Raw genomic sequence first — 56,715 nt, forward strand, 5'->3', positions numbered from 1 at the left:
AGCAGGCCACCGCCGCGGCGCGCAGCGCGGGGTCGGCCACGGCGTGGGTGGAGGCCCGCTGCCAGAGCGGGCCGCGCGGCGCGGGGTGCTCCGGGTCGGGTCCGGCCAGCGGCTCCAGCGCGGCGAACGCCTGGTCGGCCGCGCGGGCGTCGTCCAGCAGCGCGGTGACCAGGGCGGTGGGGATCAGCCAGCCGTCGCCCGGCTGGGCGTCGATCATCCGCAGTTCCAGGTGCCCCTGCGGGCGCACCGGCGGGAAGAGGGTGCTGAGGTGGTAGTCGAGGTCTTCCAGGGTGGCCGGGCGCTCTCCGGCGCCGCGCAGCCAGTCGCGGAAGGTCAGTCCGGACGGGGCCGTCCAGGGCCGGCCGGGGGGCCGGCGTACGCAGAGCAGTTCGGCGTCCAGCGCGTGCCGGGCCCAGTCCTGCCGGGGGTCGGGGCCCTGCGGGGCGGGGGCGAGGGTGTGGCTGGCCTCCATCCGCTCCCAGACGGCCTGCCGGGTGGAGCGGCGGCCGGTGGGGCGGCCGTCCAGCAGCGGGGAGTTGGCGAACGCCGCGACCAGCACCGGTCCGAGCAGGTGCACCAGCCGCCAGCGCTCCCGGAAGCCGAGCGGCCCGGGTGCTTCGGTGCCCGCGTCCAGGCAGACCTGCACCGAGGCGCTGGCGCACATCATGATCTTGCCCCAGGGGCCGCCCCGGGCGAAGAACTCCTCCATCGCCGCATAGCGCGGGCGGCGCACCACCACCTCGCGGGGCCGGGGGTGGGGGTCGGTGCCGGAGCCGGTCAGCCGCAGACCGTGGGCGGCGAAGGCGGTGCGCAGGGCGCCGAGGTCGCGCAGCGTGGTGTCGGCGCAGTCGGCGAGGGAGTCGGCGGGCGGGGAGCTGAGCTCGACCTGCCCACCCGGTTCGCGGGTGACGCGGGAGCCTGCGGGGAGGGTGGCGTCCGGCCGGAGTCCGAGGGACTCGACGGCGGCGTCGACGCGGGCGGGGTCCACGGGCGCTGCCGCGTCCCGTACGTCCTGGACCAGCCATTCCAGCTCCACGCCCACCCGCCGGGGAGGTCCGATCTTGAAACAGATCCCGGCCACGTGGTCCTGGGCCCGCGACTCGGTCAGCGGGGTGACGGTGGGTGGTGCCTGCGGTTGTCCGGTGTCGGCGGCTATCGGGGGGCGTACGGGTTTCACACGGCTCACCATCCCTCGGTCTCGCGGCCCGGGGCTCCCTGCCCAGTCTGCACCGATGCATGCCCGAGCGGCGGTTAACCGCCCCCGTCCGGGTGCCGGTCCGCTGGCGGGCGCGGTTCGGAAGGGCGGCCTCCGCATAGGCCCGCGCGGGACAGGCGGTCCAGCGCCATGATCAGCCGGGGGCGGGGCAGCGCGTAGTTCAGCCGCAGGAAGCCGCGCCCGGCGGCGCCGAATCCGATGCCGTCCTGGAGATCGAGCCCGCAGCGTTCCAGCAGCAGCCGGCGGGCGCCCTCGGCGGGCAGGCCCAGCGCCACCGCGTCCAGCCAGAGCAGGTACGACGCCTGCGGCGGCGAGGGTACGGCGGCCGGGGCGAGCCACCGCAGGGCGGTCAGCGCCAGGTCGCGGCTGCCCGCCAGCCGGGCCAGCAGGCCGTCCAGCCAGGGGCCGCCGCTCTCCAGCGCGGCGTTCTGCGCCACCCGGGTGAGCAGGCCGCCCTCCCACAGGCCGTAGCCGGCCATCACCTCGGTCAGCCGGGCCCGCAGCCCGGGGTCGGGGACCAGTACGAAGGCGCTGGGCAGGCCGGTGGTGTTGAACGTCTTGCCGGTCGAGTGCAGGGTGACGGTGGCCCGCGCCAGCTCGCCCGCCGCCTCCACCGCCACCGGGTGCCGCCGGGGCGCGTCCGGGTGGACCAGGTCGGCGTGCACCTCGTCCGAGAGCAGCACCCCGCCCGCCCCGGCCGCCGTCTCGGCCAGCGCCCGGATCTCGGCGCGCCGCCACACCCGGCCGCTGGGGTTGTGCGGGCTGCTCAGCAGTACGGCGGTGAGCGGCCGGGCGGCCCGGCGGGCGAACTCCGCCACCGGCAGCCGGTAGCCGTCCGGCTCCAGGGCGAGCGGCACCTCCTCGTACGGCACCCCGGCGGCCCGGCAGGTCGGCGCGAAGCCGCCGTACTCCGGGGTGGGCAGCAGCACCGGGCCCGGCGGGCGGTCGGCGGCCGCGAGCAGGGTCTCCAGCAGCAGTCGGACGGCGGTGCGCGGGCCGAACGGCAGCAGCAGCACCCAGTCCGGGTCGACCGCCACCCCGTGCCGGGCCAGGTACCAGGCGGCGACCAGCTCGCGGTCGCGCGGGTCGGGCACCGTGTAGCCCAGCGCGGGGTGCGCCACGCGGGCGGCCAGCGCGGCGCCGACGGCGGGCGGTCCCGGCAGGTCCATGTCGGCCAGCCCCAGCGGTATCCGGTCGGGGTCGGCCTCGGCACCGGCGCTCGCCCACTTGCTGCTGCCGGTGCCGGACCGGTCGAAGGGCCGGTCGAAGGCACCGTCACAGGCTTCGTCGAAGGCTTCGTCGAAGGCACCGTCGACGGCGGACTGCGGCTCGGCGGACTGCGGCTCGGCGGACTGCGGCTCAGCGGGCGGCGGCTCGGCGGGCGGCGTGGAGTTCGGCGGCGGGCTCACCCCTGGGGGCTACCCCTGGGCGTCGTGGGCCACGCCCGGCCGCAGGACGGTGGTCGAGCGGAACTCGGCGCCGGGGCGGAGCACCGTGGAGGGGTACTCCGGGTGGTTGGGCGAGTCCGGGTGGTGCTGGGTCTCCAGGGCGATGCCGGCGAACGGCCCGTACGCGGTCCCGCCGAGGCCGGTGACCTCGCCGTCGAACTTGTTGGCCGTGTACACCTGGATGCCCGGCTCGGTGGTCAGCACCTCCAGGGTGCGGCCGCTCACCGGCTCGCGCAGCAGCGCGGCGCGGGACGGGGTGCCGTCGGCCGGGCGGGGGCGCAGCACCCAGTTGTGGTCGTAGCCGCCGGTGGCGCGCAGCTGCGGGTGGTCGTCGCGGATGCGCTCTCCGACCCGCCGGGCCGTGCCGAAGTCGAACGGGGTGCCCGCCACCGGCTCGTACGGGCCGACCGGCACCATCCGCTCGTCCACGGGGGTGAAGTGGTCGGCGTCCAAGGTGAGTTCGTGGTCCAGGATGTCGCCGGTGCCCTCCCCGGCCAGGTTGAGGTAGGCGTGGTTGGTCAGATTGACCACGGTGGGCCGGTCGGTGACGGCCCGGTAGTCGATGCGCAGCGTGCCGTCGGCGGCCAGCGCGTAGGTGACGGCCACGTCCAGCGCCCCGGGGAAGCCCTGGTCGCCGTCCGGGCTGTGCAGGGTGAACCGTACGGCGGCTCCGGCCGTGTCATCGTCCACCTCGGCCTGCCAGACCCGTGCGGCGAAGCCGCCGGGGCCGCCGTGCAGGGTGACGCCGTGTCCGGTGGGGGCCAGCTGGTGTTCGGTGCCGTCCAGTTCGAACCGGCTGCCGGCCACCCGGTTGGCGTACCGGCCGACGGTGGCGCCGAAGTACGCGGCGGGGCCGAGCAGCGCGGCCGGATCGGCGGTGGCCAGCACGACATTGCGGCGCTCGCCGTGCCGGTCGGGCAGCTCCAGGGTGTGCAGGGCGGCGCCCAGGGTGAGGATCGAGGCGATGACAGCGTTGTCGGCCTGGCCGGCCTGGAGGGTCCACCGGTCGACGGGGGTGCCGTCGGGCAGCACGGCGAAGGGCTCGCGGCGCACTCCGGGGGTGTCGGCCCGGTCCGGGTGCCGCCGCTGCGGTACCGCCGTCATGGTGTGCTCCTCCACTGCTCCGCGCCGTCCTGGCGTGTTGCTCTCCGGGGGGTCCTGTTTCCGACCGGGGGACAGCCTAGGCCAGGTGACCAGCCAGGACGCGAGGACCCCACTCGGAGGACCAGACGCAGCCGACCAGTGAGGCAACCCCCAGGGGCGCGCGGAAGCCCACCACAGAGGTCTGACGGCCACTCGTACAGTCCCCCGTACCTTCCCGGGGGTTGTGCATGGTCACTGTCTGCGTGAAGGTTTCTGCCGGGCACCGGGCTGCCCGCGCGGCTCCCCGCGCCCCCTGAGGAGCCGCACGGTCACTGCCTGCGGGAAGGCTTCTGCCGGGCACCGGGCTGCCCGCGCAGTTCCTCGCGCCCCTGGGGCAGTGCATGGTTTCCGACTGCGGGGAAGCTCTGCCACGGCGGGTGGTTGCTCGGGGCCGGGGGCGGCAGCTGGACGGGGGGCGGCTTCCTGGCCCGGTGGGCGGGGTGTCGGTTACCGTCTTCCCCACCGGCACCCGACCCCCAGGAGCTTCGCCGTGCATGTCGAGATCGCCGATCCCACCCGACTCCAGCTGGGCGAGGGCTCCTTCTGGGACAGCGCCACCGGGCGGCTGTACTGGATCGGCATCGAGGACCGGCGGGTGCTGTGGCTGGAGCCCGCCACCGGCCGGGTCTCCTCGCTGGAGCTGGACACCATGCCGGGCACCCTGGTCCCGTACCGGGGCACGGAGGTGCTGGTCGCCACCGAGCGCGGCTTCGAGCTGCTGGAGACCGCGACCGGCGCCCTGCGGACCGTCACCGCCGTCGAGGCGGACCGGCCGGGCCGCCGGATGAACGACGGCAAGTGCGACCCGTACGGGCGGGTGCTGGCCGGGACGATGACGACCGGTGAGCCCAAGGAGCTGGGCCCGCTCTACCGGCTGGAGCCCACCGACGGCGGCGCCCCGCGCGCCGTGCCGGTGCTCGACGGGCTGAACACCCCCAACGGGCTGGTCTGGCCGGAGCCGGACCGCCTCTGGTACATCGACTCCCCCACCCGGCGGATCGACCTCTACGCCTATCCCGAGCACGGACCGGTCGGCCCGCTGATCCGCTCCATCGACACCTCCGACCTGCCGGGCGACCCGGACGGGATGACCCTGGACGCGGAGGGCAACCTCTGGGTGGCCTTCTGGGGCGGTTCGGCGGTGCGCTGCTTCGGCCAGGACGGCACCCTGCTGGAGACGGTGGAGCTGCCCGTCCTCCAGGTCACCAGCGTCGCCTTCGGCGGCCCCGACCTGGGCACCCTCTACATCACCAGCGCCGCCACCGGCCTGGACCCGGCCGACACCGCCCCGCACGGCGCGCTGCTGCGCTGCGACGGCCTCACCACCGGCCGCCCCGGCGTGCCCTGGGCCGGCCCGACCGCCTGACCGCCCGCCCCGACCCACCGGGTCCGCCGGGCCCGGGTCGGCCGCCGTCACCACCGGCGGCCGCCCGGCCCGACCCGGTGTCAGTCCGCGTCCGGCTCCGGCAGTCCCAGCGCGGCCCGCAGCCCCTCGTCCCCGGTGCCGAGCTTGCGGTGCACGGCGGCCAGCAGCCGGTTGACCCCCATCGTCGAGGTGTTCAGCTCCCCGGCGATCCACTCGGCGGTCAGCCCCTGGACGAACAGCTCCGCCGCCCGCCGCTCCCGCCCCGTCAGCGCCTCGCTGCCGACCACGTACAGCCCGCGCGGCCGCAGCCCGGCCGCGCTCAGCTCGGCCTTCGCCCGCGCCTCCAGCGCCTCGGCGCCGCACTCATTGGCCACGTCGAGGCCCTGCCTGAGGTGGTCGGCGGCCTCCCCGGCCCGGCCGGAGCGGCGCAGCGCGACACCGTGGTCGACCAGCGCCAGCGCGTACTCGTACGCCGACGGGGAGCGGCCGAGCCGGTCGACGGCCCGCCGCAGCAGCGCCTCCGCCTGCGCCGGTCCCTCCGCGACGGCCGCCGCCCAGCGCAGTGCCTGGCCGACTGCGGTCGCGGTGCCGTACTGCTCGGCGTAGCGGACCGCCTCGCCCGCCAGCTCGCGGGCCCGCTCCGGCTCGTCCTCGGCGACGGCGAGGGCCAGCAGCGAGCGCCAGGGCGCCCAGACGGTGTTCTGCCAGCCCCGGGCCTCCAACCTGGCACCGGCGGCGGCGAGTTCGACGGCGGCCTCGGCGCGGCGGCCCTGGGCGAGCAGCAGCTTGCCGTACAGGGTGGGTACGTCGGGCAGCAGCAGGGCGACCGGGTAGGGCGGGCCGAAGCGGTACCGCTCGGCCAGGTCGAGCGCGTCGTCGATGCGGCCCCGGGCGAGCAGGGTGTCGATGAGCACCCCGACGGCGTCCCACTGCAACGGGATGCCGGGACCGATCCGCTCGGCCAGCCGCAGGCTGCTGCGCAGGAAGTCCTCCGCTTCGGTGAGCCGGCCGCAGCGGAACCGGACCAGGCCGAGCAGGAAGTAGGCGAAGCCCAGGTGGGAGCCGCTCCAGCCGGCCATCTCAAAGGCGCGGGCGGCGTCGCTGAACAGTTCCTCCGCCAAGTCCAGCCGGTCGGCGCAGGTGAAGGTCATCCCGACGATGGTGGGGATCTCGAAGCCCCAGTTGCTGTTGGTCCACGCCAGCTCCGGCGGCAGCCGCCCGCCGTCCAGGGCCTGTTCGACCAGGGCGCACGCCTCGGCGGCGGGTTCGCCGCGCATGGCGAGGTCCCAGCCGCGCAGCACCATCAGGACGCGGCTGCCGGTGTCCCGGTCCCGCAGGCCCTCGGTCAGTTCGGCCAGCTGCCGGGAGCGGGCCGGCAGGTCCGGGCCGTCGGAGCGCAGCGCCGTCCACAGGAAGTGCGCGGCCTGCAACCGGGTGCGGCCGGGTCCCGCCGGGGTGCGGGCCGCCTCGGTGGCGAGCACCATCGCGGCCTGGTCCAGTTGGTCGAGGTGGCCGTGCGCCTGGGCGAGGCGCAGGGTGGCGTTCTCGCGGAGCGCGTCGTCCAGGGCGGGCTGGGCGAGGGCGCTGCGCAGGTGGTTGACGGTGACGGACGGTTCGGTGAGCAGGGTGGCGCAGCCGAGTTCGTACTGCACCGCCGGGCGGTCGGAGTCGGCCGGGGGTTCGCCGAGCGCCCGTTCCAGGCAGCGGCGGGCGGCGTCCGGGGCGCCGACGGCCAGGTGCTCCTTGGCGGCCTCGCGGAGCAGCAGCACCAGTTCGTCATCGCCCTCGGGGTGCACTTCCAGCAGGTGCCGGGCGGCTTCGGCGGCGCCGAGTCCGGCGTCCAGTACGGCTCGGGCGGCAACGCCGTGCATCGCGGTGCGGGTGGCGGGCGGGATGGCGCGGTAGACGGCGGTGGCGATCAGCGGGTGGACGAACTCCAGGGTGCTGCCGCCGGTGAGGATGCGGGCCTCGCGCAGCTTGTCGGCCGCCTGCGCCGCGTCGGCCGGTACGAGCGTCGCGACGTTGGCGACCAGCTGCACGGGTATCTCGGTGCCGAGGACTGCGGCGGCCCAGGCGAAGTGGGCGGTGGCCGGGCCCATCTTCTCCAGCCGGCTGATCAGTCCGGTGCCGCGCACGGCGGCGCCCAGGTCGCGCAGCAGGTCGGCGTTGTCCGCGGTGGGGCTGACGCCGCGTTGGCCGACCTTGGCGAGCAGTTCCACCACGTCGTACGGGTTGCCTCCGGTGACCGTCCACGCCTCGCGGCAGAAGGCGTCGTCGGCGTCCGGGCCGAGGCTGGCGCGCACCAGGGCGGCCACCGCGTCGGGGCTGAGCGGGCGGAGCACCACCGAGCGGCCGGCCCGCTCGCCGGCGAGGTAGCCGAACGCCTCGTCGCGGGGCAGGTCGTCCGGCCGGTACGCGAGGACGACCAGGACCGGCAGCTCCCGTACCCGGGCCTCGAAGGAGGCCAGCCAGGTGACCGACTCCAGGTCGGCCCAGTGCAGGTCGTCGAGCACCAGCACCAGCGGGGAGTGCCGCTGGGCGAGCTGGGTGAGCACCCAGTCCAGGCCGTCGCGGACGCCCTGCGGGTCGGCGCGGATGCCCGGAGCCGGGGCGAACAGGCCCGCCGCCGGGCCGGCGATGTCGTACCAGCCACCGAACAGTTCACGCCGCTCGGCCTCGCCGCGCACGGTGAGGGCCGGCTGGAGCAGCTGCCGGACCACGTGGAAGGGGACATTGCGCTGCTGCTCGCTGCCCCGGGCGAACAGCACCGAGCAGCCGCGCTCGGCCGCGATCCGCCGCACCTGGGTGAGCAGCGCGGTCTTGCCCGCGCCGGCGGAGCCGCTGCACAGCAGCAGGCCGCCCAGCTCACCACCGCCGGCCGCTGTCCGGCGGCACAGGTCGTCGACTGCCTGCTCGGCGGCGGCGACCTCCCGCTCCCGTTCGAGAAGTGAGTCCGGCGCACTGCTGTGCGGCCGGCGCTTCCGTGTCCATGAGCCGTCGTCCCGATCGGTCACCGCTGACCTCTCCGCGTCACCAACCTGCCCTGTGAGAGCCGAGGTTAGCCGGTGGCGGGGACGGTCCGGCACCGCCCGGCGCCCGTCGACCGGGCAGGTTGGCCGGGAAGGGGGTTTTCCGTTTGTGCGGCCCCGACGATGATCTCTGGCAGGCGCCGCCGGAAGCGCTTTTCCGGCAGCGCGGCGGCGCAGCCCGCCGATCCCGTGTCCGTACCAGGCCGAGGAGGGTCATGGCGCACCCCGGGGCGTCACCGCGCCCGGCGCGATCCTCCCCCGGCGCCACCTGCGTCCCCTCGCGTGCCGTCCCGGCGTGCCCCACCGCCCGGCAGCACCCAGACGTGTGAACGACGAACTCGGAGAGATCGTGGAACTGATCACCCCGCTGCCCGACTTCCCCTTCACCTCCAGGATCAGCCCGTGCGCCGAGGAGGCGCAGCGTCATCTGAGCCACTGGTCCCGCCGCACCGGGATCGTGGAGTCCGGTCGGGCCGGTGATGACTTCGACAGCATGCTGTTCGGCCGTTTCGCGGCGCGGGTGTACGCGCAGGCCCCGCGTGACCGGTTGCTGACCCTGGCCGACTGGACGGGTTGGATCTTCGCCTTCGACGATCTGCTGGACGACACCCCCGAGGGGCGCGACCTCGACTTCGTCAACCGGGTGCTGGCCTGCATGGAGCCGGTCTGCCGCGGCCTGCCCGCCGCCGGTGCGCCGCCCGCGCCGACCCGGGCCGTCGGACGCTCCCGGGAGGCGCTGGCCGACCTGTGGCAGCGGATCACCGTGCCGATGGCCGGGCCGTGGGTCGGGCGCTTCAGCCGGAACGTGCTGGACTTCCTGTACTCGTACCGCACCCAGGCGACCGTCAACGCGTCGCGCAGCGTGCTGGACGACGACTCGTACAGCGCGCACCGGTCGTCCACGGTGGCGATGTACACCGGCGCCGACCTGATCGAGTACGCCACCGACCTGCCCATTCCCGAGCAGCTGATCACCCATCCGGATGTGGCCGTGGTGCGGGAGACGGCGGTCAACGCCATCGCGTGGACCAATGACCTGTTCTCGGCGCCCAAGGAGATCTCGGTGGGCGACCTGTGCAACTACGTGACGGTGCTGCACCGGCAGTTGCGGGTGCCGCTGGACGAGGCGGCGTACGAGGTGGTGCGGCGCATCCACGACGAGGTCGACCGGTTCTCGGCGGCGGCCGACCGGATCGGGGTGCTGTGCGAGCGCCTGCCGGCCGCGCACTCCGACGCGCTGCGGCGGATGGTCGACGGCCTGGAGTCGTGGATGGTCGGGCATGTCGACTGGTCGGCGGAGAGCGGCCGCTACCGTTCGCGGGCCATTCCGGAGGGGCCGGACCTGCTGGAGGCGACCGGTCGTACGCCGGTGGCCACCCCGAGCGGCGCGTCCTGAGGGCGGCGGCCCGGGAACGCCGCGTGGCCCCGCCTCCGGAGAGACGGGGCCACGCGGCGTCGTGCGGTGTGCGACTCAGTGGGCGATGACCGGGACCGCCACCTCGTCGGCGGCGTCCGCCGATCCGGAGACGACCGGGCTGCCGCCCTGCCGACCGGTGTTGATCATGGTGAGCGCCAGGGTCGCGGCGGCCGCCAGGATGCCGACCGCCCACCAGATGGCGGTGGCGTAGCCGTGCACGGCGGCCTCGTTGACCAGCTTGGGGTTGCCGCCGTGGGCGACCAGCCAGCTGGTGGTGGCGCTCGCCGCGACGGTGTTGAGCAGCGCGGTGCCGATGGAGCCGCCCACCTGCTGGGAGGTGTTGACCATGGCGGAGGCGACACCGGCGTCGCGCGGCTGGACGCCGTGCGTGGCCAGGCTCATGGCCGGCATGAACGCGGTGCCCATGCCCAGGCCGAGCAGGATCTGCGCGGGCAGCACCAGGCCGGCGTACGAGCTGTCGACCTTCAGCTGGGTGAGGATCAGCATGCCGAGCGCGGCGGCCAGGAAGCCGGGGCCCATCAGCAGCCGGGGCGGGACCCGGTTCATCAGCCGGGCGCCGATCTGGGTCGAACCGGTGATCATGCCGGCGATCATCGGCAGGAACGCCAGGCCGGTGACGACCGGGGTGTAGCCCTTGATGATCTGGAGGTAGTAGGTGAGGAAGAGGAAGAGGCCGAACATCCCGATGATGGCCAGGCCCAGCGAGAGGTAGATACCGGCCCGGTTGCGGTCGGTCACCACGCGCAGCGGCAGCAGCGGGGCCTTGACCCGGCCCTCGACCAGCGCGAAGCCGGCCAGCAGCACGACGGCCGCGACGAACAGCCCGATGGTGGCGGCGGAGGCCCAGCCGTCGGTCTCGGCGCGGGTGAAGCCGTACACCAGGGAGACCAGGCCCAGGGTCGCCAGGACGACGCCGGGGATGTCCAGCCGGTTGCGGTTGCGGCCGTGGGCCGGCTCGCGGACGACCGTGATGGCGCCGATCGCGGCCACGGCGGCGATCGGGACGTTGACGTACAGCGCCCAGCGCCAGTTCAGGTACTCGGTGAGCACGCCGCCCAGGATCAGGCCGAGGGCGCCGCCACCACCGGCGATGGCACCGAAGATGCCGAACGCCTTGGCCCGCTCCTTGGCCTCGGTGAAGGTCACCGCGAGCAGCGACAGGGCCGCCGGGGCGAGCAGCGCGCCGAAGACGCCCTGGAGGGCGCGGGCGCCCAGCAGCATGCCGGCGTTGGCGGCGGCGCCGCCGAGCGCGGAGGCACCGGCGAAGCCGATCAGGCCGATGACGAAGGCCCGCTTGCGGCCCGCCAGGTCGGCTATCCGGCCGCCCAGCAGCAGCAGTCCGCCGAAGGCCAGCGTGTAGGCGGTGATCACCCACTGCCGGTTCCCGTCGGAGATGCCCAGGTCGTGCTGGGCGGAGGGCAGCGCGATGTTCACGATGGTGCCGTCCAGCACCACCATGAGCTGGGCCAGCGCGATGAAGACCAGGGCTGTCCAGCGCCTGGGGTCGGAAGCGGATGTTTCGGGCATGGGGGTACTCACAATCGTCACAAGTTCAGGTGGCGAATCAGGGGTGCGGGGCGGTGCAGGGCTGCGGATGGCCGCGACTGCGGCGCTCGGTCAGCGGCCTGCCTCCCCCAGCTGGTGCAGATCGTCGAAGGTGGTGGCGGTGCCGGGCAGCACCGAACGGCCGGGGTTGCGCAGACCGTCCAGGAGCAGTTCCAGATGGCGGTGCACAAAGCGGTCGATGGTGAAGCAGGCCGTGCCCGGCAGCGGTCTGGCCAGTTGGGTGACCGCGACCATCAGGTCGCCGACGGCGACATCAGGGCGCAGCTGCCCGGACTGGTGGGCGGCGTCGACCACGTCCTCGACCGCGTGCTGCAGGCGTGCCCGCGCCTCCGCGAACGCGGGCTCACGGGATTCGAAGACATCGGAGAGCAGCGGACACAGCGCGCCGATGCGCTCGTCCGCCGCGGTGTGTACGAAACGGCTCAGCGCCCCGAAGGCGTCGGCCTCCTCCGCGAGGGCGGCCTCGGCCTGCTCGGCGGTGCGAGCCAGCACCGAAAGGATAACCGTACGGAGCAGCTCGCGGCGGTCCGGGAAGTGCCGGTAGAGAGTGGCGTTGCCGACACCCGCCCGGCGGGCGATCTCGTCGAACGGCACCTCGACGCCGTGCTCGACCAGCGCCTCGCGGGCGGCGGCCACGATCCGCTCGCGGTTGCGGCAGGCGTCCGCCCTCAGTCGGGGCTCCCGCTGCTCCACCGCGCTGCCGACCATCGCCGCGCTCCCTCCGGTCCTCGATCCGGGGACGGCTTCCCCGTTTCGCTGTGCACCGAGCCAAACGGGGAACTGCTCCCCGGATATTTCACCCGCCGCCCGTGACCTGTGTCACAACCCCGCCCCACCCCCTGGCCCAACCCCCTGACCTGCTGATACGCCCCCGCCCGGGGCGCAAGAACCCACCGCCGAACACCACCCCCGCACCACCCCAGGGGCGCGAGGAACTGCGCGAACAACCCACCACCCACCCGCACACCCCCACACACAGCACCCCCCACCCCGAGTGGCGCACTCACCCACCAACCCACCCGCACAACCACCCCCACCCCCGGCGGTCCACACCCACCCCGCACTCTCCCGAGCCCCGCCGGGCGGCTTGGTGAAGCGCTTCGACGCAAGGTCTGGACACACTCCGAACCCGTCCCTAAGCTCTCCCGGCAAGAAGCGATTGAGCCGCAGACATGACACTGTCGAAGCGCTTCACCACCAGTGCCCTCCGGGCAGCGCCAACCAGTGTCGCGAGATGGAGTGCCGCATGGTCACGCTCGCCCAGGTCGCCCGGCACGCCGGCGTGTCCCCGAGCACAGTCTCCTATGTACTCAGCGGCAAGCGGTCCATCTCGGAGGCCACCCGCCGCCGGGTGGAGCAGTCCATCGCGGACCTCGGCTACCACCCGCACGCCGGGGCCCGCGCCCTCGCCAGCAACCGGTCCAATGTCATCGCCCTGATGATCCCCCTGCGTACCGACATGTTCGTCCCGGTGATGATGGAGATCGCCATCTCCATCACCACCACCGCCCGCCGCTATGCGCACGACGTCCTGCTGCTGACCAGCGAGGAGGGCCCCTCGGCCGTGAAGCGGGTGGCCGGCAGCGGGCTGGCCGACGCGCTGATCCTGATGGACGTCGAGCTGGACGACGAGCGCATCCCGCTGCTGCGCCAGACCGGCGCCGCCGCCGCGCTCATCGGCCTGCCCGCCGACCCCGCCGGGCTGTCCTGCGTGGACCTGGACTTCGAGGCTACCGGCGCCATCGCCGCCGACCACCTCGCGGACCTGGGCCACCGCGAGGTGGCGCTGATCGGCGCCGCCGAGACCGTCTACCGCCGCCACACCGGATTCGCGGAGCGCACGCTGGCCGGGTTCGGGCGGCGGGCCGCCGAGCGCGGCATCGGCTATCTGCACCGGCCCTGCGGCGGCAGCCACGAGGCCACCGCCGGGACGATCTCCCGCATCCTGGAGGAGCGCCCCGGCACCACCGGCTTCGTGGTGCAGAACGAGGCCGCCCTCCCGCACCTGCTCGGCCTGCTGCGGCAGATCGGCCGGGCCGTCCCCGAGGACGCCTCGGTGGTCGCCATCTGTCCGGACGACGTCGCACTGCACTCCTCGCCGCAGCTCACCTCGGTCTCCATCCCCGCCGAGGAGATGGGACGCCGCGCGGTCGAGCTGGTGATGGCCCAGGCCGCCGGTGAGGACACCACCGGGCTGACCCTGCTCGCCCCGACCCTGACCGTACGGGAGAGCACCGGCCCCGCCCCGCACCCCGCCTGACCCGCACGGACACCCTCACCGAGACCGCGACGGCCCCCACCCGCGAGCAGCCGGGCCGGCGCGCAGTCCGGCGTGCCGCCGCGCCCTCACGGCGGCGGCACGCCCGCCCCAGCGCCACCGGAACCGCCGCACGCCCCGCCCCGCCTCGCAGGCGCCCCCGCCGCAGACCCAGCCGAGGAGAACCGTTGAACCTGCCCCAGCCCGGCACGGCAGCCGTCACCCCGCTGCCCGCCCCCCGCGCCCCGGAGAAGCCGCAGACCCCCGGCGTGCTGCGGGAGGCGGCGGGCGCGCTGGAGTGGTGCGGCCACCAGGAGACCCTGCGGCTGGAGCCCTGGGGCCCGGACTCGGTACGGGTCCGCGCCGTACGCGGCGGCGGCATCCTGCCGGACCTGCCCGGCGCCCTGCTCCCCGACGCCCCGCCCGCCACCGCCACCGTCAAGGTCGAGGGCCCGGTCGGCCGGGTCGTCAACGGCGCGCTCACCGCCGAGGTCACCGAACGCGGCCTGGTCCGCTTCACCCGCACCGAGGACGGCGCCGAGCTGCTGGCCGAGGACCCGGCCCACTTCTGGTGGCCCGGCGCCCGCCACTGGACCCCCACCGGCAACGGCTACCACCGCCTGGAGCAGCGGTTCCGCGCGTACGACGGGGAGCGGATCTACGGCCTGGGCCAGCACACCCACGGGCTGCTGGACCAGAAGGGCGCGGTGATCGACCTGGTCCAGCGCAACGCCGACGTGACCGTGCCGGTGCTGGTCTCCAGCCGGGGCTACGCGCTGCTGTGGAACAACCCCGCCATCGGCAGGGTGGAGCTGGGCGCCACCGCCACCCGCTGGGTCGCGGACAGCGCCCGGCAGATCGACTACTGGATCACCGCGGGCGACCCGGCGCGGGCGCTGTCCCGCTACGCCGACGCCACCGGCCACGCGCCCGAACTGCCCGAGTGGGCCACCGGCTTCTGGCAGTCCAAGCTGCGCTACCGCACCCAGGAGGAGCTGCTGGAGGTCGCCCGCGAGTACCAGCGGCGCGGGCTGCCGCTGTCGGTGATCGTCAACGACTTCTTCCACTGGACCCATCTCGGCGAGTGGAAGTTCGACCCCGCCGAGTGGCCCGACCCGGCCGCCATGGTGCGTGAGCTGGACGAGCTGGGCGTGCGGCTGATGGTCTCGGTCTGGCCGTCCGTCAGCCCGCTGAGCGAGACCCACCCGGAGCTGGAGCGGCGCGGCCTGCTGATCGGCACCGAGTACGGTCCGATGGCGCACGCCGACTGGCCGGACAAGGGCGTCGCCTCCACCGTCCAGGTCGCCTTCTACGACGCCACCCCCCCGGAGGCGCGCGCGTACGTCTGGCAGCGCATCAGCGAGAACTACCTCGCCCACGGCATCCGGACCTGGTGGCTCGACGCCTGCGAACCGGAGCTGAACCCGGGCCACCAGGCCAATCTGCGCTACCACGCGGGGCCGGGCCTGGAGGTCGGCAACCTCTATCCCCGGGAGAACTCCCGCGCCTTCCACGAGGGCATGCTCGCGGCGGGCGACCCCGAGGTGGTCACCCTCAACCGCTCGGCGTGGGCGGGGTCGCAGCGCTACGGCGCGGCCCTGTGGTCCGGTGACATCGGCACCGACTTCGCCACGCTGCGCGGCCAGGTCCGGGCCGGACTCAATGTGATGCTCTCCGGCATCCCCTGGTGGACCACCGACATCGGCGGCTTCCACGGCGGCGACCCGGACGACCCGGCGTACCGCGAGGTGCTGGTGCGCTGGTTCCAGTACGGCGCGTTCTGCCCGCTGTTCCGGCTGCACGGCTTCCGCGAGCCGATGGCGCCGCTGTCGCCCGCGATGACCGGCGGGCCCAACGAGGTCTGGTCGTACGGCGAGGACGCCTACCGCATCCTGCGCGAGTACCTGCTGCTGCGGGAGCGGCTGCGCCCGTACGTCCTGGAGCAGATGCGCACGGCGGCGGCGACCGGGGTGCCGCCGATGCGGCCGCTGTTCCTGGAGTTCCCGCAGGACGAGGCGGCGTGGGCGGTCGAGGACTGCTTCCTGCTCGGCCCCGACCTGCTGGTGGCACCGGTCACCGAGGCGGGCGCGGACCGCCGCGAGGTCCGGCTGCCGGCCGGGGCCCGCTGGCGGGACGCCTGGACCGGCCAGGAGTACGAGGGCGGGCAGGCGGTGGTGGTCGCGGCGCCGCTGGAGCGGATTCCGCTCTTCCTGCGGGACGGCGCCGAACTGCCCATCACGGCAGCCGGCTGACAGACGATCCACACACGACGGCAGGGAGGCCGAGATGCAGGGCACCGCAACGCTGAACCGGGAACGGGCCGAGGGCGCCACCGCCACGCTCGCCCCCCACCGCCCCGGGGCCAACCCCCCGGCACCCCCGCGCCCGGTCCCGGCAGCCGGCCTGCTCGCCCCGGAGGAACACCGCCTGCTCCTCCTGCTGGCCGAGGGCCTGCCCCTGGACGCCGTGGCCCGCCGGCTCTGCACCTCCAGCCGCACCCTGCGCCGCCGAATCCGGGTCCTCTGCGACCGGCTCGGCGTCCGCACCCCCCTCCAGGCCGCCGTCTGGGCCGCCCGCCGCGGCCTGATCTGACCCGGCCCGCCACCCGCCCACCCAGGGGCGCGAGGAACTGCGCCAACAACCCATCACCCACCCAAGCACCGCAACGCACAGCCGCCCCCACCGGCGAACGGCAGCCCCTGGGCTCAGCTCAGCCCCGCCGCGCCGCCAGGCAAGCGCGGACCGCAGCGATCAGCGTGCGGGAGCGGATGTCGCCCGTGAGGCCCGGCTGCATGCCGTTGGTGACATAGCCGAAGCCGACGCCGAGTTCCGGGTCCGCGAAGCCGAGGGAGCCGCCCCGGCCGGGGTGGCCGAAGGAGGCCGGGGAGGCCATCGGGGAGGTGGCGCTGTGCCGGAAGAAGCCGTGGCCGAAGGCGGAGTCCACGATCAGCACCCGGTCCGGCCCGGTGGCGGCCGGGCCCATCGCCTCGGCCAGCGTCGCCGGGTCGAACAGCGGCGGCAGTCCCGGTTCGACGGCGCCGATCAGCGCGGCGTAGAAGCGGGCCAGCGAGCGGGCCGTGCCGATGCTCCCGGCGCCGGGGATCTCCGCCGCCTGGGCGGCCGGGCTGCACAGGTCGAGGGCGGGTTCCACGGCGGCGAAGGCGCGGGCGGTGAGCGAGGCCGGGTCCTGGTACGCGTCCCGGACGCTCTTCTTGGGCCGCACCCGCAGCCCGCCCGGCCCGCCCGCAGCGGCCGCCGGCGCGGGCAGGTCCACCAGCAGTCCGACCCGGTGCCGCTCCTGCGGCGGCAGCCCGATCCAGAGGTCCAGCCCGAGCGGCCCGGCGATCTCGTCCGCGAACCAGCGGCCGATGCTGCGCCCGTCGGCCCGCCGCACCACCTCTCCGACCAGCCAGCCGAAGGTGTACGGGTGGTAGCCGTGCGCGGTGCCGGGTTCCCAGGCGGGTGCCTGGGCCGCGACCGCCGCCACGGCGGGCTCCCAGGCCAGCACCTCCGCGACCCGCAGCGGGGTGTCGAGCGCGGGCAGCCCGGCGCGGTGCGAGAGCAGCCAGCGCACCGGCACCCGCTCCTTCCCGGCCGCCTTGAACTCCGGCCAGTACGAGGCCACCGGCGCGTCCAGGTCCAGTACGCCGCGCTGGGCCAGCAGCAGCACGCAGGCCGCCGCGAGGCCCTTGCTGACCGACCGCAGCACCTGCCCGGTCCCGGCGGTCCACGGCACTGCGGGGGCCGGCCGCCCGCCCACCTCGGGCACGGCGTCGCCGCCCCACAGGTCCACCACCGCCCGGCCGTCGACGTACAGCGCGAAGGCCGCCCCCAACTCGCCGTGCTCACCGAAGTTACGGGCGAACGCCTCCCGGACCGGCTGGTAGCCGTCGGCCACCTCGCCGTGTATCTCCACCACCGGGCGCCGCCTCCTGTCTCCACCTGGCCATCTGTACAACGCCCGCCATTGTGCCCCGCCCCCGAGCTGCCCCGCCTCCGAGCTGCCCCGGTACGCGGCGCCGACCGCGTCCGGCACCGGACGGCCGGCCGGGTCAACGGGCGCGGGCCCGGGAGGACAGCGCGGACTCCAGCAGCACGAGCGCGCCGAGTACGAGCACCGCCAGGCCGATCACCCGCAGGCCGGTGTCGGCGCCGGAGACGAAGGCGGCGACGATGTCGTGCTCGCCGCCGGGCGGCGTGGTCGCCATCGCTTCGGCGACCGTGTGCGGCTGCCCGGATCGGGCGCTGGGTGGCAGCGCGCCGACGAAGCGCGCGGTCAGCACCGTCCCGATGACGGCGACGCCGAGCGCGCTGCCGAATTCGCGGGTGGTGGCCTGCAACCCGGCGCCCACCCCGGCCTGGGCGGGCGGCAGGGCGTTGGCGATGGCGCTCGACAGCGTCGGCAGGGCCAGGGTCACCCCGGCACCGGTCAGCACGAGCCACCCGGCGTACGCGGCGTACGGGGTGGACGGGTGACTCGTCGACAGCCCGAGCAGGCCGCCGCCCACGCAAGCGAAGGCGAGCGCGAGGGTGGCGTTGAAGCCGATGCGCTGCGAGACCCGCCCGACGTGGCGACCACCGGCGATGATCGGCACCGTCAGCGGCACGATCCCGATCCCGGTCTGCAAGACGCTGAACCCCTTGCCGTACTGGAGGAACGACGCGTTGACGTAGAACAGCGCGAACATGCCGAAGAAGATGGCCGTCATGCCCAGGCAGGCGCTGCGCAGGCCGGCCAGCCGGAACAGGCGGGGGTCGAGCAGCGGGTGCTCGACCCGCAGCTCCACGACCGTCCACGCCGCGAACAGCAGGGCGGCGCAGCAGAAGCCGGCCACCACGACCGCGCTGCCCCAGCCCGCTTCGGGTCCCTGGACGATGCCCAGGAACAGGGCGACCGAGGCGCCGACGAGCAGCAGCGTGCCCAGCGGGTCGAGTCGGCGGCCGTGCCGCGCCGACACCGGTGCCGTCCGCCAGGTGAGCGCCGCGAGCAGGAGCGACACCGGGACGACGGCGGCGAACATCCAGCGCCATGAGCCACTCATCAGCACCGCCCCTCCCCCGACGTTGCCGATGATTCCGCCGATGCCGGTCATCGAGGCCCAGGTGGCGATCGTCGCGCCCTTGCGTTCGGCGGGGACGGCGTGCAGCAGCACAGCGAGCGTGTTGGGCAGGACGGCCGCCGCGCCGACCCCGCTCACCGCCCGCCCGACCAGCATCACGAGGACGCTGGACGAGGCCGCCGAGACGACCGCGCCCGCCGCGAACACCACCAGCCCGGCGAGCAGCACGCCCTTGCGGCCGAAGCGGTCCCCCGCCGCGCCGCCGGGGATCACCAGGCAGGCGAAGAAGATCACATACAGGTCGACGATCCAGACGAGCGCCGAGGCGGACGGGTGCAGGGCGCTCGCGGCGAGCATCGGCACGGCGAGGTTGATCGCGGCGACCACGCCGATCACCAGGACGACGCAGGCGCACATGACGGCGAGCAGGCCGCGCTGCGACGGCGCTCGGGTGGATATGTCGGGTGGGCTCGGAACCCGGCCGTGCGCCGGTGGATGCAAGGACATGTCAACGACGCTACAAATCCGGTCGCCTATTACGCCACGCAATCTCGGCAACAGCGAGTTGCATAGGATGCAACCATGCCGGCCGACCTCGATCTGAACCTGCTCAGGGTGTTCGACGCACTGCTGCGCGATGCCAGCGTCACTGCGGCCTCGGAGCGGCTCCACCTGTCCATCCCCGCGACCAGCCGTGCGTTGGGGCGGCTGCGCCGGGCCATGAACGACCCCATCCTGGTGCGCGCCGGTCGCGGCATGGTCCCGACGCCGTTCGCGCTGCGGGCGGCACCGCGTGTGCGGTCCCTGCTGGACGAGGCGTCGGCGCTCATCAGCGCCGACCGCGAACTGCTGCCCGCCGAGCTGGAACGCACCTTCACCATCCGGATCAACGACGGCGTCGCCGCGACCCTCGCCGCCGAAGTGGCCGAGGCCGTCGCCGGCACCGCGCCCGGTGTGACACTGCGTTTCGTCTCGGAGGGCAGCGAGAGCACCGAGGACCTGCGCGACGGCACCGCCGACCTGGACATCGGGGTGGGCGAGGTGGGAGCGCCCGACATCCGCACCGCCGGGCTCTACCGCGAGCGGATGGTCGGCATCGTCCGCGCCGACAGTCCGCTGGGCCGGCACCGCCGCCCGACGCTCACGCAGTTGAGCGAGCACGCCCATGTGTCGGCGTCCCGCCGGGGGCGGGCTCGCGGCCCCCTGGACGATGCGCTTGAGGCCCAAGGGCTCCAGCGCCGGGTCGCCGCCGTCGTGCCCTCCTTCGCCGTCGCGGCCCTGGTGGTCTCAACCAGCCCCTACGTCGGGCTCGTGCCGCAGCGGCTGGCCGAACAGCACAGCGGAAGCCTCGGTCTGCGGTGGTTCCCGATTCCGGCGGAGCTGCCGGAACTCGCGGTGCGGATGCTCTGGCATGTACGACTCGACGCCGACCCGGCGCAGCACTGGTTGCGCCAGACCATCCGGGACACGCTCCGCTGAGGCCCGGCAGCCTGTTTTCTCCCTACGGAATGACAGTCACTTCGGCATCGCGAGCGAGCGCCGGGTTGCACCATTCGTAAAAACCACGGCATTCCCGCCGGACGGTGTTCGGCAACGGTTTTCCGGAGCCAACCCCATCGGGTGATTCTCCGTCACGGCGGTTCATATCCGGGGTGTTGTCACCGAGCCCGGCACGACGGTCGCTAGGTTGGCGGTACCGGGCCCTCCGGGCTCTGCCCTGACCGGCCCGGCCAGGAGAGACCGGCTTGGTCTTCAGCCGGCCGTCCGTCCGGCGCGCCGGTCTTCGTATCAAGGAGAACTCGTGATCTCAAGGACGAAGAAGTTCTCGCGTTCCATGGCCGTGGCGTTCGCCGCAGCCGCCGCGTTCACCCTGACCGTGCCGACCGGCAACGCTTTCGCCATCGACCATGTCACCTGTGTCGGCGGGGAGAACTTCCTGAAGATCTGGTCGCACAACGGCAATCAGCAGAGCGTGGACTGCTACGCGAACCGTGGGAAGACCTCCTTCGGCAACTGGTGGGTCGACAAGATCTCCACCGGGAACAACGACCTGATCTACTACGACGCCAACGGCGATTCGGTGAAGATCGAGCGGTGGCACGAGATCTCCTTCCCGAACCGCCCGCCGAAGGTCAAGGCCATCGAAATCCTGTGATGCGTTGACGGACCGATGGCTCGGGCGGCCGGGGGGGGGGGGGGGCCCCCCCCCCCCGCGCCCCGGGGGGGGGGGGGTGGGGGGGGTGGGGGGGGGGGGGGGGGGGGGGGGGGGGGGGGGGGGCCCCCCCCCCCCCCCCGCCCGCCCGTCGGGTCAGGGGCGGCCCGCGGCCAGCCCCTCGATCCGGTCGAACAGGGCGGCACCCAGCACCCGGACGTCCAGCGGGGTCCGCTGCGCGGGCAGCTGCTCGGCGGTGATCCAGTGCAGCGGGTGCTCGGCCGGGCCGACCGGGCGGTCCGGATGGTCCGCCACGGCGAGGTAGTGGTGGTCGATGTGCAGGTGCGGCTCGGGGTGGTGGTTGTCGGCCGCCACCGCGATCTCCACCGTCCACCACGGCGGCGGCACCTGCGGGTGCGGGTAGCCGTCGGGCAGGGCGGCGCCGCCGGGCGCGGCCAGGAAGCGGGCGGTGAGCCCGGTCTCCTCGCGCAGCTCCCGTACGGCGGCCTCGGCGGGGGTCTCGTACGCCTCGACATGGCCGCCGGGGACCAGCACACCCCCCAGCCGGGGATGCTCGATCACGCCCAGCCGCCAGCCGCTACCGAAGCGGGCGAACAGGTAGACGCTGGCAGTGGCGTGCTTGACCGGCACGGATGACCTCCCTGGGCTCGGAATCCGAGCCTTTCACGCCGATCCGGCAGCACGGGTGCGGTTCGGGAGCCGGCGGTGCTTGGATGCCGCTATGACTGCGGACCCTTCCGACGAACTGCTGGACGTGGTGGACGCGCACGACCGGGTGGTGGGCACCGCCCGGCGCGGCGAGGTCTACCGGCGGCGGCTCACCCATCGCTGCGTCTTCATCCTCTGCCGTGACGCGGAGGACCGGATCTTCGTCCACCGCCGCGCCCCGACCAAGCTGTTCTCCCCCTCGATGTACGACATGTTCGTCGGCGGCGTGGTCGGGTCCGGCGAGTCGTACGCGACCGCCGCCGTCCGGGAGGCGGAGGAGGAGTTGGGCGTCTCGGGCATCGAGCCGCAGCACCTGTTCAAGTTCCTCTTCACCACCCGGAAGCACTCCTGGTGGTGCGAGGTGTACGAGGCCCGCTGGACCGGCCCGGTCGTCCCGCAGGTCGAGGAGATCGACTGGCACACCTTCCTGACCGAGCGGGAACTCGCGGAGCGGATGGCCGAGTGGCCCTTCGTCCTGGACGGCACCGAAGCCTGGCACCGCTATCTGCGCCACCGCAGCGGCGGGTGAGACGGCCCGGTCACCGCCCCGGGAGCACCATCGCGACCACGGCCACGGCGAGCAGCCCGACGTACGCCCAGGCGTAGGTACGGTCGGGGATGCGCGGCGGGCGCCGCCGCAGCACCGCGATCACCGGCAGGGCTCCGAGGAGCAGCGCCGAGGCGGCGCGCAGGTCGATGAGACCCACCAGGTGCAGGTGTGCGTCCACGGCGGCGGGGAGGGCGGCGCCGCCCAGCGACACGGCGGTGGCCGGAAGCGCGATGGCCAGGGTGAGGGGGTTGGCCAGCGCGGTCGCCACCCGCATCGTGTGCCCGGCGCGCCGCATCGCGGGGACGGTCATGACGCTGCCGCCCACGCCGAGGAAGGCCGCGACCGCACCGACCGGTGCGCCGAGTGCGGCCGGCAGCGGACGCGGGGCCTCGGGGGCCGCCTCGACCCGGGTGCGCGGGCGCAGGAAACCGGGACGCAGGAGCAGATCCACAATGGTGAGCGCGATGTACGCGACGAACGCCCAGCGGGCCGGCCCGGCCGGGGCGAGGCGCGTGGCCAGCGCGCCGACCGAGGCACCGGCCGCCAGCAGGAGCAGCAGCGTACGGCTGCCGCGCAGCGCGCGGAGCACCCGCCGGGGTGTGACGGCCGTCGCGAACCCCGCGTTCACCACCATCACCAGGGCCGAGGTGGCCGTCGCCACCCGCATCGCGTCCGCACCGAGTACGGCGTCCGCCCACACCACGACCGGCACCGCGACGAAGCCGCCGCCGAACCCGAACAGCACCGTCGTCACCCCGGTGAGGAGCCCGATCCCGATCAACACCACAACGTCCACGGACTCCAGTCCACCAGCTCGGGTGGGCTTCCCGCATGCGATGGTCGGCACCATTCCTTCGCGTCTCGGCCGGTAGGCTGGCGGGGTGAGGAACGTCCCCCTGGCCGACGTCGACCACGTCGACCGGGCCGTGCTGCCGATCGGCACCGACTACCCGCCGGGCCAGGTACTGGACTGGCACCGACACCGGCGCGCGCAGTTCCTGTACGGCGCCACCGGGGTCATGGTGGTCGACACCGCCGAGGGCACCTGGACCGTGCCGCCCGAGCGCGCCGTACTGATCCCGGCCGCCACCCGGCACCGGGTCCGGATGCTGGGGGTGAGCACCCGGAGCCTGTACATCGAGCCGGATGCCGTCCCCTGGTGGCCCGCCACCTGCACGGTCGTGGACGTGCCGCCGCTGCTGCGCGAACTGCTGCTGGCCGCCGTCGAGTTCGAGGCCGACTACAGCCTCGCCGGGCGGGAGGGGTGTATCGCCGCGCTCCTCCTGCACGAGATCGCCGCGCGCTCCCCGCTCCCGTTCCACCTCGGGATTCCCGCCGCGCCCGACCTCGCGGGGCTCTGCCGCGAGTACCTGGCCGCCCCGGACGCCGGCGTCACCAACACCGCCTGGGCCGCGAGCACGGCCATGAGCGAACGGGCCTTCACCCGGCGTTTCCGCGCCGAGACCGGTGACAGCCCCGCCGTCTGGCGCACCCGGGCCCGCCTGCTCGCCGCCGTCCCGCTGCTGCGCACGGCATCCGTCAGCGAGGTCAGCAGCCGTCTCGGCTACGCCTCCCCCGCCGCCTTCACCGCCGCCTTCACCCGCGCCTTCGGCCTGCCCCCGTCCCGCTTCACCGCAAGCCACCAGAGCGGCGGCCCCGGCCGCTGAAAGCTGTCCGCCGGGCAGCACCTCCGGCAGCCCGCCACCGTCCGAACCCGGTGCCGGGCCCCTGCCGCTCGGGAGGAGAGCAGGGGCCCGGCACCGCTCAGATGGTGGTGGCGGCGAACTCCAGGAAGGCGCCCCACGCTTCGGGGCCGAACGCGAGCTGCGGGCCCTGCTTGTCCTTGGAGTCACGGACATGCACGGTCTGCGGGCAAGCAGCCACCTCCACGCAGTTACCGCCCTCGCCGCCACTGTGGCTGGACTTGTGCCAGGACATCGCTACCTCGACACAGTTACCACCGTCACCAGCGCTGTAGCTGGACTTGTACCAGGACAACGCGATTTCGACGCAGTTACCGCCGGAGCCGCCGCTGTAACTGGACTTGCGCCAGGTCAACCCGGTTGGTCCGGGGGGAAGTTCCTTGAGGTTCATGCTTCTCCCGACATCGTCTCGATGAAGGCCGGCGACTCCCGGGGCATGAGCACCTGCGACCGGTGGAACCCGCAGGGGCCCGGAGCCGATCAGATGGTGGTAGCGGCGAACTCCACGAAGGCGCCCCACGCTTCGGGGCTGAACGCGAGCTGCGGGCCCTGCTTGTCCTTGGAGTCACGGACATGCACAGTCTGCGGGCAAGCAGCCACCTCGACGCAGTTACCGCCCTCGCCGTCGCTGTGGCTGGACTTGTGCCAAGACATCGCTACCTCGACACAGTTACCACCGTCGCCGTCGCTGTAGCTGGACTTGTACCAAGAGAGTGCCACCTCGACGCAGTTGCCACCGTCACCACCGCTGTAGCTGGACTTGCGCCAGGTCAATTCGGCCGGGCCGGGGGGGAGTTCCTTGACGTTCATACCTCTCCCAACATCTTCTCGATGAAGGCCAGCGACTCCCGGGGCGTGAGAGCCTGCGCCCGGAGGACCCCGTAGCGGATGGCGATGTCGCGCACCTCCGCCTGGTCGGTGATCAGGGTACTGCGGCTCTGGCCCTCCAGGTAGGCCACCTGCTGGCGCCCGCGAGGCGTCAGCAGCGTGAAGGGTCCACCAGCCCCGGCATTGTCCTCCCGATCCAGCGGCATCACCTGAAGTTCGACATTGCGCAACTGGCCAACGTCCAAAAGGCGCCCCAACTGGCCCTGCTGCACATCGTGTCCGCCGTAGGGACGGCGCAGCACCGACTCGTCGACGACGAAGCCGAAGATCCCGGCGGGCTTCCGGTACAGGACTTCCTGCCGCGCCATCCGGGACGCCACGCCCTGCTCGATCGCCTCCTCACCCAGTACTGGACGCCGCATGGCATAGACGGCCCGTGCGTAGTCCTCCGTCTGCAACAGGCCGTCGAACGCCACGGTGTCGTACGCGTACCGTTCCGCTGCCTCGCCCTCCAGCACGGCGTAGTCGCGGAAGAACGCCGGGAACCGTGCCTCGGACACCGGCTTCTTCATCTCCATCAGCAGGCCGCCGGCCTTCAGCGCGGCGTCCGCACTGTCGATGAAGTCCGGCTGGGCCACTCGCCGCCCCTGCTCGATCGAGGCGATGGTGTCCTCGGAGTAGCCCAGCTTTCTGCTCAGTTCGAGTTGGGTCAGCCCCTCCCGTTCCCGGAGGATCTTCACCTGCCGGCCGAAGCCCTTGAGGATGCTCTTCCCCGAGTCGTCCGATGCGTGAATGCCCATGTCCGTCCCTCCCGACGTTCCGTCTGCGTGCTAACGGAGCCCGGTGCCCCACCGTCACGGCGTCCGCCTGGTACGGAAACCGACCGCAGCCGTACCACCACCGTGCGTACCCGCCGACGCCGTGCTCAGGCTACTTCCGGCCGCATCCCACCGGGCCAGGAAGTCCGAAAACCACCGCTACTGACCGACTCTGACGCCGAACGCGGAAATGCCCGGCCACGTCCACCGGGGGGTGCGGACGCGACCGGGCCATGGAGAACGCTAGCCGTGCCCATGACAAATAGTCAATCCAACGCTCAGCCTTGCCCTGAAGGTCAGTTGAACGGTCGTACGCTCCAACCCGTCCGATCGGTCGGCACTCCGCGACCGGATCAGTACGACCCCCAACCGCATGCGGGCGGTGTACAGCAGGCCCTCAGAGGGCATGACCGTGAGGCCACGTGCACAACCACGCGCGGCCTCCACTGAGGCTTTTCCAACCTCAGCTTGACGTCGCCAGGTGAAGGGCGAGCACGGCCTTGACCAGGTCGGTGATGCGGGTGGTGCTGCGGCGGAGCTTGCGCGGCAGACGCCAGGACTTCAGGGTGGCCGTCGCCTGCTCGCCGACCGCGCGGATCCTGGCGTGGGAGAGGTTGACGGCCTTCCGGCCCGCGGAGAGCTTCTCCCAGCGGCCGCGGTACGGCACCCGAATGGTGCCGCCGGCGCCCTGGTACCCCTAATGCGTTGTGTACGCGGTCCGGAACCACCCCGCAGAAGGGTCCGGACTGTGCGGAACGGATACCTGGCCTCGCCCCTGGATCTTGAGTCCTCAGAGTAGAGCGGCAGCGGTTCCGCAGTGCGTTTCGTGGCGGCCGGTGGGCGTCGGGATGACTCCGACACCCCTTCGGCCCGGTGAGGCCTTGGACAAGACAGGCAGCGCCCGGCGTCCTCCGACCGCCACGAAACGCACCGGCCCCCACCGATCGTTGGCCCTGGTGGTGCGAGCCCGCCGCACGGTTACCTCCCCTTGTCTCCGCGAGCCGACGAGCTCTGGGATAGACCGAGGCCCGTGCGGTGCGCTGGTGCCGCGGACGGCTAGTGAGATGGCGGACCGAAGAGTCCTGGCATTAGGTCGCCGCGTGGCCCGCATGTGCTCGTGACCAGCGCAAGCAACCGGATGAAAGGTGCAGATGTGACGGTGTTCTGTGGCATCGACTGGGCGGAGAAGCATCACGATGTCGCCCTGGTCGACGAGGCCGGCAAGCTCCTCGCCAAGGCCCGCATCAGCGACGACGCGGCTGGCTACCGCAAGCTGCTGGACATGCTCGCCGGGCACGGCGACACCGAGGCCGAGCCGATACCGGTGGCCATCGAGACCTCCCGCGGCCTGCTCGTGGCCGTCCTGCGTGCCGGCAAGCGGCAGGTCTTCGCGATCAACCCGCTGGCCGCCTCGCGCTATCGCGACCGGCACGGCGTGTCCCGCAAGAAGTCCGACCCCGGTGACGCCCTGGTCCTGGCGAACATCCTGCGCACCGACCTGCACATGCACCGGCCGCTGCCCGCCGACAGCGACCTGGTCAAGGCCATCGCCGTTCTCGCCCGCGCCCAACAGGACGCCGTCTGGAATCGCCAGCAGATCGGCAACCAGCTCCGGTCCCTGCTGCGCGAGTACTACCCCGCCGCGCTGAACGCGTTCCTGACCGGCCGACACGGAGGCCTCGCCCGCCCCGAGGCCCGGGCCATACTCGCAATCGCCCCCACCCCGGCGAAGGCGGCGAAGCTGACGAAGACGCAGATCCGCGCCGCCCTCAAGCGGGCCGGCCGCCAGCGCGGCGCCGACGCCGAGACCGACCGCCTGCAAGTGGTCTTCCGCGCCGAGTACGCCCGCCAGGCCCCCCTCGTCGAGGAGGCCATGGGCACGCGGATGCTCGCCCTGCTCCGCCAGTTCGACGCCGCCGCGCAGAGCGCCGACGACCTCGCCCAGGCGGTCGAAGAATCCTTCCACCAGCACCGGGACGCCGAGGTGATCCTCAGCTTCCCCGGTCTCGGGCCCCAGCTCGGCGCCCGCGTTCTCGCCGAGATCGGCGACGACCGCAACCGGTTCGCCGACGCCCGCGCGCTCAAGGCATACGCGGGCTCCGCCCCGGTCACCCGCGCCTCCGGCAAGAAGCACTACGTCGGCCGCCGCTTCGTCAAGAACGACCGCCTCGTCCACGCCGGCTACCTCTGGGCCTTCTGCGCGCTCAGGGCTTCGCCCGGTGCCGACGCCCACTACCGCCGTCGCCGCGAACGCGGAGACTGGCACGCCGCAGCCACCCGTAACCTGCTCAACCGGATGCTCGGCCAGCTCTTCCACTGCCTCCAGAACGGGATCCACTTCGACGAGCAACGAGCTTTCGCCCCCTTCGCTCACTTGGCCGCCGCTTGACTGTTCTCGGAAGGTGACCGGTGACCGGGAGTCCGCTGCAGCAACGAGATCGGGAGCCACTCGTGCCCTTGTGAGTCTCCGTCCTGAGGACTGCTTGCGCGGTCAGTCGAGGCGGAGGGCTTCACCCGCGTCGGCGACCTCAGATGGCGAGTGACGGGTCGAGTGCCAGGCCAGCGTCGACCACCATGGCGGTGAAGTCGGTCGTGTCGCGTCCCAGGCGGTCGGGTGCGCCGTCGTAGGAGGACGGCGTGTCGGAGGCTTCGCGGATCCGTAGGGCTTCGGTGACGATCGGCTGCCAGCGCGGTTCAAAGGCGCTCAGGGCGTACCGGCCGGCGCCGCTCTTCGAGGTGAGGTTTCCCGTGGCGAGCAGGTGGTGCAGGCGGCTGACGCCGAGCACGCACCATTCGGCGGCCTCAGTGGTAGATGCCTCCTCCGGGCTCTGCGCCAGCGCCTGGGCGATCTCACTCCAGTAGCTGGCCAGGTTGCCGTGGCTGTAGGCGCGCAGGGCGACGTCGTCGGTCCACACCTCGGCGTCGGTGAGCGCCGGACCGCGCACGGCCACGCCATGGCGGGCGAGTTCGTGCCAGGTGACCGGGTTCACGTCGCCGAACCGGCCTGCCTTCTTGAAGGTGCCGGCCTGGGTGCAGGGGAGGTCCGGGCACATCTCCGGCGGCTGGGTCAGATCCTGGCGCAGGGCGTGGAACCCGTCGAAGAAAGGCCGGGGGCACCGCTCGCGCACGACCTGGTGGGCGGCGGCGAGCGCGTCGAGCGCGTCGGCGTCGGGGCGCCGCGTCAGCACGGCAACAAAGTCGATGTCGCTGCGGTCCGGATAGAACTCACCGAAGCCGAGGGAGCCGTGCAGGTAGAGCCCTTCGACCAGACCGGGCGAGGCATCGTCGATCGCGGCCAGGAACGTGGATGTCGTCCGGTGGACTTCCGACGGCAGAGACATGGCAGCCACCCTAGCCAGAAAACTCATCGGCTCGTGCAGGAACCAATCAAGACCACCTCTCGTCGCCTGGGAAGCGACCCGCAAGGCGACCGCGTCGACGATGCGGCCATCTGGCCCGGCTTGACTCTTCGCAAGGTGAGATGTCTTGTCCGCCCAGCAGCGCACGCCGGCCTCGGCCGGCGCCCCGATGACGCCGTGGGTGCGGGCCGCTTTGACGTCGTGGACCGCGCCGGGCAGGGCGGGCAAGGCCCACGGCAGCCGCCCGAACGGGTCGGCGATGACCTGCGCGTTCATGCCGTGCTTCTTGTGCTTGCCCGAGTGGAAGGGCCGGTCGGCGGCGATGCGGTCGATGGGCGGCAGGGTGCCGTCCAGGATCACGAACGCCGTGTGTGCGGCGGTGCGGGCGGCTGTGGCGGGGTCTGGGGCGACGGCGGCCGGGACCTCCACCGCCTCGGCGACGTAGCGGTGGACAGTGGCGGTCCCGACGCCGAATCCGGCCGCGAGCTGGGCGTGGGTGTGGCCGCACCGCGGATGGGCCAGGACCGGCAGGGCCTGCCGGTCCGCGCTCGGCCGGCGCCACCGCGTGCCCCGCTCCAGGCGCCGGGCGGACAGCAGGCGGGAGAGGGTCGAGCTGGACAGATCGATCCCTGATGGGTAGACAAGCACGTGAAGCTCCGGGCGGGCAGGTCGATCTTGGTCGACAACCCATCTACCAGGAGCTTCACCTCTTCCAGGACACCACCCCCACGCCAACCGGCCAGCCGCTCAGCCAAGTTGGAAACAGCTCACTGAGCGATGTCCTCCACTACCAGGGATCATGAGCAAACCTGATCACGCACCCTGGCCACCCGGGCTCCTCCTCAGGGCGGCCGGGGGCCTGCTCGTACTGCTCGTGCTCGGCGCCGTGCTGGCAGTGGCGACGGTCCTGTACTACTCGTACCGTCTGCACACCGCACAGGGCGAAGGGCTCAAGCAAGCAGCGGACAGTATGAACCGCATGGTGCATACGGAGACCGATCGCCTGCGGACAGCCAACCGCGACGGAATCCTGACCGACCAGGAGATACGGACGGCGCTGCTGGAGAGCGGGCTGCGCAGCATCGAACGGACACCCTCAAGCACCCTGATCGTTGCAAAACTGCACGCAGACGCACCCGGCGCGTTCAGTTCAGTCGACGCGAGCGGGTGCTACCTCTTCACCGCGCGCACCGACGGCACGGTGACTGCCGAGGTGCTTCCGTCCTGCCCACCGCCGACATGGCCTCCGCAACCGCCGAGGACGACATCGAGCTGACAGCGCTGCTCCTGCTCCCAGCCGTCATGTCCCTCTACCAGCAGCCGAAGAGCAAGCTCGACGACTACACCAACCAACTCGCCCAGTGAGGGTTTCATATCCTGCGCCATGCGACCTGGACAACCATCCCGAAAGGAGGAACGCGATACCTGCCTTCTGGCGTCAGGGACAGGCACCACAAGACGATCGTCCTATGGCAGATCTGATTTTCTTCGATCTGGACGGCACCCTGGTCGATCCTTCGCTGAGCACCACCGACGCAGGCTCCGTTCCCTCCTGCCGATGCTCGGCGAGCCGGTTCCGGAAAGTCCCGGCCTGCTGGACGCGTGGATCGCCGAGCGCTACCTCACGGTGTTCGAGGAGTCCTGGCGGTGCTATCCCGATGTCCAGCCATGCCTGGAGAACCTGAAACGGCTTCCCCGAGGACCGCGTCTGGCTGTTCTCACCAATGGGGACCCCGAGCAGCAGCGCGCCAAGCTCGCCCGCTTCAGCCTCCTCGAATACTTCGAAGCCGTCCTGACCCCGACCGAGCTCGGTGCGGCCAAGCCCGTCGCCTACGCCGCCGCCTGCCGGCGGATGCGGACGGACCCCGCGCAGGCGGTCAACGCGGGCGACATGCTGGAAAGCGACGTGAACGCAGCCGCCCTCGCCGGGCTCGCCGGCATCGGGCGGCTTCGTCACCGGTGGACCATCGCCGACGGCAGAGGAGACAGTGCTCCGCATCGAACGGCTCACCGACCTCCCGACCACCTATCAGGCATGAACACCTGACCGGCTCTCACGGCCGTCGTAAGTGAGCGCCCCGGGTCAACGCCTTCCCCGGGGACACGCATCAGCTGGTTCCAAGAAGTGCTCAGTCACACGTCAGCCGGCCGCCGGGTCGCCGCTGCCGAAGCGCTCGCGGTACGCGTCGAGGTCATCGTCGCTGATCTTGGCGAACAGCACCGGCGGGACGGTGAAGGCCGTACCGGCCGGGACGAAGTCCAGCGTCTTGGCCTGGTCGGGGCTCGCCCAGGTCAGGCCATGGGCCGCCGCGTCCGCTCCGAGGGCGAAGGCGTCGCGCAGCACCCCGCTCGCCGTCGGGATGAACGGCTCGGAGACCACCGAGTAGAGGTACATCAGGTTCATCGCGGTGCGCAGGGTCAGCGCGGCGGCCTCCGGGTCGGTCTTCACCTGGAGCCAGGGGGCCTTCTCGTCCAGGTAGGCGTTCCCGGCGCTCCACAGGGCGCGCAGCGCCTGGGCGGCCTTGCGGAAGTTCAGCGCCTCCAACTGGGCCTCGTACTCGGCCAGCAGCGCCGCCGCCTGCTCGCCCACCCGCTGCTCCGCCTCGCCGGGCACGCCGCCGGCCGGGACGTCGTCACCGAAGCGCTTGCGGCTGAAGGAGAGCACCCGGTTGACGAAGTTGCCGAGGGTGTCGGCCAGGTCCTTGTTGACGACCGAGGCGAACAGCTCCCAGGTGAAGCTGGAGTCGTCCGACTCGGGGGCGTGCGCCATCAGGAAGTAGCGCCAGTAGTCGGCCGGGAGGAGTTCCAGCGCGGCGTCGGTGAAGACGCCCCGGCGCTGGCTGGTGGAGAACTTCCCGCCGTAGTACGTCAGCCAGTTGAACGCCTTGACGTAGTCGACCTTCTTCCACGGCCGGCGCGAACCGATGATCGTGGCCGGGAACATCACCGTGTGGAACGGGACGTTGTCCTTGGCCATGAACTCGGTGTACCGGACGTCGTCCGCCTCGTACCACCAGGACTTCCAGTCGCGGACCTCGCCCGCCGGGGCGGCGTCCGCCCACTCCTTGGTGGCGCCGATGTACTCGATCGGCGCGTCGAACCAGACGTAGAAGACCTTGCCCTCCGCCGCCAGCTCCGGCCACACATCGGCCGGGACGGGGACGCCCCAGTCGAGGTCACGGGTGATCGCGCGGTCGTGCAGACCTTCGGTGAGCCACTTGCGGGCGATGGAGGAGGCCAGCACCGGCCACTGGTCGCCGTGGGCGGCGATCCACTCCTCCACCTCCGCCATCAGCTTGGACTGGAGCAGGAACAGGTGCTTGGTGCTGCGGACCTCCAGGTCCGTGCTGCCGCTGATCGCGGACCGGGCGTCCACCAGGTCGGTGGGGTCGAGCACCCGGGTGCAGTTCTCGCACTGGTCGCCACGGGCCTTGTCGTAGCCGCAGTACGGGCAGGTGCCGACGATGTAGCGGTCGGGCAGGAAGCGCTCGTCGGTGATCGAGTAGACCTGGCGGATCTCCCGCTCCTCGATGAAGCCGTTCTGGTGCAGCTCGCGGGCGATCTCCTGGGTGATCTCGCGGTTCTGCGGCGAGGAGCTGCGTCCGAAGTAGTCGAAGGAGAGTCCGAAGCCGTCGTAGACCGCCCGCTGCTGGTCGTGCGCGCGGGCGCAGAACTCCGCGACCGGCAGCCCGGCCTCCTTGGCCGCCAGCTCGGCGGGGGTGCCGTGCTCGTCGGTGGCGCAGATGTACAGCACCTCGTGGCCGCGCTGCCGTAGGTAGCGGGAGTAGACATCCGCCGGAAGCATCGACCCGACCATGTTGCCCAGGTGCTTGATCCCGTTGATATAGGGCAGGGCGCTGGTGATCAGGTGTCGAGACATCCTCGGATGCTCCAATTTCTCCTGCGGGCACCCCGAGGGTGCCGCGACGGGGTGAACAGGGGGCCACGGCGCAGGACTGCGACCTGCGGTGGGCCAGCACATCGTAGCGAAACGTGCGGAACCGGCCGCACCCATTCCACGGAGCGGCCGCGCCGCCCTGCCAGGCGCCCCGGACCGGCATCCCCCGTTAGGGTGTTCGACATGGCCACCCGTACGCGCCGCCCGGCGGCGCCTCCCGCGAAACCGGCCGGACCCCGCCGCCGGCTCAGCGTGGCCGAGCGGCGCGAACAGCTGATCGGCATCGCCCTCGACCTCTTCAGCCGACGCTCGCCGGACGAGGTGTCCATCGACGACATAGCCGCTGCGGCGGGCGCCTCCCGGCCGCTGGTCTACCACTACTTCCCGGGCAAGCAGAGCCTGTACGAGGCCGCGCTGCGCCGGGCCGCCGACGAGCTGGCCGGGCGTTTCGCGGAGCCCTTCGAAGGGCCGCTGTCCGAGCGGCTGCACCGGGTGATGGGCCGCTACCTGGACTTCGTGGACGGGCACGGCCCCGGCTTCGCGGCGCTGCTGCGCGGCGGCTCGGTCTCCGCCAGCCCGTGGACGGACGCCGTCATCGACGAGGTGCGCCGGGCGGCGTACGAGCAGGTGCTCGCACACCTGGCCGTCGAGGAGCCCGGGGCACGGCTGCGGCTCACCGTCAGGACCTGGATCGCCAACGCGGAGATCACCGCGCTGGAGTGGCTGGAGGACCGCAGCATCCCCCGGGACGAACTGCAACTGCGGCTGGTCCAGGAGTTCGTCGCCGCGCTGACCGTCACCGTGGCCCGGGAGCCCCGGCTGCTGCCGGCGCTGCGCGGCTTCCTGGCGGCGGAGACACCCGACGGGCCCACCGGCAGGCTGTTCGGACAACTGGCCCTGCTGCTGGCCGACCCGCAGGTCTCCGCAGCCATGGACCGGCTCACGAGCGGCGAACGCCAACCGGTGTGATCTGGTAGAAAAGCTTGGCCGTCCATCGAGGGGAGCAGGCTCACCGCCATGTCAGGGAACGGTTTCGTCAACGCACGGGCCTCAGCGAATCGCGTGGCAGCGACAGTCGACGCGGTCTCCGAGGCCCTCCTCACCGGACGGGCGTGGCTGCACCCCGCCGCGTCCCTCACCCACCGGACCGCCCACGACCTCTTCTCCCCGGCCGTCGACGGCGACGAGCGCCAGGTGCTGCCGGGGCCGGTGGCGGTCGTCGGCTGGACCTCCACCGCGCTGCCGCCGTCGCTGCTCACCGCCGGGCAGCAGGTCCTCGAACGGCTCGGCGGCGGGCCGGTGCTCGGCCGGGAACTCCCGGCCGCCGACGCCGCCGCAGCCTTCCACCTGCCCGTCAGCGCCGACCCGGCGGGGGCGGAACTGCGCCCCGCCCTCCCGGAGCTGTCCACTGCGGCCGACCGGCCGGGGCCGCTGCTCACACCGGACGTACCGGGCGTCCGGGTGCGGCTGGCGATCCCGCCGGTCTTCCACCCGCTGCTGGTGCAGGGCGACTCCGGGGGGCTGGCGGCGCACCTGGTGGAGACCGCCGAGGAGATCCTTGCCGGTGCCCGGGGGACGGCCCGCCGCGACTGGGCGGCCGTCACGGCGGTGTCCGCGCAGGCCGCGCGGGAGGCCGGGGCGTTCTTCGCGGGGGTGTGCCGGCTGGACGTCGGCGGGCGCGAGAGCACCGCCACGCTGGTCGCCACGGTCACCCCGGCCGACGGCGCGGCGTCGCTGGCCGACGCCTGCCCGCACGCCGAGATCCGCGAGGTGCGGCTGCCGTGCGGCCCGGCGGTCCTGCTGGTCGAGGCCCGCACCACGCCCGTACCGGCCGTCCTCTCCGCCGACGGGCGGCGGCGGCTGATCGGCACCTCCACCGTCCTGGCCCTGATCCCGCTGCCGGACCGCACCCAGGTGCTCGCGGTCCAGTTGAGCACGCCGTACGAGCAGGACTGGGAGCTGTACGCGGGCGCCTTCGCGGATCTGCTGCACGGCATCGCCATCGCCTGGGACGGCGTGGCCGCCGAGCCCACTCCCCCGCCCGCCCCGGAACCCGCCCCGGCGCCCGTGGCACCCCCCGCGCCCCCGACACCCGTCGCACCCCCGCCGGCGGCGCCGCCGACCCCACCGACGCCGCCCGCGCCGCCGGTCGCCCTCGACCCGTTCGGCACCGTGACCAGGTCCTCGGCACCGGCGGCCCCGGACCCGCACCGGCCCCCGGCCCCCACCATGACGACGACCACCGCCGCCACGCCCACAGCCACACCCACGCCCACGTCCGCCAAGCCGGGCAAGGGCACCCCCGTCCACGTACCGCCCGCCGACTGGGACCCGTGGGGTGGGCCGCCGGCCACCACCACGACCGCCGCCGAAGAGACGCCCGAAGAGGAAGAACCCGAGACCCCCAAGGGCACCCCGGTCCACATCCCCCCGGCCGACTGGGACCCCTGGGCCTGAACCCACCCACCCACGCCCACGCCCCACCACGCCCCGGCCAAGCCCCACGGCCGACCCGATGTCACACTTCCGGCCGCCGTCCTGTCCCCCCTCCAGAAGCGCCCACCCCGGACCCCTGGAGGCCCGCAATGACCCCCCGCATCTCGCTCACCCCGCCCCGCACCCTGGTGAACCGCGTCGGCGCCTGGTACTCCCGCCGGACGTACGGCAAGGTGCTCGACCCCGGCCTCGCGATCGGCCACAACCGCAAGACCCTGCTGTCGTACGTCAAGCTTGAGCGCTCCGCCGCCAAGTGGAACGCGCTCGACCCCGCCCTCAAGCAGCTCGCCGTGATGGTCACCGCGGCCCGGATCAACTGCTCCTGGTGCATGGACTTCGGCCAGTGGGAGAGCAACGGGCTCGGCCTGCCGATGGACAAGGTCGCCAAGGTGCCGCAGTGGCACGACCACACCGACGCCTTCACCGAGCTGGAGTGCCAGGTCATGGCGTACGCCGAGGCGATGACCGAGACCGAGCCGACCGTCACCGACGAACTCGCCGCCACACTGCTGGAACAGCTGGGCGAGGCCGCCTTCGTGGAACTCACCCTGATGGTCGCGCTGGAGAACCTCCGCTCCCGGACCAACAGCGCCTTCGGCCTGACCAGTCAGGGCTTCTCCGACGCCTGCGCGGTACCGTTGCGGGCGTGATCGACGCCACCGAGTTCGAACAGCACCGTTCCCTGCTCTTCGGCATCGCCTACCGGATGCTCGGCAGCGTCGCGGACGCCGAGGACCTGGTGCAGGACACCTGGCTCCGGTGCAGCCAGGTGTCCGAACCGGTGGCCAACCCGCGCGGCTACCTCTCCCGGGCCGTCACCAATCTCGCACTCAACAAGCTGACGTCGGCCACGGCCAGACGTGAGCAGTACGTCGGCCCGTGGCTCCCCGAGCCGCTGGTCACCGTGCCGGACGCCACCGGGGACGTGGAGAAGGCCGAGTCGGTCTCGCTCGCCATGCTGGTGGTGCTGGAGAGCCTGTCACCGCTGGAGCGGGCGGTCTTCGTCCTCAAGGAGGTCTTCGGCTTCTCGTACCGGGAGATCGCGGAGGCGCTGGACCGGACCGAGGTCGCGGTGCGCCAGGTCGGTTCCCGGGCCAAGTCACACGTCCAGGCGCGCCGGCCGCGTTACGAGACCCCGGCCGAGGTGCGGCGCCAGGTGACGGACGAGTTCCTGGCCGCGTGCCTGGGCGGCGACCTGAACCGCATGCTGGAGCTGCTCGCCCCGGACGTCACCGCGTGGAGCGACGGCGGCGGCAAGGTCAAGGCCGCGCTGCGCCCGCTGTACGGCGCCGAGAACGTGGCCCGCTTCCTGGCCGCCGTGCTCGCCCAGCCCATGGCGGACCCGCGTGTGCTGGCCGTCGACGTCAACGGCCGGCCGGGTCTGCTGTTCACCTCGGCCGGACGGCCGGACACCGTCGCCTGCGTGGAGGTCGCGGACGGCCGGATCACCGAGGTCCGGTTCATCCGGAACCCCGACAAGCTCCGCCACCTCGACCACCTCGACCACCTCGACCACCTCGACCTCACCTGACCCGGCCCCACCCCCCACTCCGCCCAGACCTGCCCCGACCACTACGCCGTCCCGCCCCGCAACACCCGCCCGCCCAGCGCCGCCGCCACCGTCGCCAGCACCGCGCACCCCGCCACCACGGCCCAACCGACCGGCCCCAGCGCGGTGTTGCCGAAGAACCGGTTCACCCCGGGCAGCTCCACCGTCGCCACCAGCGCGGCCACCGAGGCCGCGCAGGTCGCCAGCACCAGCGGACTGCGCCACCGCCCGATCAGCGTCTGCCCGAGCTGCGCCCCCACCAGCGCGGCCAGCCCCATGGTGGAGGCCCGCCGCCGCCCGCCGGGCAGGAACCGGGAGAGCCGCGCGACCTGCCAGGCCACCAGCGCGGCTGCGGCCGTGGCACTGCCCCGGACGGCCAGCACCCGGCCCACCTCCGGCCCGGTGAAGCCATGGGCGGGACCGGCCGTCTCCTCCAGGGCGCCGTCCTCGCCCGCCCGGGGCGTCAGCGCCACCGCCAGCGCGGGCAGCATGTCGGTGAGCATGTTGACCACCAGCAGCTGACGGGTGCTCAGCGGCGCCCGCCCACTGACCGCCGTACCGACCAGCGTGAAGGCGATCTCGCCCGCGTTGCCGCCCACCAGGATGGCCACCGCGTCCCGTACGCTCGCCCAGAGCGACCGGCCCTCGGCCAGCGCGTCCAGGATCAGCCGGGGGTCGGGGGCGGTCAGCACCAGGTCGGCCGCGCTGCGCGCGGACCCGCTGCCCCGCCCCGCCACCGCGATGCCCACATCGGCCCGGCGGATGGCGGCGGCGTCGTTGGTGCCGTCCCCGGTCATCGCCACGACCCGGCCGCAGCGCTGCAACTCCCGGACGATCCGGACCTTCTGGGTGGGCGAGACCCGGGCGAAGACGGCGGCCCGGCTCACCGCCTCGGCCCGCCGGTCGGACGGCAGGGCCTCCAGTTCGGCGCCGGTCAGCACCCGGTCGGCGTCGGGGATGCCGATGTCGGCGGCGACGGCGGCGGCGGTGGCCGGGTGGTCGCCGGTGACCATCACCGGCCGCACCCCGGCCCGTACCAGCCCCGCTACCGACGCCGACGCGTCCGGCCGGGGGGTGTCCGCGATGCCCACGAACCCCAGCAGGCAGGCGTCCCGCACCCGCTCGGCCAGCTCCTCCTCCCCCGCCACCGGACCGACGTTCTCGCCCGTGACCTTGGCCACCGCCAGCACCCGCAGCCCCCGCCCGGCCAGCGACTGCACCCGCTCCCGCGCCCGCTGCCGCCGGGCCTCGGTGAGCGGCACCGGCCGCCCGCTGCGGTCCAACACCTCGCGGCAGCGCTCCAGTACGGTCTCCGGCGCCCCCTTGACCGCGATCAGCGGCCCGTCCCCGGCGTCGCCCAGCGCCGCCGAGAAGCCGCGCCCGGTCTCGAACGGCAGTTCCTCGATCAGCTCCCAGTCCGGTGCCTCGTCGTGGTCCAGGGCGGCCTCCGCGACCGCCCGGTCGGTGGCGTGGGCCAGCCGGCGCCCGCCGTCCCGGAACGGCGGGCAGGCTCGGGCCGCCGTCCGCAGAATCCGGCGGCCGGTGCCGTCCGCGATCGGCACCGGACCGTGCAGCGCCGCCGTGCGGACCAGCGACAGCCGACCCTCCGTCAGGGTGCCCGTCTTGTCGAAGCAGACGGTGTCCACCCGGCCCAGCGCCTCCAGGGCCCGGGTGGAGCGCACCAGCACGCCGAGTCCGGAGAGCCGCCGGGCGGCGGCGAGTTGGGCGACCGTGGCGACCAGCGGCAGGCCCTCGGGGACGGCGGCGACCGCCACCGCGACCCCGGAGGCCAGCGCCTGCCGCAGCCGCAGGCCGCGCAGCAGGCCCAGCCCGGTGACGGCCAGGCCGCCGACGCCGGTGGCGGGCAGCGCGATCCGGGTCAGCTCGGCGAGCCGGGCCTGAAGGCCGGCCGAGGAGCGCACCCGGCCCGCCGCCCGCGCGGCGCGGCCCGCCTCGGTGGCGCCGCCGGTGGCGACGACGACGGCGAGGCCGGAGCCGGCCAGCACCACGGTGCCCTCGTAGAGCATGCAGCCCCGGTCGGCCGGGGCGGCGTTGGGCACCGCCTCGGGGGACTTGCCGACCGGCAGCGGCTCACCGGTGAGGCTGGCCTCGTCCACCTCCAGCGCGACGGCGACCAGCAGCCGGGCGTCGGCGGGGACCACGTCCTCGGCGTGCACCACGAACAGGTCGCCGGGGCGCAGCAGGTCGGCGGCGACCCTCCGGCTGGCGACGGCGGCCGGGTCGGGGAAGCGGGTGGCGCCGCCGGGGGGCGGCGGTGCCACCAGGCGGGCGTGGGAGCGCTGGCGGAGCAGCAGGTCGCGCAGGGCCCGTTCGGCGCGCATCCGCTGGGCGCCGCTGACCACGGCGTTGCCCAGCATGACGCCGCCGACCAGCAGGGCGTCCACGCCGGAGCCGACCACGGCGGAGGCGGCGGCGCCCATGGTCAGTACGGGGGTGAGCGGGTCGTGCAGCTCCTCGCGGGTGGCCCGGTAGAGGGCGGCCACGCCGAGGGCGGGGGCGGCGAGCCGGGTGCCGGTGGACCGTACGCCGGGCAGGGCCAGGGCGGCCCGGCGGGTGGCGGTGGCGAGCCGCCATGCGCGGTTGTGCTCCGGCCTCGGCTGCTCCCGGGCCGCTTCGGTCTCGGCGGCGCGCAGTTCGCGCAGCCGGCGGTAGACCTCGTCGCCGGGCAGGGCGTGCCAGGTGTCCCGTACCACGGGGGGCGGGGCGGGGCAGCGGGCGGCGCCTCTGGCCCGTACGGCTCCGGCGGCCATCGCGCCGAGCGCCGCCAGGTGGACCGGTGGGATGGTGCGCCAGGTCTTCCACGGCACCCGGCCGCGCTGCGGCGGGCGGGAGGCGGAGAGCAGCGCGCCGAGCACCGAGGCGGCGGCGGAGGTGTGGGCGGCGGCGGCGGACTGGGCGCGGGCGGCGGGCAGGGCGGTGAGCACGCGCCAGACCTGTTCCAGCGCGGGGCGGCTGCCGTTCCTCTTCGCCTTCCCGTTCGCCTTTCGGGCTGCTTTTCGGGCCGCCGTCGCGGCCGCGCTGCCGTTCCCGGCCGCGTCGGGACCGCCGCCGCAGACCAGGTCCGCCGTCCAGTCGGCGCCACCGCCCTCGGGGGCCACCGAGACGCCGATGTCGGCGGCGCGCAGCGCGTGCGGGCGCCCCCTGGCGATCAGCAGCACGCCGCGCCCGTCGGCCTGGAGCGCCCGTACGGTCTCGGTGAGGCCGTCGTCGCCGTCCGCCGCCTCCTCGGCCTGGCCGAGCAGTTCGTGCAGGGCGGCGTGCGCGGTGACGGCGACCTGGGCGGCGGCCTGCTGGGCGGCGTCCAGCACGGCTTCGGCCAGCGGGGCGGCGGCGACGCCGATGGTGACCCGGCCGCAGAGGCCCTGCGGTCCGTGCAGTTCGGCGGCCAGCCCGTGCGGCCCGGCGGCTCCCTCGCCGTCCCCGCCCCCGTGCGCGGGCTGCAACCGGTAGCGGCCCTGGCCCCACGGCCCCGGGCCGCACAGCTCGCGGGCGGTGCGGCCGTGCAGCACCCGGGCGGCGGCCTGCCAGACCTCGGCGTCGTCCAGTTCGTCGTGCGCGGACTGGGCGGTGAGCAGCCGTGCCTGCTCGCCGCAGAGCACCCGGGCGTCGATCACCACGGCGTCGATCCGGTCGAGCCTGCGCAGCGCGCCGGGGTCGAGGACGACGGTGCCGTGCCGGGCCAGGTCGTGGCCGAGGACGGCGGCGAACGCCTCGCGGCCCAGCCGGGCGGCGCGCGGCACGGTGGCGAGCAGCGCGTCGGCGGCGCCGTCGGTGTGGTGGGAGATCAGGACGGTCGCGGCGGCGCCGAGGAGTTCCGCGATGGCGGTGCGGTCGGCGGTGCGTTCGACCGGCCCGTCCGGGAAGGGGACGGGCCGGGGCTGCGGCTGCGGCAGCCGGGACGGTACGGGGATGCCGGGCGCGCAGAGCCAGGGCTGTGCGGCGGCCCAGGTGGCGCCGCGTGCGCCGACCTCGTACAGCTGGAGGCAGCGGTGGACGGCGTCCACGGTGAGCGGGGCGACGCCGTCGGAGATGCCGTGCAGCAGGGCGTTGGTGGCGGCGAGCAGCACTTCGGCCCGGTGGCGGCCGACGCGGGCGCCGAGGTCCTGCCGTACGGCGGGCAGTGAGTCGGCCAGCGCGACGGCGGCGCGGATCAGGCGGGGGGCGGGGGCGAGCCGGGTGAACCGGGCCAGGGTGGCGCCGACCAGGCCGAAGCAGTCCAGCGTGAGGGCGACCGAGGCGGCGGCGGTGGCGGACTGGTCGTCGGGCGGGCAGGGGCGGTCGGGGCCGGGCGGCGGGGAGTCGGTGTGGTGGACGGCCTCCTCGGCGGTGCGGACGGCGTCGACCAGTTCGCCCACGTCGACCTGGTCCGCGGCGAAGGCGACCAGGACATGCCCGGTGACGGCGTTGACCTCGGCCAGGTTGACGCCCTTGAGGTCGCGCACGGCGGTGGTGACGGCCGCGGCGAGCCGGTGGTGGCGCGGGCCGCCGGCCGCCAGTCCGCGTACCTGTATGTGGGCCCAGCCCCCGGCGGCCCAGATCCGGCGGCGGCCCGGCCCCTCCGCGAGGGCGCGCAGCGCCTGGCCCACGGCCTCGGGCTCGGGCAGCCGGGTGACGCCGATCCGCAGCAGGGCGATGGCGTCGGCCGCCCCGCCGGCCGCGATCCGGACCCCGCTCCGCGCCGGACCGGCGAGCAGTGCCGGACCGGCGAGCAGCAGCGTGGCGGCGGTGGGCAGGGCAGGCAGGCGGACCACCACGACCTCCTCGATGTGCGGCTGAGGAGAGCCGGGTACCCGTCGCTCGGGGGTGCACGCCCGAGGTCACACCAACGGAGTCATGCGGTGTCGCCCGGCGGCTGCCCGGCCGCCTGCCCGGCCGCCTGCTCGGCCGCCTGCTCGCGGTGCTCCGTGAGGGCCTGCTCCAGGCTGGCGTGCACGGGCGTGGTGAGGCTCACGCCGGTGAGGTCGATGATGCGGCGCACCGCCGGGGTGGGCGCGGCCAGCCGCAGTGAGCCGCCGACCCGGCGGCTCTCCTGCTGGGCGCGGATGACGATGTTGAGGCCGGAGGAGTCCATGAAGGGCACCGCGGCCAGGTCCAGCACCAGGTGGCGGCGGCCGTGGTGGACCTGGTTGGCCAGCTGGTAGTGGAGTTCGGTGGCGGTGTCCACGTCCAGCTCACCGGCGACGCAGACCACGGCGAGCCCCGGCTCGGGCTGGCTCACCGTCACCGTCAGCGGACCGGTGCCGCCTTCGGCGGTGGAGACGGCGGCGGCGGTGACGTCGGTGCCGACGCCGGTGCTGCCGGTGCTGCCGGTGCTGCCGGTGCTGCCAGTGCTGCCGGTGCCGCCGGTCACCGCCCCGGGCGCGGGGAGCGCCTCCGGCGCGGCCGGAGCGGTGGGGGCGGCCGGGTCGCTGTCGGGGGCCGGGCGGACGGCGGCGGTGCGGGGCTCGGGGCTGATGTCGGGCGTCAAGGGGTTCCTCCGGTGCTCGGCCGCTCCCCGGGCCTCTCCGGCTCCCGGGGTGCACAGGGTCGTGCAAGCGGCTGCCCCGCCTCGGCGGGTCTCACGCCTCCCGTCGCGCACCTTTCGGCGGGCGGTGGTGGAAATCCGCCGTCTGCCGGGGTCGTGCGCCCGGCGCGGCCCCGGCCCGGGGTCGGTCAGGCGGCCGGCTCCAGGTCGCGGGCGGCGGCCCGGTACGCCTGGTACGCCACCAGGTAGGCGCTCTGGAGGCGGGCCAGGGTGGCCGACTGGAGGTCCGTCCACGCCTGCGGCGACCGGGTGGCCGTGCCCGCACAGCGCCGTCGCTCAAGCTCCACCTCGGTCACATAGGCGCGCACCGCGTCATTGGCGCGGTCCACGGCGTGCTGAAGGTCGCTCAGGTCTCCGGTGATCGACAAAGCTGACGGCATGTGGCCAATTCTAGGGAGCGGCACTGACAGCGGATGCCGCCGTCAGTCGCCGCACCGCCGCCACCAGCACGTTTACCGGAGCCACGTTGTGGAGATCACACTCTGATGACGTTTGTGGCCACTTGAAGGAGGTCAGGACGGCCCCAGCGGGCGGGAGGCTAGAGCCGGGCGGCCTTGCGCAGCAGCTCCAGGGCGCGGTCGTGCTCGCCGTCGGGCAGCGGCTCCAGCAGCAGCCGCTGCACGGTCTGCACGCCGGGGGCGCACTGGCGCAGCACCTCGTGGCCGGCCGGGGAGAGCGCCAGCAGGTTGCGGCGGCCGTCGGAGGGGTCGCGGCGGCGCAGCAGCAGGCCCCGGCGGACCAGTCGGCTGACCATCTCGGCCATGGTCGCCTTGTCCAGTGACGCCCGCTCGCCCACCGTCCGCTGGTCGATGCCGGGCTCGTGGGCGAGCACGTCGAGGACGGAGAACTGGGGGGCGGTGACCTCGGGTCCGACGTGTTCGTTCCAGAGCCGGGTGTGCACCTGCTGGGCGACCCGGATGAGGTAGCCGACGGCGCGTTGGGCGTCCAGCAGTGGCTGAGCGACCGTCAGGGCGGCTATCGCCACCGGCTCCAGGCGGGCGATCCGGGCCAGCGCGGTGACCAGGTCCTGGCGGTCGGCCTCGTCGAGCGGTTCGAACAGGGTCCGCTGGACGCGTACGACGCCCGCGGTGGCCTCGCGGACCAGCTGGGTGCCGTTCGGGGAGAGCGAGAGCAGCTTGCGGCGGCCGTCGGAGGGGTCGCGGCGGCGCAGCACCAGGCCCCGGCGGACCAGTCGGCCGACCATCTCGGCCATGGTCGCCTTGTCCAGTGAGGCCAGCTCACCGACCGTGCGCTGGTCGGCGCCCGGCTCCAGTGCCAGGGCGAGCAGCACGGCGAACTGCGGTGCGGTGACCTCGGAGCCCACCTGCTCCGTCCAGAGCCGGGTGTGTACCTGCTGGGCGACCCGGATGAGATGGCCGGGAGCCTGCATCAGGGCTTCGGATGTACGGGTGATCTCGATCTCCCCCAGCACCATGAGTCCGTCCCCATGTCGCGCCCGACGAGCCTGCGGCAGTCGGGGGGCGCACTACGGCGTGCCGGCGTCCCGCAGCGTCGGGGGAGCTCCGCCGAGCAGCCGACGGCTGCTGGCGCACACTATACAAATGTCCGACTGATCTGCCGAGTCAGGCGGAATAGTAAACGCTTGTTCGCGCACAGGCTAGTTTTGCTCCTTACCCACACAGGAGATTCACCCGCCCGACAGCCCCCGGATCAGCAGATCCGCGAAGGTCGCGCCGATGTCCGCCGGGCCCAGTTCGCCGTCCGCCCGGTACCAGCTGCCCAGGTGGCTGACGCCACCGAAGAACTGATGGGCCACCAGGTCGGCGGAGACGTCGGACCGCAGCTCGCCGGCCCGCTGGCCCTCCTCGACCAGCGCCCGGAAGCGCTCGTGGTAGCGGCGGCGCTCGGCGCGGACGGCCGCCTGCCGGGCGGCGGGCAGCATGTGCACGGAGCGCATGGAGACCACGGCGTCGTCCAGGTGCTCCAGGGTGCTCACCACCACGTCGGCGGCGGCGGCGCGCAGCCGGTCGGCGGCCGGTCCGCCGCGCCCGGCGATCTCGGCCAGCCGCCCGGCCTGGAGGGCCAGCAGCCGGCTGTGGATCTCCTGGAGCAGGTCGTCCTTGGAGGAGTAGTAGTGGTACATCGCGCCCTTGGTGACTCCGGCGGTCTCCACGATGTCCTGGACGGAGGTCTGGGCGAAGCCCCGGTCCGCGAAGAGGGCGCTGGCCACGGCGAGCAGCCTGGCCTGCACCGGCAGCTCCGGGTCCGGCCGGGGCGGCAGGTCCGCGACCCGGGAGTGCAGCGGGCCGGGGAGCACGGTGCGTACGGCGGTCGGCTCTCCGGCGGGTCGGCGGCGGGCGGCGGACACCTGGGCTCCTCTCCACCGGCGGGTCGTACGGGTACAGTCTAGCGGACATACTTACTGGTCGGTATGGTGGCAGGGCCGCCCCGGAAACGCTCCGGCGGACGGCCCGTCCTGCCCGTCCCCTACCCGATCCCGCCCCCCGCAGCCGAGGCCCGAAAGGACGCCGCGCATGGCCGGCCAGCCCCCGGGGCTCGACCTGGACCGGTTGCGCGCCCATCTGGAGCGCGCCCGCCCCGGTCTCGCCACCGGCCCGCTGTCCGCCCGGCTGATCACGGGCGGCAAGTCCAACCTGACGTACGCGCTCACCGACGGGCACTCCCGCTGGGTGCTGCGCCGCCCGCCGCTGGGGCACGTACTGGCCACCGCGCACGACATGGCCCGCGAGCACCGGGTGATCTCCGCGCTGGCCGACACCGCCGTGCCGGTGCCCGCCACCCACCTGCTCTGCGAGGACCCGGCGGTGCTCGGCGCCCCCTTCTACCTGATGGCCGAGGTGCCCGGCACGGTCTACCGCACCGGCGAGGACACCGCCGCCCTGGGCGCCGACCGGGCGCGGGCGCTGGCGACGCGGCTGACCGACGTGCTGGCCGCGCTGCACGCGGTGGACCCCGCCGAGGTCGGGCTGGCGGACTTCGGCCGCCCGGCGGGCTTCATGGCCCGCCAGGTGGAGCGCTGGCGGCGCCAGTTCGAGGCGTCCCGCAGCCGGGAGATCCCGGGCATGGACGAGCTGTACCAGCGGCTGCGCGGCAGCGTGCCGCCGGCCCAGCGGGTGGCCGTGGTGCACGGCGACTACCGGTTGGACAACGTCATCTTCGGGCCGGACGACACGGTGGCCGCCGTGCTGGACTGGGAGATGGCCACCCTGGGCGACCCGCTGGCCGACCTGGGACTGATGCGGGTCTACTGGGAGATCTCCCGCGACCTGCCGGACAACCCGGTCTCCTCTGCGGTCAGCGCGGCGGCCGGCTTCCCCGCGATGGACGAGCTGGTGGCCCGGTACGCCGCGCGCAGCGGCCTCGACACCGCCCCGCTGCCCTGGTACACCGCCTTCGCCCGCTACAAGCTGGCGATCATCGCGGAGGGCATCCACTACCGCTTCACCCAGGGCAAGACCGTGGGCGGCGGCTTCTCCCACCTGGGCGCCCTGGTGCCGCCGCTGGTCGCGGCGGCCGTGGAGTCCCTGCCGACGGAAGGGTCCTGAGCGATGGACTTCGGATACGACGGCCGCACCGAGGAGCTGCGCGGCCGGCTGCTGGACTTCATGGCCGAGGCCGTGCTGCCCGCCGAGCCGGTGTTCGCGGCGCAGGTGGCGGCGGCGGGCGACCCCTGGGCGCGGCCGCCGGTGATGGCGGAGCTGAAGGCCGAGGCGCGGCGGCGGGGGCTGTGGAACCTCTTCCTGCCCGGCACCGAGCACGGCGCCGGGCTGACCAACCTCCAGTACGCGCCGCTGGCGGAGATCACCGGCCGCAGCCCGCACCTGGCCCCGGAGGCGCTGAACTGCGCCGCCCCGGACACCGGGAACATGGAGGTGCTGGCCGAGTTCGGCACCCCCGAGCAGCAGGACCGCTGGCTGAAGCCGCTGCTGGCCGGTGAGATCCGCTCCGCCTTCTGCATGACCGAGCCCGAGGTGGCCTCCTCCGACGCCGCCAACATCGCCACCCGGATCGAGCGGGACGGCGCCGACTACGTGGTCAACGGCCGCAAGTGGTGGTCGTCCGGCGCCATGGACCCGGCCTGCGAGATCCTGGTGGTGATGGGCCGTACCGACCCGGCGGCGGCCCGGCACCGGCAGCAGAGCATGATCCTGGTGCCGCGTGACACCCCCGGGGTGAGCGTCGAGCGGGGGCTGACGGTCTTCGGCTACCGCGACGGGCCGCACGGCGGGCACGGCGAGGTGGTCTTCACGGATGTGCGGGTGCCCGCCGCCCAGCTGATCGCGGGTGAGGGCGAGGGCTTCGCCATCGCCCAGGCGCGGCTGGGTCCGGGCCGCATCCACCACTGCATGCGGCTGATCGGCATGGCCGAGCGCGCGGTGGAGCTGATGTGCCGCCGAGTGGTCTCCCGGACGGCGTTCGGCCGGCCGCTGGCCGAGCAGGGCGTGGTGCAGGAGTGGATCGCGGAGTCCCGGGTGCGGATCGAGCAGTTGCGGCTGCTGGTGCTGAAGACCGCCTGGCTGATGGACACCGTCGGCAACCGGGGCGCGCACACCGAGATCCAGGCCATCAAGATCGCCACGCCGTCCGCGGTGGAGTGGATTCTGGACAAGGCCATCCAGGCGCACGGCGGCGGCGGGGTCTCGCAGGACTTCCCGCTGGCCCAGCTGTGGGCGCACGCCCGTACGCTGCGATTCGCGGACGGTCCGGACGAGGTGCACCGGCGGTCTCTGGCGCGCCGCGAGCTGAAGCCGTACCTTCCCGTCTGATCCTGCTTGCTGACGGCCGGCCGACCGGCATGCCGACCGGCTCGCGGACCACCACCCCCGCCGACGCGGAACAACCCGTCGGCGGACCCGGCACCCACAGGTGCCCCGACGAAGGAGTCGAGTACCCCCATGACCGAGCAGACCACCGCCCCCCGCGTCGCGATCGTCACCGGTGCCGCCCGTGGCATCGGCGCCGCCACCGCGATCCGCCTCGCCGCCGACGGCCTCGCCGTCGCGGTGCTCGACCTGGACGAGGCGGCCTGCCAGGAGACCGTGGCGGCGATCACCTCGGCGGGCGGCCGGGCGCTGGCGGTCGGCGCCGACGTGGCGGACGCCGAGCAGGTGCAGGCCGCCGTCGACCGGGTCGCCGCCGAGCTGGGCGCCCCGACCGTGCTGGTCAACAACGCCGGTGTGCTCCGCGACAACCTGCTGTTCAAGATGTCCGAGTCGGACTGGGACACCGTGATGAGCGTCCACCTCAGGGGCGCGTTCCTGATGACCCGCGCGGTGCAGAAGCACATGGTGGACGCCGGGTTCGGACGGGTCGTCAACCTCTCCTCGTCCTCCGCGCAGGGCAACCGGGGCCAGGCCAACTACTCGGCGGCCAAGGCCGGGCTCCAGGGCTTCACCAAGACCCTCTCCATCGAGCTGGGCAAGTTCGGCGTCACCGCCAACGCGGTCGCCCCCGGCTTCATCGCCACCGACATGACGGCGGCCACCGCCGCCCGGGTCGGCATGAGCTTCGAGGACTTCAAGGCGGCGGCCGCCGCCCGCATCCCGGTGGCCCGGGTCGGTGTCCCGGAGGACATCGCGCACACCATCTCCTTCCTGGTCAGCGAGGGCGCGGGCTTTGTCTCCGGCCAGGTGGTCTACGTGGCCGGCGGGCCGCTGGACTGACACTCCTCCCCCTGACGGGCACCGACGAGACGTGCACCGACGAGAGACGGGTACCGATGAGCGAGGACAGCGGGCGCGTCGCCCTGGTCACCGGGGCGAGCCGGGGCATCGGCTACGCCGTCGCCGAGGCCCTGGTGGCGCGCGGCGACCGGGTGGTGATCACCGGTCGGGACGGCGAGGCACTGGCGGAGGCCGTACGGCGGCTCGGCCCCGACCGGGCCGTCGGGGCGGCCGGCAGGAGCCATGACGCCGCGCACCGGGCGGCGGCGGTGGAGCTGGCCATGGAGCGGTTCGGCCGGATCGACGCGCTGGTCAACAATGTGGGCACCAACCCGGTCTACGGGCCGATGGTCGACCTCGACCTGGACGCCGCCCGCAAGATCCTGGACATCAACCTGGTGGCCACCCTGGGCTGGGTGCAGCTGGTCCACCGGGCGTCGCTGGCGGAGCACGGCGGCGCGATCGTCAACATCTCCTCGGTGAGCGCCCTCGGCCCGGCACCGGGCATCGGGATGTACGGCGCGAGCAAGGCGGCGCTGGTGCAGCTCACCCAGCAGCTGGCGTACGAGCTGGCGCCGTCGGTGCGGGTCAACGCGGTCGCCCCGGCGGTGGTGCGGACCCGCTTCGCCGCGGCGCTGTTCGCCGGGCGCGAGGAGGAGGTGACGGCGTCCTACCCGCTGAAGCGGCTCGGGGTGCCGGCGGACGTCGGCGGCGCGGTGGCGTTCCTGCTGTCCGAGCAGGCGTCCTGGATCACCGGGCAGACCCTGGTGCTGGACGGCGGGCTGACCCTCCAGGCCGGGCTGGGCTGACCGGCCGGGCCGACCTTCCGGGCCGGGGGCGTCCGTCCGCGTACGGAATACCGGCATACCGCCGCGGCGGGAATTCCCCGCCCGGCGGTATGCCGGTTCTGCCGCAATGATGGGAAAACGGCAGTCGGCCGGCCTGCACCATAGCGGGACCATCCATGGCCCATACCGCAGAACGCCGCAAAAACGGCGCCGCCGCGCCCGGCGGACCCCGCTCCGGCCTCCCCGGCTAACGCCCGGAGCGAGGTCACATCGTCATTACGAACGCCAGGCCGGTCATGGTGCGCACTGTCACGGGCTGTAACGTCGAGCGAGTGCGTACCCAGACGAACGACGCCGCTCCGCCCGGACGGCCCGCATCCCGCACCGCGGCGCAGTCCCAGGAGCAGCCGAGGTCGCACCTGACCCGTAGACAGCAGGTGGTCTTCGCGGCCGCGCTGCTGAGCTACCTGGCGGTGGTCGTCGGGGTGCTGGCCAACTCCTGGCTGGTCGACCTGGACTGGGCCGCGATGCTGGCCAAGCCGTACAAGCGCTGGCCGCAGCCGCTGCCGTTCCTGAACATCTGGATCGTGGTCGGCCAGCGCGGTCCTTCCGCCATCGCCGCCTGCGCCTGGCTGATCTGGCGCAGCCACCGCACCCGCAGCACCCGGCCGCTGCTGATGATGGGCGCCGCGCTGCTGCTGCTCAACCTCACGGTCGGCGCGGTGAAGATCGTCACCGGGCGGCTCGGCCCGCACTACGCCCACTACATCGGGTCGCCCGAGCTCTTCGCCGGCGGCCAGATCTTCCCCTCCGGGCACACCACCAACTCGGTCGTGACCTGGGGTGTCATCGCCTATCTGGCGGTGCGGATGCGCCGCACCGGCGCGGTGCTCGCCGGGGTCACGGCCGCCTCCATCGGGCTGACCACCGTCTACCTGGGCACCCACTGGGTCACCGATGTGGTGGCCGCCTGGGCGGCGGGGCTGCTGGTGCTGCTGGCGCTGCCGCTGCTGGAGCCCGCCGTCGCCGCCGCCGATCAGCGGATCAAGGCGCTGTGGCAGCGCGGGCGCGGCGGCCCGCCGGCGCCCGACTGGTCCCCGTGGGACGAGGCGGTGCAGGACGAGCTGGGCGGTGTGCCGGTGCCCCGGGACCGCGCGGCGGGACGGCCGGAGCAGTCGCCCGGCCGCAGCGGCGCGCCCGCCTGAGGCCCCGCGCCCGGCCGGTGCCGCTCAGCCGATCCAGCAGCGGACCACCCGGCCCTGGTCGGCGGCGAAGTTGATCCGCCCGATCAGGTACTCCAGAGTCACCACCGCGCCCGGCGGCACCACCCGCACCGTGGTCCAGCCGCGCCGCCTGGCGGTCGCCTCCGCGTCCTCGGCGGCCATCCCCAGATAGCCCTCGGGGTCGTCGCGGGGCGGTCCGGTCTGCTCGGGCATGCCGCTGCACCTCACTCCTTCGGGGGACACCGGTTCGGCGTCCCCCACGTATCGTCCCGCCACGTCGTCCCGCCACGTCATCCCGCCACGCTATGCGCCCGGGGCGGCCCGGCGGAAGCACCCGGCGGGCGCACCCCGGGGTATCGGCTTCATCACAGTCGTGAATGCGCCGCGCGCTCGCCGTGTACGGACTGAAATGCCTTCCCGCAATACGCGGCACCACTCCCCTCCCCCCGGGAATTCGCCCGCCGCCCGTCGCGGAATTCCGGTCGGCTCGATATCCGGCCGGGCGCGTCCGGCGGTGCGCGGTGAATGCGCCAGAGCCCGGCCGGATTCGATGGGACAGTGGTGCGCGCGGGTGCCGGCTGGCACAGTGAGCGCAGTACGCAGCACCACACCAGCCGCTTCCACCGGGGGCCAGCAGCGATGCACCAGACCGGCCACTCCCCCGAGCCCGGCCCCGCCGCCGCGCCGGCCCCCGCACGGCCCGGCGCCGACCTGGTGCTCGGCCTGGACGTGGGCGGCACCGCCACCCGGGCGCTCCTCTGCGACCTGGCCGGCCACCGGCACGGCCGGGCCGTCAGCGGCGGCGGCAACCCGGCCGCCCACCGCACCCACCGGGCCGCCGCCGCGCTGTCGGTGGCGCTGCGCGGCGCGCTGGCCGAGGTGGACCCGCGCCGGGTCGGGCACGGGGTGGTCGGGCTGGCCGGCCGGCGGCTGCTGGCCCGCCCCGACGTCCGGGCGGCGCTGCGCCGGGTGTGGCAGGAAGCGGGCCTGGACTGCCCGATGACGGTGGTGCCCGACGCCGTGGCGGCCTTCGCCGCCGGGTCGGCCGCCGGCAGCGGGAGCGTGCTGATCTCCGGCACCGGGGCGATCGCGGTCCGGATGGACCGCTGGGAGGAGGTCCGGCGCTCCGACGGGCTCGGCTGGCTGCTGGGCGACCTCGGCTCGGGCTTCTGGCTGGGCCGGGAGGCCGTCCGGGTGACGCTGGAGGCGCTGGCCGGGCGGGCGCACGCGCCGGTGCTGGCCCCGCTGGTGCTCACCGCGCTGCTGGGCGCCGCCGGGGACGGCCCCGACCCGGCCGCGCAGCCCGACCCGGGCGGTGCGCTGGCGGACCGGCTGGTGGCCGCCGTGTACGGGGGGCGGCCGGTGGAGCTGGCCCGGCTGGCGCCGCTGGTGACGGCGGCGGCGGAGCGGGACGACGCGGCGGCGGCCGGGATCGTGGAGGCGGCGGCGGGGCATCTGCTGGCGACGCTGGCCGCCGTACGCCGTCCGGGTGAGCGGACGCCGGTGGTGCTCTCCGGGTCGTGCCTGCTGTCCGGCGGGCCGCTGGGCCGGCTGGTGGTGCGCGGGATCGGGCGGCAGTGGCCCGGCGCCCAGGTGTGCCGGGCGCTGGACGGCGCGGCCGGCGCGGCGGTGCTGGCGGCGGACGCGCTGGGGCTGGACGAGGCGACGCTCGCCGCGATGCACCGGCGGCTGCTGGCCGAGCCGGACTGACCGCCCGGGGCGGCGGGGACGCTGCGTCACCGGTTGGGATGTTTCCGCTCACCATGAGCGGTTACGCGGCTGGGTGGGCAACGATCTGGAAGGCCGCCTCCATGACGACGTACGGATACTTCCTGTCCTGCGAGGAATTCCCACCGGCCGCCCTGCTGGAGCAGGCGCGGATGGCCGAGCAGGCCGGCTTCGAAGCACTCGCCATCTCCGACCACTACCACCCGTGGAACGACGAGCAGGGCAACAGCCCCTTCGTCTGGACGATGATCGGGGCGCTCTCCCAGGTCACCTCGCTGCCGGTGACCACGCTGGTCACCTGCCCGACCGTCCGGCTGCACCCGGCGGTGACCGCGCAGGCCGCCGCGACCTCCGGCGTGGTCACCGGCGGCCGGTTCCGGCTCGGGCTGGGCACCGGCGAGGCCCTCAACGAGCACATCCTGGGCGGCCCCTGGCCCGAGGCGCGGGTGCGGATCGAGATGCTGGAGGAGGCCATCGGGGTGATGCGGCGGCTGTTCACCGGCGAGCAGGTCAGCCACCGGGGCACGCACTACACGGTGCAGAACGCCCGGCTGTACACCCTCCCGGAGGAGCAGCTGCCGATCTACATCTCCGGCTTCGGCCCGCAGGCCGCCGCGCTGGCCGGCCGGATCGGCGACGGCTTCGTCACCATGGCGCCCGACGTCGAGCTGGTGGAGCGGTTCCGCAAGAGCGGCGGCGCGGACAAGCCGGTGATCGGCGGCACCAAGGTCTGCTGGAGCACGGACGCGGCCAGGGCGCGCAGCACCGCGCACCGGCTCTGGGCCACCGAGCAGCTGCCCGGCGAGCTGGCGCAGCTGCTGCCCACCCCCGCCCACTTCGCGCAGGCGTCGCAGCTGGTCACGGAGGAGATGGTGGGCTCCTCGGTGGTCTGCGGCGACGACGTGGCGGAGCACGCCGCGGCGCTGCGGGAGTACACCGCCGCCGGTTTCGACGAGGTGTACGTCGCGCAGATCGGCCCCGACCAGCGGGGCTTCTTCGACTTCTACCGCAGCCAGGTGCTGCCGCAGCTCGCGGACTGACCCGGCGGGGCCCCACCCCGGGCGGCACGACCAGGACCACGATCGCGAACGGAGAACCATGTCCAGCACCAAGGTGTCCGACTACATCCTGCAACGGCTGCGCGACTGGGACGTCGAGCATGTCTTCGCCTACCCGGGCGACGGCATCAACGGCCTGCTCGCGGCCTGGGGCCGGGCCGAGGACCGGCCGAAGTTCATCCAGGCGCGGCACGAGGAGATGGCCGCCTTCGAGGCGGTGGGCTACGCCAAGTTCTCCGGCCGGGTGGGGGTCTGCGCGGCGACGTCCGGCCCCGGCGCCATCCATCTGCTGAACGGGCTGTACGACGCCAAGCTGGACCACGTCCCGGTGGTCGCGATCGTCGGGCAGACCGACCGCAGCGCGATGGGCGGCTCGTACCAGCAGGAGGTCGACCTGCTGAGCCTGTACAAGGACGTCGCCTCGGAGTTCTGCGAGATGGTGACCGTCCCCGAGCAGCTGCCCAACGTCCTGGACCGGGCGATCCGCACCGCGTACGCCAGGCACACCGTGACCGCCGTGATCGTCCCGGCGGACGTGCAGGAGCTGGAGTACTCGGCGCCCACCCACGCCTTCAAGATGGTGCCCTCCAGCCTGGGGCTCGCCCACTACGCGCCGATCCCCGCCGACGAGGAGCTGCGCCGGGCGGCGGAGCTGCTGAACGCGGGCGAGAAGGTGGCCGTCCTGGTCGGGCAGGGCGCCCGGTCGGCCAGGGCGGAGGTGGTGGAGGCCGCCGAGCTGCTGGGCGCGGGCGTCGCCAAGGCGCTGCTGGGCAAGGACGTGCTGCCGGACGACCTGCCGTTCGTCACCGGGTCGATCGGGCTGCTGGGCACCCGGCCGTCGTACGAGATGATGCGGGACTGCGACACCCTGCTGGTGATCGGCTCCAGCTTCCCGTACACCCAGTTCCTGCCGGAGTTCGGCCAGGCCAGGGCGGTGCAGATCGACATCGATCCCTCCATGGTCGGGCTGCGCTACCCGTTCGAGATCAATCTGGTGGGGGACTCCCGGGAGACGCTGAAGCGGCTGCTGCCGCTGCTGCGCCGCAAGGAGCAGCGGTCCTGGCGGGAGCGGGTGGCGGCCGATGTCACCCGCTGGTGGGAGGTGATGGGGCGCCGGGCGGCGGCCGGGGCGCATCCGATCAACCCGGAGTACGTGGTGGGCGCGCTGGACCCGCTGCTGCCGCTGGACGCGATCCTCACCGCCGACTCGGGTTCGGCCGCCAACTGGTACGCCCGGCATGTGCGGATGCGCGGCACGATGCGCGGGTCGCTCTCGGGCACCCTGGCGACCATGGGGCCGGGCGTGCCGTACGCCATCGGCGCCAAGTTCGCCCACCCGGAGCGGCCGGTGATCGCGCTGGTCGGGGATGGCGCGATGCAGATGAACGGCCTGGCGGAGCTGATCACCGCGGGCAAGTACTGGCGGGAGTGGAGCGATCCCCGGCTGGTGGTGGGCGTCTTCAACAACCAGGACCTCAACCAGGTGACCTGGGAGATGCGGGCGATGCAGGGGGCGCCGCAGTTCGAGCCCTCGCAGTCGCTGCCCGATGTGCCGTACGCGGACATCGCGGTGCGGCTCGGGCTGCGCGGCGTCCGGGTGGAGAAGCCGCAGGAGGTCGAGCCGGCCTGGCGGGAGGCGCTGGCGGCGGACCGGCCGTGCGTGGTGGAGTTCGTCACCGACCCGGCGGTGCCGCCGATCCCGCCGCATGCCTCCTGGGAGCAGATCGAGTCGGTCGCCTCGGCCGTGCTGCACGGCGACAGCGACCGGGCGGGCATGGTCCGGCAGGGCGTCAGGGCGAAGATCCAGGAGTTCCTGCCGGGCGGGAAGGGCAAGGGGTGAGGACGCTGTCGCGGCGCGGCCGGACGGGTGGCGGCGCGGGGTTCAGGCGTTGCGGCCGAGCAGGGCCAGCAGCTTGGTCTGCTCATCGGCGTCGTCGGAGACCTTGACCGGGCCGCCGAAGAAGCCACTGGCCGGCAGCTGGTCGGCGTACGGCTCGACCTCGCGCCGGGCGAAGCCGACCAGCTCCGGCGCGAGCCGGGTGTCGCCGCCGGTGGCGCGGGCCAGGTCCCAGGTGTGCACGGCGGCGTCCATCGCCAGCTGGCTGCAGTACTTCACCGCCGGGGTCGCGCCGGACGACAGTCGGACGGTACGGTCCAGCGCGCCGTGCCGGGTGAACGCCTCCCGGGCGGCGGTGGCGGCGTGTCGCCAGGCGGCCGCCGGGTCGTCGCCCAGCCGGTCGCCGGCGAAGCGGTCCCCGACCTCCTCCAGGGTGGCGCCCTCCATCAGCGGCGGCACCCAGAGCTGTTCCACGGTCAGATGGTTGACCAGGTCGCGCACTGTCCACTCGCTGCACGGGGTGGGCGCGGACCACTGGTTGGCGCCCACGGCCCGCACCCGGCGGCCGAAGGAGGCGAGCGCCTCGGCGTGCATCCTGAGCACCTCTTCCTGCTCATCGGTCAGGGTGTGCGCCATCGGGCCGCCTCGTCTCCGGTGCTGGGCCGGGGGCGGTCCGCTCCGCAGGGGCCGTACTCTCCCGGGGCCTCCGGGGTGCCCGGAGCCGCCCTGCGCCTGCCCGCTGCGTACAGGCGACACACCGGGGGCCGGCGGGCGCCGCACGAACGGCCCAGTACGGGGCACGCGGTACGGGGGCGCGCAGCGCGGGGGCGCGCCCAGCGGGCGCGGGGCGCCCCATCGCAGCCCGCGCCCCGTTCAGCGCCCGCGTGAGGCGCGGGCCGCGAGCACCCCGGCCGCGCCCGCGCCGAGCGCCGCGCCGGCGCCCAGCAGACCGTGGTGGCGCGAGGCCCACGCCTGCGCGCTGCGCGGATGCGCCCGGTTGCCGAACCGGCCGTGCGCGCCGAAGTCGGGCCCGCCGGGGCCGTCGGCCGGTTCCCACAGGTTGCCCTGGCTGTCCTGCGGCTGCTCCTCGGGCGTCTGCTGCGACTCGTAACCGGTACGGGCCAGATAGCGGTCCAGCAGGCCGGGCGCCACCGCGTTGGCGATCAGCGTCGCGGCGGTGCTGCCGCCCACCCAGTACTCGCGGCGGCCCGGGTACTCGGCGGCGTACGTCACCGCGCGGGCCGCCACCTCGGGCTGGTAGACCGGCGGCACCGGCTGGGCGCGACGCGGCAGCCTGCTGAGCAGCCAGTCGAACTGCGGGGTGTTCATGGCCGGCAGCTGCACCATGGTCACCCGGACCCGGGTCCCGCTGTGCAGCAGCTCGCAGCGGAGCGCCTCGTTGAAGCCCTGGACGGCGTGCTTGGCCCCGCTGTAGGCGGTCTGCAACGGGATGCCCCGGTAGGCGAGCGCCGAGCCGACCTGCACCACGGTGCCGTGGTCACGCGGCAGCATCCGCCGCAGGGCGGAGCGGGTGGCGTACACATAGCCGAGGTAGGTGACCTCGGTGGTGCGGCGGAACTCCTCGGGGTCGATCTCGGTGAAGGGCGCGAAGACGGACGAGAAGGCGTCGTTGACCCAGACGTCGAGCGGGCCGAACTCCCGCTCGACCTGCTCGGCGGCCCGCTCGACGGCCCGGTGGTCGGCCACGTCGACCGGGACGGCCAACGCCTCGCCGCCCGCGGCCTGCACCTGCTCGGCGGCGGCCTGCAACCCGCGTTCGCCGCGGGCCAGCAGGGCCACCCGGTCACCGAGGGCGCCGAACCGGACCGCGGTGGCCCGCCCGACGCCGCCACTGGCGCCGGTGACCACCACGGTCCGCGGAATGTGGGCGCTGCGGCGCCCGCGCTTGGACAACTGCACGGGAATCGGTCCTCCGTCGGCGAGGCGGGTGCGGGTAGGAGTACGGGACTGCCGGGCGCCTGCCCGGCGGGCGAGCGCTCATGCCCGCCCCGGCGTCACCGGCCGTCGTACGCGGGCCGGACCCGCTCGGCCGGCGGCCAGGAGAGCGCCGAAATGGTGTCGCCGAAGCCGCCCCTGGCCCGTACGCTGCGCCGCGCCGAGGTGATCACCGGCAGGTCCGCCGCCCGCCGGACCGGGCGGCCCAGGGCCTCCAGCGCGGCCACCAGGGCGTGGTCCTCCCCCACCGCCAGCGCCGTGAAGCCGCCCGCCGAGCGGTAGGCGTCGGCCCGCACCCCCAGGTTGGCGCCGTGCACATGGGGGTGCTCG

48 protein-coding genes and 2 pseudogenes (2 of these 50 only partly in view) are annotated in these 56,715 nt (G+C 73.9%); 25 read left to right on the plus strand and 25 right to left on the minus strand.

Annotated elements, in window-relative coordinates:
- The 3 genes from egtA to ACIQGZ_RS22205 all read right to left on the minus strand — a co-directional run.
- Positions 1 to 1,177: the 5' portion of an ergothioneine biosynthesis glutamate--cysteine ligase EgtA gene (gene egtA / locus ACIQGZ_RS22195; protein ID WP_402604309.1), read on the minus strand. Its footprint begins 191 nt before the window's first position; the window shows 1,177 of its 1,368 coding nt (coding positions 1-1,177); the start codon lies at positions 1,175 to 1,177; the stop codon falls past the left edge of the window.
- Positions 1,178 to 1,251: 74 nt separating this feature from the next.
- A complete protein-coding gene (locus tag ACIQGZ_RS22200; protein ID WP_402604312.1) occupies positions 1,252 to 2,625 on the minus strand; it encodes a MalY/PatB family protein in 1,374 nt (457 codons plus the stop codon).
- A gap of 9 nt (positions 2,626 to 2,634) precedes the next feature.
- Positions 2,635 to 3,768, minus strand: coding sequence for an aldose epimerase family protein (locus ACIQGZ_RS22205; protein ID WP_402604314.1), 1,134 nt, complete (start codon positions 3,766 to 3,768; stop codon positions 2,635 to 2,637).
- A 529-nt stretch (positions 3,769 to 4,297) separates the two neighbouring features.
- Here ACIQGZ_RS22205 and ACIQGZ_RS22210 point away from each other — a divergent pair.
- Positions 4,298 to 5,173 carry an SMP-30/gluconolactonase/LRE family protein gene (locus tag ACIQGZ_RS22210; protein ID WP_402604316.1) on the plus strand — a complete coding sequence of 292 codons (876 nt, stop codon included), beginning with the start codon at positions 4,298 to 4,300 and terminating at the stop codon, positions 5,171 to 5,173.
- Between the two features lie 80 nt (positions 5,174 to 5,253).
- Here the strand turns inward: ACIQGZ_RS22210 and ACIQGZ_RS22215 are convergent, their stop codons facing one another.
- The gene (locus tag ACIQGZ_RS22215) at positions 5,254 to 8,187 is read right to left on the minus strand and encodes an ATP-binding protein (protein WP_402604318.1); all 2,934 of its coding nucleotides are present in this window, start codon (positions 8,185 to 8,187) and stop codon (positions 5,254 to 5,256) included.
- A gap of 340 nt (positions 8,188 to 8,527) precedes the next feature.
- Between ACIQGZ_RS22215 and ACIQGZ_RS22220 the strand changes: the two genes are divergently transcribed.
- The gene (locus tag ACIQGZ_RS22220) at positions 8,528 to 9,598 is read left to right on the plus strand and encodes a hypothetical protein (protein WP_402604320.1); all 1,071 of its coding nucleotides are present in this window, start codon (positions 8,528 to 8,530) and stop codon (positions 9,596 to 9,598) included.
- A gap of 75 nt (positions 9,599 to 9,673) precedes the next feature.
- Here ACIQGZ_RS22220 and ACIQGZ_RS22225 read toward each other — a convergent pair whose 3' ends face one another.
- Entirely contained in the window at positions 9,674 to 11,167 is a 1,494-nt protein-coding gene (locus ACIQGZ_RS22225; RefSeq protein ID WP_402604322.1) for an MFS transporter, read from the minus strand.
- A gap of 90 nt (positions 11,168 to 11,257) precedes the next feature.
- The gene (locus tag ACIQGZ_RS22230; protein WP_402604324.1) at positions 11,258 to 11,914 is read right to left on the minus strand and encodes a TetR/AcrR family transcriptional regulator; all 657 of its coding nucleotides are present in this window, start codon (positions 11,912 to 11,914) and stop codon (positions 11,258 to 11,260) included.
- 538 nt (positions 11,915 to 12,452) lie between these two features.
- On the opposite strand from ACIQGZ_RS22230, the gene ACIQGZ_RS22235 reads away from it, so the two are divergent.
- From ACIQGZ_RS22235 to ACIQGZ_RS22245, 3 genes are all read left to right on the plus strand, one after another.
- A complete protein-coding gene (locus ACIQGZ_RS22235) occupies positions 12,453 to 13,466 on the plus strand; it encodes a LacI family DNA-binding transcriptional regulator (protein ID WP_402604327.1) in 1,014 nt (337 codons plus the stop codon).
- Positions 13,467 to 13,690: 224 nt separating this feature from the next.
- Entirely contained in the window at positions 13,691 to 15,715 is a 2,025-nt protein-coding gene (locus ACIQGZ_RS22240) for a TIM-barrel domain-containing protein (RefSeq protein WP_402604446.1), read from the plus strand.
- A 34-nt stretch (positions 15,716 to 15,749) separates the two neighbouring features.
- Positions 15,750 to 16,055 (plus strand): DNA-binding response regulator, encoded by a 306-nt coding sequence (locus ACIQGZ_RS22245; RefSeq protein WP_402604329.1) that lies wholly within the window; start codon positions 15,750 to 15,752, stop codon positions 16,053 to 16,055.
- 118 nt (positions 16,056 to 16,173) lie between these two features.
- On the opposite strand, the gene ACIQGZ_RS22250 is transcribed toward ACIQGZ_RS22245, so the two are convergent.
- Together ACIQGZ_RS22250 and ACIQGZ_RS22255 are read right to left on the minus strand one after the other, a co-directional pair.
- Positions 16,174 to 17,382, minus strand: a complete 1,209-nt coding sequence (locus ACIQGZ_RS22250; protein WP_402604331.1) for a serine hydrolase domain-containing protein — start codon at positions 17,380 to 17,382, stop codon at positions 16,174 to 16,176.
- A gap of 133 nt (positions 17,383 to 17,515) precedes the next feature.
- Positions 17,516 to 19,030, minus strand: a complete 1,515-nt coding sequence (locus tag ACIQGZ_RS22255) for an MFS transporter (RefSeq protein WP_402604334.1) — start codon at positions 19,028 to 19,030, stop codon at positions 17,516 to 17,518.
- A gap of 75 nt (positions 19,031 to 19,105) precedes the next feature.
- Here ACIQGZ_RS22255 and ACIQGZ_RS22260 point away from each other — a divergent pair, with 75 nt between their 5' ends.
- The gene (locus ACIQGZ_RS22260) at positions 19,106 to 20,002 is read left to right on the plus strand and encodes a LysR family transcriptional regulator (protein WP_402604336.1); all 897 of its coding nucleotides are present in this window, start codon (positions 19,106 to 19,108) and stop codon (positions 20,000 to 20,002) included.
- 355 nt (positions 20,003 to 20,357) lie between these two features.
- Positions 20,358 to 20,678 (plus strand): beta/gamma crystallin domain-containing protein, encoded by a 321-nt coding sequence (locus ACIQGZ_RS22265; RefSeq protein ID WP_402604448.1) that lies wholly within the window; start codon positions 20,358 to 20,360, stop codon positions 20,676 to 20,678.
- Positions 20,679 to 20,831: 153 nt separating this feature from the next.
- On the opposite strand, the gene ACIQGZ_RS22270 is transcribed toward ACIQGZ_RS22265, so the two are convergent.
- Positions 20,832 to 21,326 carry an NUDIX domain-containing protein gene (locus tag ACIQGZ_RS22270; protein WP_402604339.1) on the minus strand — a complete coding sequence of 165 codons (495 nt, stop codon included), beginning with the start codon at positions 21,324 to 21,326 and terminating at the stop codon, positions 20,832 to 20,834.
- 91 nt (positions 21,327 to 21,417) lie between these two features.
- Here ACIQGZ_RS22270 and ACIQGZ_RS22275 point away from each other — a divergent pair, with 91 nt between their 5' ends.
- Positions 21,418 to 21,933, plus strand: coding sequence for an NUDIX hydrolase (locus ACIQGZ_RS22275; protein ID WP_402604341.1), 516 nt, complete (start codon positions 21,418 to 21,420; stop codon positions 21,931 to 21,933).
- A 10-nt stretch (positions 21,934 to 21,943) separates the two neighbouring features.
- Here the strand turns inward: ACIQGZ_RS22275 and ACIQGZ_RS22280 are convergent, their stop codons facing one another.
- Entirely contained in the window at positions 21,944 to 22,750 is an 807-nt protein-coding gene (locus ACIQGZ_RS22280; RefSeq protein ID WP_402604344.1) for a sulfite exporter TauE/SafE family protein, read from the minus strand.
- Between the two features lie 85 nt (positions 22,751 to 22,835).
- Here ACIQGZ_RS22280 and ACIQGZ_RS22285 point away from each other — a divergent pair, with 85 nt between their 5' ends.
- Positions 22,836 to 23,621 (plus strand): AraC family transcriptional regulator, encoded by a 786-nt coding sequence (locus ACIQGZ_RS22285; RefSeq protein ID WP_402604346.1) that lies wholly within the window; start codon positions 22,836 to 22,838, stop codon positions 23,619 to 23,621.
- Between the two features lie 97 nt (positions 23,622 to 23,718).
- On the opposite strand, the gene ACIQGZ_RS22290 is transcribed toward ACIQGZ_RS22285, so the two are convergent.
- The 4 genes and pseudogenes from ACIQGZ_RS22290 to ACIQGZ_RS22305 form a co-directional block, all read right to left on the minus strand.
- Positions 23,719 to 24,048 (minus strand): DUF397 domain-containing protein, encoded by a 330-nt coding sequence (locus ACIQGZ_RS22290; protein WP_402604349.1) that lies wholly within the window; start codon positions 24,046 to 24,048, stop codon positions 23,719 to 23,721.
- Positions 24,049 to 24,137: 89 nt separating this feature from the next.
- On the minus strand, positions 24,138 to 24,467 hold the full coding sequence (locus ACIQGZ_RS22295) for a DUF397 domain-containing protein (RefSeq protein ID WP_402604352.1): 330 nt from the start codon (positions 24,465 to 24,467) through the stop codon (positions 24,138 to 24,140).
- A complete protein-coding gene (locus ACIQGZ_RS22300) occupies positions 24,464 to 25,285 on the minus strand; it encodes a Scr1 family TA system antitoxin-like transcriptional regulator (protein WP_402604354.1) in 822 nt (273 codons plus the stop codon). Before ACIQGZ_RS22300 ends, ACIQGZ_RS22295 begins: the two co-directional genes overlap by 4 nt.
- 481 nt (positions 25,286 to 25,766) lie before the next feature.
- Positions 25,767 to 26,000: pseudogene (locus ACIQGZ_RS22305) on the minus strand (IS5/IS1182 family transposase); the annotation flags it as partial.
- A gap of 441 nt (positions 26,001 to 26,441) precedes the next feature.
- On the opposite strand from ACIQGZ_RS22305, the gene ACIQGZ_RS22310 reads away from it, so the two are divergent.
- A complete protein-coding gene (locus ACIQGZ_RS22310; protein WP_402604357.1) occupies positions 26,442 to 27,692 on the plus strand; it encodes an IS110 family transposase in 1,251 nt (416 codons plus the stop codon).
- 1,096 nt (positions 27,693 to 28,788) lie between these two features.
- Here ACIQGZ_RS22310 and ACIQGZ_RS22315 read toward each other — a convergent pair.
- Positions 28,789 to 29,310: pseudogene (locus tag ACIQGZ_RS22315) on the minus strand (transposase family protein); the annotation flags it as partial.
- A gap of 151 nt (positions 29,311 to 29,461) precedes the next feature.
- Between ACIQGZ_RS22315 and ACIQGZ_RS22320 the strand changes: the two are divergent.
- The 3 genes from ACIQGZ_RS22320 (at position 29,462) to ACIQGZ_RS22330 (ending at position 30,709) form a co-directional block, all read left to right on the plus strand.
- Positions 29,462 to 29,938 carry a hypothetical protein gene (locus tag ACIQGZ_RS22320; protein WP_402604360.1) on the plus strand — a complete coding sequence of 159 codons (477 nt, stop codon included), beginning with the start codon at positions 29,462 to 29,464 and terminating at the stop codon, positions 29,936 to 29,938.
- Complete coding sequence (locus ACIQGZ_RS22325) at positions 29,902 to 30,027, plus strand: hypothetical protein (RefSeq protein WP_402604362.1); 126 nt, start codon at positions 29,902 to 29,904, stop codon at positions 30,025 to 30,027. Before ACIQGZ_RS22320 ends, ACIQGZ_RS22325 begins: the two co-directional genes overlap by 37 nt.
- Positions 30,028 to 30,220: 193 nt before the next feature.
- The gene (locus ACIQGZ_RS22330) at positions 30,221 to 30,709 is read left to right on the plus strand and encodes an HAD family hydrolase (protein ID WP_402604364.1); all 489 of its coding nucleotides are present in this window, start codon (positions 30,221 to 30,223) and stop codon (positions 30,707 to 30,709) included.
- 93 nt (positions 30,710 to 30,802) lie between these two features.
- Here the strand turns inward: ACIQGZ_RS22330 and metG are convergent, their stop codons facing one another.
- A complete protein-coding gene (gene metG / locus ACIQGZ_RS22335) occupies positions 30,803 to 32,542 on the minus strand; it encodes a methionine--tRNA ligase (RefSeq protein ID WP_402604366.1) in 1,740 nt (579 codons plus the stop codon).
- Positions 32,543 to 32,743: 201 nt separating this feature from the next.
- On the opposite strand from metG, the gene ACIQGZ_RS22340 reads away from it, so the two are divergent.
- The 4 genes from ACIQGZ_RS22340 (at position 32,744) to ACIQGZ_RS22355 (ending at position 36,587) form a co-directional block, all read left to right on the plus strand.
- Positions 32,744 to 33,529 (plus strand): TetR/AcrR family transcriptional regulator, encoded by a 786-nt coding sequence (locus ACIQGZ_RS22340; protein ID WP_402604368.1) that lies wholly within the window; start codon positions 32,744 to 32,746, stop codon positions 33,527 to 33,529.
- Positions 33,530 to 33,622: 93 nt separating this feature from the next.
- Complete coding sequence (locus ACIQGZ_RS22345) at positions 33,623 to 35,017, plus strand: hypothetical protein (protein ID WP_402604370.1); 1,395 nt, start codon at positions 33,623 to 33,625, stop codon at positions 35,015 to 35,017.
- Positions 35,018 to 35,145: 128 nt separating this feature from the next.
- Positions 35,146 to 35,706, plus strand: coding sequence for a carboxymuconolactone decarboxylase family protein (locus ACIQGZ_RS22350; protein ID WP_402604373.1), 561 nt, complete (start codon positions 35,146 to 35,148; stop codon positions 35,704 to 35,706).
- On the plus strand, positions 35,703 to 36,587 hold the full coding sequence (locus tag ACIQGZ_RS22355; protein ID WP_402604376.1) for an RNA polymerase sigma-70 factor: 885 nt from the start codon (positions 35,703 to 35,705) through the stop codon (positions 36,585 to 36,587). Before ACIQGZ_RS22350 ends, ACIQGZ_RS22355 begins: the two co-directional genes overlap by 4 nt.
- A 41-nt stretch (positions 36,588 to 36,628) precedes the next feature.
- On the opposite strand, the gene ACIQGZ_RS22360 is transcribed toward ACIQGZ_RS22355, so the two are convergent.
- The 5 genes from ACIQGZ_RS22360 to ACIQGZ_RS22380 all read right to left on the minus strand — a co-directional run bounded on the left by ACIQGZ_RS22360 (position 36,629) and on the right by ACIQGZ_RS22380 (position 44,413).
- Positions 36,629 to 41,377: an HAD-IC family P-type ATPase gene (locus ACIQGZ_RS22360; RefSeq protein WP_402604379.1), complete on the minus strand. Its 4,749-nt coding sequence runs from the start codon at positions 41,375 to 41,377 to the stop codon at positions 36,629 to 36,631.
- Positions 41,378 to 41,457: 80 nt separating this feature from the next.
- Entirely contained in the window at positions 41,458 to 42,093 is a 636-nt protein-coding gene (locus tag ACIQGZ_RS22365) for an STAS domain-containing protein (protein ID WP_402604381.1), read from the minus strand.
- Between the two features lie 185 nt (positions 42,094 to 42,278).
- On the minus strand, positions 42,279 to 42,530 hold the full coding sequence (locus ACIQGZ_RS22370; protein ID WP_402604384.1) for a hypothetical protein: 252 nt from the start codon (positions 42,528 to 42,530) through the stop codon (positions 42,279 to 42,281).
- A 158-nt stretch (positions 42,531 to 42,688) separates the two neighbouring features.
- Positions 42,689 to 43,585, minus strand: a complete 897-nt coding sequence (locus ACIQGZ_RS22375) for a MarR family winged helix-turn-helix transcriptional regulator (RefSeq protein ID WP_402604386.1) — start codon at positions 43,583 to 43,585, stop codon at positions 42,689 to 42,691.
- A 213-nt stretch (positions 43,586 to 43,798) separates the two neighbouring features.
- Positions 43,799 to 44,413, minus strand: coding sequence for a TetR family transcriptional regulator (locus ACIQGZ_RS22380; protein WP_402604451.1), 615 nt, complete (start codon positions 44,411 to 44,413; stop codon positions 43,799 to 43,801).
- Positions 44,414 to 44,645: 232 nt separating this feature from the next.
- Between ACIQGZ_RS22380 and ACIQGZ_RS22385 the strand changes: the two genes are divergently transcribed.
- From ACIQGZ_RS22385 to ACIQGZ_RS22405, 5 genes are all read left to right on the plus strand, one after another.
- On the plus strand, positions 44,646 to 45,677 hold the full coding sequence (locus tag ACIQGZ_RS22385; RefSeq protein ID WP_402604389.1) for a phosphotransferase family protein: 1,032 nt from the start codon (positions 44,646 to 44,648) through the stop codon (positions 45,675 to 45,677).
- Between the two features lie 3 nt (positions 45,678 to 45,680).
- Complete coding sequence (locus tag ACIQGZ_RS22390) at positions 45,681 to 46,898, plus strand: acyl-CoA dehydrogenase family protein (RefSeq protein WP_402604391.1); 1,218 nt, start codon at positions 45,681 to 45,683, stop codon at positions 46,896 to 46,898.
- Between the two features lie 129 nt (positions 46,899 to 47,027).
- Positions 47,028 to 47,795, plus strand: coding sequence for a 3-oxoacyl-ACP reductase FabG (gene fabG / locus ACIQGZ_RS22395; RefSeq protein WP_402604394.1), 768 nt, complete (start codon positions 47,028 to 47,030; stop codon positions 47,793 to 47,795).
- A 56-nt stretch (positions 47,796 to 47,851) separates the two neighbouring features.
- Positions 47,852 to 48,604, plus strand: a complete 753-nt coding sequence (locus tag ACIQGZ_RS22400; protein WP_402604397.1) for an SDR family oxidoreductase — start codon at positions 47,852 to 47,854, stop codon at positions 48,602 to 48,604.
- 311 nt (positions 48,605 to 48,915) lie between these two features.
- Entirely contained in the window at positions 48,916 to 49,788 is an 873-nt protein-coding gene (locus ACIQGZ_RS22405; RefSeq protein WP_402604399.1) for a phosphatase PAP2 family protein, read from the plus strand.
- A gap of 24 nt (positions 49,789 to 49,812) precedes the next feature.
- Here ACIQGZ_RS22405 and ACIQGZ_RS22410 read toward each other — a convergent pair whose 3' ends face one another.
- On the minus strand, positions 49,813 to 50,019 hold the full coding sequence (locus ACIQGZ_RS22410; RefSeq protein ID WP_402604401.1) for an I78 family peptidase inhibitor: 207 nt from the start codon (positions 50,017 to 50,019) through the stop codon (positions 49,813 to 49,815).
- A 426-nt stretch (positions 50,020 to 50,445) separates the two neighbouring features.
- Here ACIQGZ_RS22410 and ACIQGZ_RS22415 point away from each other — a divergent pair, with 426 nt between their 5' ends.
- From ACIQGZ_RS22415 to ACIQGZ_RS22425, 3 genes are all read left to right on the plus strand, one after another.
- Complete coding sequence (locus ACIQGZ_RS22415) at positions 50,446 to 51,516, plus strand: BadF/BadG/BcrA/BcrD ATPase family protein (protein ID WP_402604403.1); 1,071 nt, start codon at positions 50,446 to 50,448, stop codon at positions 51,514 to 51,516.
- Between the two features lie 101 nt (positions 51,517 to 51,617).
- The gene (locus tag ACIQGZ_RS22420; RefSeq protein ID WP_402604405.1) at positions 51,618 to 52,574 is read left to right on the plus strand and encodes an LLM class F420-dependent oxidoreductase; all 957 of its coding nucleotides are present in this window, start codon (positions 51,618 to 51,620) and stop codon (positions 52,572 to 52,574) included.
- 58 nt (positions 52,575 to 52,632) lie between these two features.
- Complete coding sequence (locus ACIQGZ_RS22425) at positions 52,633 to 54,432, plus strand: thiamine pyrophosphate-requiring protein (RefSeq protein WP_402604407.1); 1,800 nt, start codon at positions 52,633 to 52,635, stop codon at positions 54,430 to 54,432.
- 42 nt (positions 54,433 to 54,474) lie between these two features.
- Here ACIQGZ_RS22425 and ACIQGZ_RS22430 read toward each other — a convergent pair whose 3' ends face one another.
- The 3 genes from ACIQGZ_RS22430 to ACIQGZ_RS22440 form a co-directional block, all read right to left on the minus strand.
- Entirely contained in the window at positions 54,475 to 55,065 is a 591-nt protein-coding gene (locus ACIQGZ_RS22430; protein ID WP_402604409.1) for a TIGR03086 family metal-binding protein, read from the minus strand.
- Positions 55,066 to 55,302: 237 nt separating this feature from the next.
- Positions 55,303 to 56,343, minus strand: a complete 1,041-nt coding sequence (locus tag ACIQGZ_RS22435; protein WP_402604454.1) for an SDR family oxidoreductase — start codon at positions 56,341 to 56,343, stop codon at positions 55,303 to 55,305.
- Positions 56,344 to 56,444: 101 nt separating this feature from the next.
- Positions 56,445 to 56,715, minus strand: partial view of a glycosyltransferase gene (locus tag ACIQGZ_RS22440; protein WP_402604411.1) — the end only. 521 nt of this gene lie beyond the right edge of the window; only the last 271 of its 792 coding nucleotides appear in the window; its start codon lies beyond the right edge, outside the window — the gene reads right to left on this strand; it ends in the stop codon at positions 56,445 to 56,447.

The organism is Streptomyces sp. NPDC092296 (genome assembly GCF_044755465.1).
Lineage (GTDB): Bacteria > Actinomycetota > Actinomycetes > Streptomycetales > Streptomycetaceae > Peterkaempfera.

Bases quoted from the DNA above. Each gene is read 5' to 3' on its own strand.
- ACIQGZ_RS22245 (WP_402604329.1), top strand. From the start codon at position 15,750: ATGCAGGGCACCGCAACGCTGAACCGGGAACGGGCCGAGGGCGCCACC.
- ACIQGZ_RS22320 (WP_402604360.1), top strand. From the start codon at position 29,462: ATGAGCAAACCTGATCACGCACCCTGGCCACCCGGGCTCCTCCTCAGG.
- ACIQGZ_RS22410 (WP_402604401.1), bottom strand. From the start codon at position 50,019: ATGCCCGAGCAGACCGGACCGCCCCGCGACGACCCCGAGGGCTATCTG.
- ACIQGZ_RS22295 (WP_402604352.1), bottom strand. From the start codon at position 24,467: ATGAACGTCAAGGAACTCCCCCCCGGCCCGGCCGAATTGACCTGGCGC.
- ACIQGZ_RS22290 (WP_402604349.1), bottom strand. From the start codon at position 24,048: ATGAACCTCAAGGAACTTCCCCCCGGACCAACCGGGTTGACCTGGCGC.
- ACIQGZ_RS22275 (WP_402604341.1), top strand. From the start codon at position 21,418: ATGACTGCGGACCCTTCCGACGAACTGCTGGACGTGGTGGACGCGCAC.
- ACIQGZ_RS22225 (WP_402604322.1), bottom strand. From the start codon at position 11,167: ATGCCCGAAACATCCGCTTCCGACCCCAGGCGCTGGACAGCCCTGGTC.
- fabG (WP_402604394.1), top strand. From the start codon at position 47,028: ATGACCGAGCAGACCACCGCCCCCCGCGTCGCGATCGTCACCGGTGCC.
- ACIQGZ_RS22375 (WP_402604386.1), bottom strand. From the start codon at position 43,585: ATGGTGCTGGGGGAGATCGAGATCACCCGTACATCCGAAGCCCTGATG.
- ACIQGZ_RS22370 (WP_402604384.1), bottom strand. From the start codon at position 42,530: ATGCCGTCAGCTTTGTCGATCACCGGAGACCTGAGCGACCTTCAGCAC.
- ACIQGZ_RS22340 (WP_402604368.1), top strand. From the start codon at position 32,744: ATGGCCACCCGTACGCGCCGCCCGGCGGCGCCTCCCGCGAAACCGGCC.
- ACIQGZ_RS22230 (WP_402604324.1), bottom strand. From the start codon at position 11,914: ATGGTCGGCAGCGCGGTGGAGCAGCGGGAGCCCCGACTGAGGGCGGAC.
- ACIQGZ_RS22390 (WP_402604391.1), top strand. From the start codon at position 45,681: ATGGACTTCGGATACGACGGCCGCACCGAGGAGCTGCGCGGCCGGCTG.
- ACIQGZ_RS22425 (WP_402604407.1), top strand. From the start codon at position 52,633: ATGTCCAGCACCAAGGTGTCCGACTACATCCTGCAACGGCTGCGCGAC.
- ACIQGZ_RS22415 (WP_402604403.1), top strand. From the start codon at position 50,446: ATGCACCAGACCGGCCACTCCCCCGAGCCCGGCCCCGCCGCCGCGCCG.
- ACIQGZ_RS22255 (WP_402604334.1), bottom strand. From the start codon at position 19,030: ATGTCCTTGCATCCACCGGCGCACGGCCGGGTTCCGAGCCCACCCGAC.
- ACIQGZ_RS22325 (WP_402604362.1), top strand. From the start codon at position 29,902: ATGGCCTCCGCAACCGCCGAGGACGACATCGAGCTGACAGCGCTGCTC.
- ACIQGZ_RS22350 (WP_402604373.1), top strand. From the start codon at position 35,146: ATGACCCCCCGCATCTCGCTCACCCCGCCCCGCACCCTGGTGAACCGC.
- ACIQGZ_RS22300 (WP_402604354.1), bottom strand. From the start codon at position 25,285: ATGGGCATTCACGCATCGGACGACTCGGGGAAGAGCATCCTCAAGGGC.
- ACIQGZ_RS22260 (WP_402604336.1), top strand. From the start codon at position 19,106: ATGCCGGCCGACCTCGATCTGAACCTGCTCAGGGTGTTCGACGCACTG.
- ACIQGZ_RS22235 (WP_402604327.1), top strand. From the start codon at position 12,453: ATGGTCACGCTCGCCCAGGTCGCCCGGCACGCCGGCGTGTCCCCGAGC.
- ACIQGZ_RS22310 (WP_402604357.1), top strand. From the start codon at position 26,442: ATGAAAGGTGCAGATGTGACGGTGTTCTGTGGCATCGACTGGGCGGAG.
- metG (WP_402604366.1), bottom strand. From the start codon at position 32,542: ATGTCTCGACACCTGATCACCAGCGCCCTGCCCTATATCAACGGGATC.
- ACIQGZ_RS22430 (WP_402604409.1), bottom strand. From the start codon at position 55,065: ATGGCGCACACCCTGACCGATGAGCAGGAAGAGGTGCTCAGGATGCAC.
- ACIQGZ_RS22330 (WP_402604364.1), top strand. From the start codon at position 30,221: ATGCTCGGCGAGCCGGTTCCGGAAAGTCCCGGCCTGCTGGACGCGTGG.
- ACIQGZ_RS22420 (WP_402604405.1), top strand. From the start codon at position 51,618: ATGACGACGTACGGATACTTCCTGTCCTGCGAGGAATTCCCACCGGCC.
- ACIQGZ_RS22205 (WP_402604314.1), bottom strand. From the start codon at position 3,768: ATGACGGCGGTACCGCAGCGGCGGCACCCGGACCGGGCCGACACCCCC.
- ACIQGZ_RS22265 (WP_402604448.1), top strand. From the start codon at position 20,358: ATGGCCGTGGCGTTCGCCGCAGCCGCCGCGTTCACCCTGACCGTGCCG.
- ACIQGZ_RS22400 (WP_402604397.1), top strand. From the start codon at position 47,852: ATGAGCGAGGACAGCGGGCGCGTCGCCCTGGTCACCGGGGCGAGCCGG.
- ACIQGZ_RS22385 (WP_402604389.1), top strand. From the start codon at position 44,646: ATGGCCGGCCAGCCCCCGGGGCTCGACCTGGACCGGTTGCGCGCCCAT.